The organism is Arthrobacter sp. zg-Y179, assembly GCF_020907345.1.
Classification (GTDB): domain Bacteria; phylum Actinomycetota; class Actinomycetes; order Actinomycetales; family Micrococcaceae; genus Arthrobacter_B; species Arthrobacter_B jinronghuae.
Genome location: NZ_JAJJOB010000002.1, coordinates 1 through 57671 on the forward strand (window position 1 = coordinate 1; position 57671 = coordinate 57671).

Genomic DNA, 57671 nt, shown 5'->3' on the forward strand with positions numbered 1-57671 from the left:
TGAGGCTTGGGGCTACGCAAGGGGCGTGGGGTCCCGCGCCGGGCCCCGGGCCCGGCCCGCGGAACTTCAAAGCCGCTAGCGCTTCTGCTTGACGATCTTTTCCTGGTCTACGGCGTCCTCGTCCAAGGCGGAGGTAGCTTCGTTGCCAGCGGCGACCATGCGGTCGTCACCTTCGCCGAAGAAGCCCTGCTTGAACTTGGTGATGAGGCTCTTCATCTCATCAACCGTGGAATCCTCGAGCTTGTTCGTCTCGGCCAGGACGGTCATGACGGACGAGGAGTGGCGTACGTGTTCCAGGAACTCGGACTCGAAGCGGCGGACGTCCTCTACGGGGACGTCATCCAGGTAGCCGTTGGTGCCCATCCAGATGGAGACAACCTGGTCTTCCACCGGGTACGGCGCGTACTGGCCCTGCTTGAGCAGTTCCATCAGGCGTGCACCGCGGGTCAGCTGCTGGCGGGAAGCGGCATCCAGGTCCGAGGCAAACATGGCGAATGCCTGCATGTCGCGGTACTGCGCCAGTTCCAGCTTCAACGTACCGGAGACCTTCTTCATGGCCTTCTGCTGTGCAGCACCACCGACGCGCGAGACGGAGATACCGACGTCGACGGCGGGGCGCTGGTTGGCGTTGAAGAGGTCCGACTGGAGGAAGATCTGGCCGTCGGTGATGGAAATAACGTTGGTCGGAATGTAGGCCGAGACGTCATTTGCCTTGGTTTCGATGATCGGCAGGCCGGTCATCGAGCCGGCACCCAGCTCGTCGGAGAGCTTGGCGCAACGCTCCAGCAGGCGGGAGTGCAAGTAGAAGACGTCGCCCGGGTAGGCTTCGCGTCCCGGCGGGCGGCGCAGCAGCAGCGACACGGCGCGGTAGGCTTCAGCCTGCTTCGACAGATCATCGAAGATGATCAGAACGTGCTTGCCGCCGTACATCCAGTGCTGGCCGATGGCCGAGCCGGCGTACGGTGCCAGGTACTTGAAGCCGGCGGGGTCGGATGCCGGGGAGGCCACGATAGTGGTGTACTCCATGGCGCCCTTGTCTTCCAGGGTGCGCTTGATTTCAGCGATCGTGGAAGCCTTCTGGCCGATGGCTACGTAGATGCAGCGAACCTGCTTCTGGACGTCGCCGGAATCCCAGTTGGCCTTCTGGTTCAGGATGGTGTCAACGGCAATGGCGGTCTTACCCGTCTTGCGGTCACCGATGATCAGCTGGCGCTGGCCGCGGCCGATCGGGATCATGGCGTCGATTGCCTTGAGGCCGGTCTGAAGCGGCTCGTGGACCGACTTACGCTGGGTAACGCCCGGCGCCTGGAGTTCCAGTGCACGGCGCGCCTCAGCGGTGATCGGGCCGAGGTCATCCATCGGCTCGCCCAGCGGGTCGACAACGCGGCCCAGGAAGGCATCGCCTACGGGTACGGACAGGACTTCACCGGTGCGGTGAACTTCCTGGCCTTCTTCAATACCGGCGAAATCGCCAAGTACAACGACACCGATTTCACGGGTGTCAAGGTTCTGGGCCAGGCCCAGCGTGCCGTCCTCAAACCGAAGCAGCTCATTCGCCATAACGGAGGGCAGGCCCTCCACACGGGCAATGCCGTCGCTGGCGGTTGTTACGCGGCCAACTTCAACGCGCTCTGCGTTTCCGGGTTCGTAGGACGCCGCGAATTCATTCAACGCATTACGGACGTCGTCGGCGTTGATGGTCAATTCGGCCATCTGCAGTCCCTGCTCTCCTATGTTGTGATCATCGAATAAAAGCCGATGACCGTGATTGGTTCTCAAAAATTCTGACGGCCTTTTGGGGCCATCAAGGTGACTAGACAGCGAGCTTTCGGCGAAGTTCAGTCAGGCGCGTCGTAACGGTGGAATCAACTACTTCATCCCCCACTGTGACACGAATGCCGCCGAGAATCGCCGGGTCCACGTTGACGTTGATCTTCAGCTCGCGGCCATACAGTCCGTTGAGAGAGGACTGCAGACGCTTTTGCTGTTCCTGCGTCAGCGGACGGCTGGACTGCACTTCTGCAATCCACCGCTGCTGGCGGCCGGCTACCAGTTCCATGAACCGGTTGACCAGTGCTGCAGGACGCAGGCCGCGCGGGGCGGTTACTGCCTGCGTGACCAGCACCTTTGCTTCGGCGCCCATGCCCGGTACCAGCTTCTGCGCCAGTACGGACTTGGCCTCGGCCGATGCCTGCGGTTCCTGCAGGGCACGCTGCACCTCGTGGTTGGCTGCAACGGTCTGGTTGAAGCGGAACAAATCGCTTTCCAGTGCTTCAAGGCCGGACAGGCCGGGACCCTTGTTCTCCGCTACAGCGGAGACAACCGTTGCACCCAGGGTTTCCAGGGCATCGCCCAGGTCACGCGAAGTGCGCCACCGGGACTCCACCAGAGAAGCAACCAGCTGCTCGGCGTCGGCCGAAACCTTGCCGCCTACCAGCTTGGAGACCAGGGCTGCCTTGGCAGAGGCTTCACGAGCCGGATCCGTCAGGGCACGCATGAGTCCAGCGTCGCTGTCCAGCAGGCCCAGAATTCCAAAGAGTTCCTCGGCCAGGGACAGGGTTGCACCGGGAAGCTTTGCTTCCAGCTTCTCCTGCGCTGCGGCCAGTGACTCGCTCGATATACCTGCCATTACTTAACCGCACCTGCGTTCTGGGTTTCCAGGTCGTCAAGGAAGCGGTCAACCACACGGGCGGCACGCGCATCGTCTGCGAGGGACTCGCCGACGATCTTGCCGGCCAGCTCGGTGGCGAGCGTGCCCACTTCGCTGCGGAGGGAAACGACAGCTGCCTGGCGTTCCGCTTCGATGGCGACGTGGGACTGTTCCATGATGCGGGCGGATTCGGCGCCTGCCTTGGCCTTCAGATCAGCGAGGATCTGGGCGCCTTCGGCGCGTGCTTCCTCACGGATCCGGTTGGCCTCGGTACGGGCGTCGATGAGCTGCTGCTTGTATTCATCCAGGGCCGCGCTGGCTTCAGCCTGTGCGGCTTCGGCCTTCTTGAGTCCGCCTTCGATGGCCTCGGTACGCTCTGCATACGTCTTCTCGAACATCGGGACGACGAACTTGACGACGATGTACATCAGCACGGCGAAGCCAAGCAGTGTTACGAGGATCTCCCAGATGTTTGGGATCAGAGGATTCGCGCCTTCTTCGGCGGCGAGGATTAGTGCCTCGTTCATTTCAATCCGTCCTATCTACTTGGTTGGAAAATACGCGCTGACGTTAGAGAACGAACGCGAAAACCAGACCAAGGATAGCCAGTGCTTCAGTCAGGGCCAGGCCCAGGAAGGCGATGGGCTGCAGGACGCGCTGAGCTTCCGGCTGGCGGGCAACGCCGTTGATGTAGGCCGCGAAGACCAGGCCCACGCCGATGGCGCCGCCGATAGCGGACAGGCCGTAGCCGACGAGGTTGATGTTGCCTTCGATATCCAAAACACCAGTCATTTGGTTTTGTTCCTTTCAAGATGCCCGTTGGGCAGGTTGCATGGTTCAGGGGGTTCCCCGGTGAGGGGAGGTTTAGTGTTCCTCGGCCAGGGAGCCTTGGATGTAGATCGCGGTCAGCAGGGTAAAGACGTAGGCCTGCAGGACCTGGATCAAAACTTCGAACAGGAACATGGCGACGCCGCCTACCAGGGTGAGCGCACCCAGCGGCTTCAACAGTCCTTCAGCCTCGAGCAGCAGGAACGCGGTTCCGCTGCCGGCAAGCATGATGATGAGGTGGCCCGACAGCATGGTCGCGAAGAGTCGCAGGCTGTGCGTGATCGGACGGACCAGGAAGGTGGAGATGATTTCGATCAGCACCACGAGCGGCAGGATGGCCATCGGCACGCCGGACGGGACGGTGGCGAACTTGAAGTAACCCAGACCGTGCTTCCGGATCCCGACGATAATCCAGGTGAAGTAGACAATCGCGGCCAGTGCATAGGCCGTGCCCACGTGCGACGTGGTCGGCAGCTGGGCCAGCGGGATGGTGCCCCACAGGTTGTTGATCAGGATGAAGAAGAACAGCGCGAACAGCAGCGGAGTGAAGGACCGGAAGTCCTTTTCACCGATGATGTCCCGGCCGATCGAGTTGCGGACGAAGTTATAGCTCCATTCGCCCAGGAACTGCAGCCGGCCCGGGACCATCTGGCCCTTGCGGGCTGCGGCTACGAAGAACCACCCGATAAGGATGACGGAGAGGAGGATAAGCAGCATCTGCTTTCCGAATCCTTCACCGCTTTCGGCGCCCCAGGGAAGGATCTCAGGGAGGTGCATGTCTTCGAGGGTAGGTGCGACGAATCCCTCGTCATTGGAGGCGGGAAGCGCAAGCGCGATCAACGCGTTTCCTCTCTGCTGTGTCCATCGTTGGGCATATCATTGGTGGGCACACATGATGTGCGCCCATTACTTCGGTTTTGTGAAATCAATTCGATTCATCCGTATCCGGCTGTTTTCCGCCCGTGACGGGTCGGTCCGCACCCGAGGTGCGTCTGTGTGCGGAGGCCACATAGTAGCCACTGACCGCGCCCAGAACGATACCGGCCGGTAAAATCCAGCGAGTTCCCAGGAGACTATCCAGGCTCCACCCTATCAAACCCAGGGCGATGATTCCCGCAAGGACATACTGGAGCAGAGCGCGCCGCCGGGAGGACGGTTCCTGGAAGGCCGCAGGGCCGGACGAGGGCCGATTCTTAGGCATTTGCGCCTCCTTGGGGACTGGAATCGTCAGCATCGTTGTAAATCAGATGACGGGTCGTCGAAAAGGCGCGGATTTCCGCCGCCTGCCAAAGGACCACTGCACCGACGGCCGTCAAGGCGAACCATTCCCGGTGCAGCCAAACAGGTGTTCCGAGCCCGAAAAGAATGACGGCAAAACCCACAACCTTTATGGCATAGGTAACGGCGAACATTCCAATGGCTCCGGAGGGATTGCGCCGTCCGACGACGTGGCCGACCAGGAGGCTGATTCCGAAGAATGCGGCAATAAGGAACCAGCCCAGAAGGGAGCTCGCCGCAGCAAACAGATCCGCCGTGAGAGCCGCCGCCACTGCCGCCAGGACGGCAGCGGAGCCGGTCACGGCAAGGGCCTTCCAGAGGATCCCCAACCAGGGGGCCTTCGTTGGCCCGGAGGGGGTCAGGTACCCGCCGGGGCGGGTACCGTCTGCGGATCTCATGGTGGAGGCAATCTTCCTTGCTGGTTCTACTGGAGCCGGAGGCTTCGTGACGGGGCGGGCTGCCGCGACCCTTGAATTCTACAGTACATAGAAGATGCCCCCGGCAGGGCGTCCGATGCCCCTGGTCAGGCCACTGTCCGCCGGGCGAACAGGCGCGGCGACGCGAGGTAGAAGGCCAGCACCGCGACGGCGAAGAGGACCCCTGCTACCGTCGCACCCGCACCCGCACCGGCAGTGAGCAGCCCCGTAACTCCGACGGCGACGGTGCACCCGGTGACAACCAGCGACACCTGGACGTGGCTCAGCCCGGCATCGGTCAGCCGCTGGTAGACGTGCTGGCGGTGCGCCGAGTACCAGCGCTCCCCGCGACGCATGCGGCGCAGCAGCGTGGTGAAGGTGTCCGCCAGATAGATAACGATCGGGAACAGCAGGTATTCCACGTAGACACCTGCCAGGAACGCGGCGACGGCAATACCGGCAATTGATGACCCCAGCAGGTAGCTGCCCACGTCGCCCAGGAAGACCTGTCCCCTGCCGAGGTTCCAGGGCAGGAAAGCGGCGAACGCCGCGGCCACCACAGCTCCGGTCACGGTCAGCCAGACGTGGTCCGACAGCACGCCGCTGATGGAGTAGAGGGCACCCACGACCAGTCCATGCAGCCCGGAAATTCCGTTGATGCCGTCCATGAAGTTGGCGACGTTGATGTAGGCGGCGATGGCGAGGCCGCCCACGGGGACCCACCACCAGCTTTGCTCCATGGTCCATGCCAGTGCGGCCGTTCCAAGCAGGCCGATGGCGAGCTGGGTAGCCGCGCGGGTCCGGACGGAGACGCCGCGCCAGTCCTCGATCCAGCCCAGCAGCGATGCCGCGCCGATCACGGCAATCAGGATGGCAAGCACGGAACGGTCAACGGCCACCAGACCTGTCAACAGCGCCAGCAGGAGGCCTGCCAGGACGCCCGCGGCAGTGGTTCCGCCCACCCCGCGGATGACCGCCTTGGTGTGCGAGGACCGTTCATTGGGGATGTCCAGGACACCCAGCCGTCGCAGCAGGGGGATAAACAGGAAGGGCAGCAGCAGGCTCGACAGGAAAGCCGCCGCGACGCACAGCGCCAGCAGCATCAGCCGGTCCGCCGTTCGCTGTAGGGTTCCCCGGGCTCATTCGCGGCGTCGCCGGGGGCGCCGGGATGGCGGGCACCCGGAATGCGCACTATCTCGCCGGCATCGGTTGCGGCGCCGTCCGTCGGCACGCTGCCGGGTTCAATTCCGCAGCGCCGCAGCCAGTCGGTCAGGTCCAGCTCGTCGGGATCCAGTACGGCAACCGCGGCGTGGGAGATCTTCGGATGCAGGGGGCGGGAGTCCTCTTCTCCGGTGCCGACGAGGATCTCGTGCAGCTTTTCGCCCTGGCGCAGTCCGGTGAAGACAATTTCGATGTCTTTGCCGGACATCGCGATCATGCGGCGGGCGACGTCGAGGATCTTCACGGGCTCGCCCATGTCCAGGATCATCACCTCTCCCCCGCGGCCGATCGCACCGGCCTGGATCACCAGCTGGCAGGCCTCGGGGATCGTCATGAAGAACCGGGTCACCTCCGGGTCGGTCACGGTGACCGGTCCGCCCTGCCGGATCTGTTCGCTGAAGAGCGGCAACATGGAGCCCCGGCTGCCGATGACGTTGCCGAACCGCACGGACACGTACCGCTCGCCGGTGGCGCGGGCCATCCAGGCAGTCAGCTTTTCGGCAACCCGCTTGGAATGGCCGAGGACGGTGGTGGGGTTGGCCGCCTTGTCGGTGGAGATGTTCACGAAGTGGCGCACGTTCGCCTTGCGGGCTGCAGCCAGCACGTTCGCGGTGCCGATGATATTGGTCTTCCAGGCTTCCTGCGGGTACTGCTCGAGCAGGGAAACATGCTTCAGGGCGGCGGCATGGAAAACGACGTCGGGGCGGCGTTCGCGGAAGATGCGGTCCAGTGCTTCGGGGTCGCGGATGTCGGCCAGGACCGTGTCCGGGCCGTCGAGCAGGCCGCGGCCGGTGATGGAGAGCTGGGTCAGCTGCAGGCCGGTCTCGTCCCGGTCCACCATGATCAGTTCGCCGGGATTGAAGGCAGTGATCTGGCGGCAGAGTTCGGAGCCGATGGATCCGCCTGCCCCCGTGACCAGGACCTTCTTCCCGGACAGGTAGCCGGCGACTTCGTCCACATGGATGTCGACCGGCCTGCGCCCGATGAGGTCTTCGACCGCCACATCGCGGAAATCGCCCAGGCCGGCGCCGTCGCCCTTCGAGAGCATGTCCCTGAGCGGCGGAAGCACCAGGACGCGCAGGTCCAGGCCTTCGGCGAGATCGGAAATCTCTCGAACCTGCTTCGCTTCCACATCGGCAATGGCCACAACCAGCACCGTGGCGCGGGTCCGCTGTACCAGTTCGGGAAGGTCTACGAGTTTTCCGAGCACCGGAACAGTGGCCAGCCTCAGGTGCTTCTTGGACGGATCGTCGTCGACCAGGCCAACCGGGTAGTACGGCGACTCCGGATCCTTCATCATCCGTGACACCAGGGAACCGCCAAGGAAACCCGCGCCGTACACGAGGGCACGCTGGGCTTCCTCGCCCGGCCGTGCCTTGCTCTCCACGTACATCCGCTTGACGTACCGGATGGCCGCCATAAACAGGCAGGCGAAGGGGAAGGCGATCATTCCGGTGCTGCGCGGGATATCGATCACGAGCCCGAACAGGGCGCTTGCCAGGACCAGGATGGCGGACACAATGAGCGTCACCACCGCCAGCAGCCGCATTTCGTGGAAACTGCCGAAGCTGTAGCGTCCGCGGTAGAGGGCAAACGAATAGCCGACTATCAGCTGGGTCAGGACGGCCACGCCGCAGAAGACGGCCAGGCCGCCCGGGTTGATCTGCTCAACCGTGAGTTCGTAACGCAGCACCAGCGCGAGGCCGATGGACACGATCCAGGCCAGGGAGTCCAGCATGTACTGCGACCAGAGCCACAGGACGGGCTTTTCCTCCCTGGGAAGGTGACTGTTGTCCGTAGGTTTTTGCCTCATGGTCCTCAACGGGTAGGTACCCGGCTTTCTTCTCGGTGATGCGAAGAGCTGGCGGAAGAATCCGGTGTAATAGACTGGAATCTATTCAGCATACTAACTGCACACCCTCTCCGGTTTCGGTCTTGGCCGATCCCCCGGGTTGCCTGAAAGGACCATCTTGCCGGACTCCGTGGCCGTAGCAGCAGTGACCTTCGACCGTCCCGACGACGTGAAGATCCTACTGGAGGCACTGGCCGCGCAGAGCGGCAACATCACGTCCGTGGCGCTGGTGGACTCCGGTAAAAGCCCGGTGTCGGATATCGCTGAAGCCTCATCGGCGCCGGTTAATTACATCCGGTCGAACACCAATCTTGGCGGAGCCGGCGGATTTTCGCTCGCCATCCTTTCAGCCATGGCCTCCGGCGCCGAGTGGATCTGGATCATGGACGACGACGCCCATCCCGAGGATCCCGAATGCGTCGCCACCCTGTTGGCTGCAGCGAAGGAACGCGGCCTCGACGTCGTCCTGCCGCTCGTGGTTGCCCCGGGGGCGCCGGACACGCTGTCCTTCCACTTCCGCCTCGACGGGAAGCTCACCCATGACCGGGCCGAAGTGGCTGCCCGCGGGTTCCTGCCCAACGTGGGTCACTTCTTCAACGGCGCCCTGATCCGCGCCGACGTGTTCTACCGGGTGGGACTGCCGGACCTCCGCCTGTTCATCCGCGGCGACGAGACGGACTTCATGATCCGGCTGCGCAGGGCGGGCATCGAATTCGGCACGGTCACCACGGTGGCCCTGACCCACCCGGCTGCCTGGGCCGAAGTGCAGCCCGTCCTGGGTGACCGGATGCACGTCCTGGTCCCCGAGACGCCGTTCAAGCAGTTCTACTTCTACCGCAACCGTGGCCACCTCACCCGCCGCTACACAAGGGTGAAGTCCTTCGTAGCCGACGCCGTGGGATACCCCATCCACTTCGCCAAGACCCGGGATCCCCGAGGCTTCGCCAACTGGCTGCGCGCCTACGCGGCAGGCATGGGCGGGCGCCGTTTCGGGCCGCCGTCGGACTTCGGGTTCTGACATGGACGCCGTCCAGGAACCGGCCCCGCTGACGATCGTCATCACGACGTTCAACCGCTCCGGCTACCTCACCGGCCTGCTGGAGAGCGTCAAGCGGCTCGACCCAGCGCCTGCGGCGGTTGTCGTGGTGGACAATGCCAGCACCGATGACACGCCCGAGGTTCTGGAAGCAGCCCGCGCCGGGTTCCCCGTCCCGCTGGCCGTCCTGCGGCTGGCGACCAACACCGGCGGGGCCGGCGGGTTTGCCGCCGGTGTCGAGGCTGCCCTGGACTCCGGCGCGCAGTGGCTGTGGCTGATGGACGACGACGTCGAGGTCCTCCCGGGCGCCGTGGCTGCGCTGCGCAAGTGGACCGGCAGTTACGACTGCATCCACGGCCGGCGGTTCGATGCCGGCGGGGAACCGTTCTTCTGGCAGCACCGCTTCGTCCCCTTCCTGGGCGTCCACCTGCCGGTGCCGGGCAACGTTTTCCGCGATTCCCCTGTTTTCGACACCAACGTGGGCTGCTTCGAGGGAATGCTGATCAGCGCCGATCAGGTGCGCCGGATAGGCCTGCCGGATGCCCGCTACTTCATCAACGGCGACGATGTGGTTTACGGCTGGCTCGCCTCCCTGGACCGGCCGGTGGCCTACGTCAACGATTTCGTCATCCGCAAGGTCCGGGTGCAGAGACAGATTGACCTCGGCATCCGCCACCTCAACGATTCCAGCGACCTTGGCCGCTTCACCGCCATGCGTAACCGCGGCCATACGGCCCGGTACCTGCAGGCCCACGGCCGGTTCCACCGGTACGGATTCGGACTGGGGACCTTCCTGACCGCAGGGAAGGAACTGCTCCGGCTGGTTGCCGTAGAACATTCGCTGCGGGGAGCCGGGCGCCTCTGGGCAGGCTGGCGCGGTGCCCGACGCATTCTCCGGGACCAGGAATGGTCCCCGATGGCCCCGCTGTCCGCACCCGGGCAGTCATCACCGGAAACACGAAAGCAGCAGGTTTGAGCACTCCTTCTCCCGGCCCCGTCCCTTCCTCCGGCGCACCCTCGGTGTGGGCGGTCCTCGGCGGCACCGGCTTCATCGGTTCGGCCGTCCGCTCCGCCCTGGCTGCACGCGGGGTCGAGGTCCGGGCCGTTTCCGCTCCCCGGCTGCGTACCGACGCTATGGACGTAACCGGTTTACTTGCGGAGGCCGCAGCGCTGGACACGGAACGCCGCCGGCTGGCCGACGCCTTCGCGGGGGTCGACGTGGTGGTTAATGCTGCTGGACTGGCGACGCCGGGAGCAACGGATTCCCCCGAACTCCGGGGTGCAAACTCGCTGCTGCCTGCGTTGGTCGCCGATGCCGCGGACGCCGCCGGTGTCCGCCGGTTCGTACACCTGAGCAGTGCCGCAGTGCAGGGGCACCGTCCGTTCCTGGACGAAAGCCCGCATGTGGAACCGTTTTCGGCCTACTCCCGTTCCAAGGCACTAGGCGAACAGGTCCTTTCCGCCCGGCACGGCGGGTCCTGCAGCGTTGCCACGGTCCGCGCCACCTCGGTCCAGGGACCGGGCCGGGCAACCACGGCTAAGCTAAGCCGGCTCGCGGCCTCACCGCTGGCATCCGTTGCAGGGCCCGGTACCGCACCCAGCCCGGTAAGTTCAGTGGATTCCCTGGTCGACTTCGTCCTGCGGGTAGGCTCCCACACCGGCCCGGTGCCTGCAGTGGTGCTACAGCCCTGGGAGCAGGCGTCAGTGTCCTCCGTGCTTGAAGCCGCAGGCGGCCGGCGGCCGGCACATCTGCCGGTCTGGGCCTGCCGCCTCGCGCTGCGGTCCGGCTATGCGGTCTCCTCGCTGGCCGGGGAACGCCTGCACGGAGCACTGCGCCGCGTGGAAATGATGTGGTTCGGGCAGCGCCAGGAGCCCGGCTGGGCCGAGGCCACGGGCAATGTCCCGGAACCCCGCGTCCGCGAGGTCCTGGCAGCCTCGCGCAACTAAACCGGCTTCTGGTCCTTGGCCAGGGAGGGTGCAGTGCCGCCGGCTGCGGGTTCTTCGCCCAGATCCAGGATTCCCGGAACGACTTCGCGCAGGGCGGCAGTGCTGATCGCACCGCTGCGCACCACCCGCATCGGTTCGCTGGTGGCGTCCACAATGGTGGAGGGCACTCCGTCGCTGCCGGCCACCGGACGGTGTCCGGCTTCCAGATAGACCTCCACGGATTCGCCCAGCTGTTCGCGTGCCTGCGCCGCGGTCAGTCCGGCCGGGGATCCCGTGCGGTTGGCCGAGGAGACAGCCAGCGGCCCGGTGACGGCCAGCAGGTCCAGGGCCACGCTGTCATCGGGCATCCGCAGCGCCACGGTTCCCATGGTGTCGCCCAGGTCCCAGCTCAGGGACGGCTGGGCGTGGAAGATCAGTGTCAGTCCACCCGGCCAGAACGTGCGGGCCAGGCTGCGGGCGTCCTCGGAAATGTCCGTGGCGAGGCCGTCCATGGTCTGCAGGCGCGGGATCAGCACGGGCGGCGGCATGCTCCGGCCGCGTCCCTTGGCTGCGAGCAGGGTGGCCACTCCCTGCGGGGAGAAAGCGTCGGCACCGATTCCGTACACGGTGTCGGTGGGAAGCACCACGCAGGACTTGGCGGCTATGGCGCGCTGGGCTGCCGCCAGGCCCTCACTGAGTTCATCGGGATTACTGCAGTCATAACTGGTGCTCACGTCTTCATTCTTTCACTAGGGGATGCCTTCGGTGCGGGCCGACGGACGGCCGACGTCGCCCGCGGGCGGTCATTGAGGTCCCGGTGGGACTGGACATCGGTCCAGGCCGGATCATCGGCCAGCAGCCGGGCGATGGCCGGCGCCTGCACTTCGGCATGTTCCATCACGAAGTAGCCGCCTTCGGCAAGCAGCCGTGCCGCGGTCCGTGCTGCGGCCATCGGCAGTTCCAGGCCGTCCGCTCCCCCGCCGTACAGTGCCATGGCCGGATCATGCTCGGCGGCCTCGGGTTCGTTCGGGACGGCTTCGGCAGGGATGTACGGCGGGTTGGACACCACCACGTCGAAGCTGGATTCGTGGCCGGGCAGGGCGGTGCGCAGGTCGTCCAGGACCAGGTGGACGCCCAGCGGAGCCAGGTTCCGTTCCGCCCAGGCGAAGGCGAGGGGGCTTAGTTCCACGGCGTGCACCGCGGCTGCGGGAACCTCCGAGGCCACCGCAGCCGCGATGGCGCCGGAGCCGGTGCCGAGGTCCACGACCTTTGCCGAGCCGACCCGGCGCGCGGCATCGATCGCCAGCTGCGCCACCGTTTCGGTTTCCGGCCGCGGCACGAAGACCCCGGGGCCGACGGAAAGCTCGAGGTAGCGGAAATGCGCCTTTCCCGTCAGGTGCTGCAACGGCACCCGCGCGGCGCGTTCGGACACCAGTGCGGTGTAGCCCTGAGGCGCCGGCACATCGGTGAAGGCCAGCGCCCGGATCCGGCCGGGGGTTTCTCCCAGCAGGTGCGCCGCCAGCAGTTCAGCGTCCACCCGCGGGGACGGCACCCCGGCGGCGGCGAGTTCCGCCGTCGCACGGCGCAGCGCTTCTGCAAGGGTGCCGCCGCCACCGGACGCGGAGCCGGTGAGGCTATTAGCTTTCGTCACCGATGGCGTCCAGCCGTGCCTGCTCGTCCATTTCAATGGCGGCCTGCACCACTGCTTCAAGTTCGCCGTTCAGCACGGTGTCCAGGTTGTAGGCCTTGTAGCCGGTGCGGTGGTCCACAATCCGGTTTTCCGGGTAGTTGTAGGTCCGGATCCGCTCCGAACGGTCCATGGTGCGGATCTGCGACTTCCGGATGTCGGAGTTCGCGGCGTCGATCTTCTCCTGCTCGTGCGCGAGGATGCGGGAACGCAGCACGCGCATGGCCGCTTCACGGTTCTGCAGCTGCGACTTTTCGTTCTGCATGGCCACCACAATGCCGGTGGGCAGGTGGGTGATGCGTACGGCCGAGTCGGTGGTGTTCACGGACTGTCCGCCGGGACCGGAAGAACGGTAAACGTCGATCTTCAGGTCGTTCTGGCTGATCGCGACCTCTTCCGGCTCGTCCACTTCGGGCAGCACCAGGACGCCGGCAGCCGAAGTGTGGATCCGGCCCTGGGACTCCGTAACGGGAACGCGCTGCACGCGGTGCACGCCGCCTTCGTACTTCAGGCGGGCGTACACGCCTTCGGCCGGATCGTTGGAGTTGCCCTTGATGGCCATGGCAACGTCCTTGTAGCCGCCCAGGTCCGACTCGGTGGCGGAGATGATTTCCGTACGCCAGCCGCGGTGCTCGGCGTAGCGGGTGTACATGCGCAGCAGGTCCCCGGCGAACAGGGCCGCTTCGTCGCCGCCTTCGCCGCCCTTGACCTCGATGATGACGTCGCGTCCGTCATTGGGGTCGCGCGGAATCAGCAGGCGGCGCAGCTTCTCCTGCGCGTCCTCCAGCTGCTCTTTGAGCACGGGTACCTCTGCGGCGAATTCCGGGTCCTCGTCCGCCATTTCGGCGGCGGCGGCAAGGTCATCCTCGAGTCCGTGCCAACGGTTGTAGGCGTCCACAATCCGGCTGAGTTCGGCGTAGCGCCGTCCCAGCCGGCGGGCCAGGCCCTGGTCCGCGTGCACTGCCGGGTCGGACAGGCGCAGCTGGAGTTCAGCGTGCTCATCCAACAGGCCCTGAATGGACTCAAACATGTTTTAGATTCCTCTTTCGGCTGTGTTTCCCACATGGAAGTTTATCGGTTTCCGCGCCCGTCGGTCCCCGGGCGTTAACGCACGAGCCGCCCAGGCTCCCTGCCCGCTGTTCAGCGGGAGGGAGCATGAGCGGCTCGTAAGGCAGCTAGTTGTCCTTGGTGCCCAAGGTGGTCTGCTGGACCTGCATCAGGAACTCGACGTTGGACTGCGTCTCCCGGATCTTGCCGGTGAGCAGTTCGAGTGCCTGCTGGGTGTCCAGGCCGGACAGGACCCGGCGCAGCTTCCACATGATCTTGACTTCATCCGGGGAGAGCAGGTTTTCTTCGCGGCGGGTACCCGACGCGTTGACATCCACGGCCGGGAAGATGCGCTTGTCCGCAAGGTTGCGGGACAGGCGCAGCTCCATGTTGCCGGTGCCCTTGAATTCCTCGAAGATGACCTCGTCCATCTTGGACCCGGTCTCCACCAGGGCCGTAGCCAGGATGGTCAGCGAGCCGCCGTTTTCGATGTTGCGGGCAGCACCGAAGAAACGCTTGGGCGGGTACAGAGCGGACGAATCCACACCACCGGAGAGGATACGGCCCGACGCCGGAGCGGCCAGGTTGTAGGCACGTCCCAGGCGGGTCATGGAGTCAAGCAGCACCACGACGTCGTTGCCCATTTCCACCAGGCGCTTGGCGCGCTCGATAGCGAGTTCAGCGACGGTGGTGTGGTCATCGGCGGGGCGGTCGAAGGTGGAGGCAATGACCTCGCCCTTGACCGTGCGCTGCATGTCCGTAACTTCTTCGGGACGCTCGTCCACGAGGACCATCATGAGGTGGACCTCAGGATTGTTGATCGTGATCGCGTTGGCAATTGCCTGCAGGATCAGCGTCTTTCCGGCCTTCGGCGGGGAAACGATGAGGCCGCGCTGGCCCTTGCCGATCGGTGCCACGAGGTCAATGACACGCGGGCCGATGACCTTGGCGGACGTCTCCAGGCGCAGGCGCTCGGAGGGGTACAGCGGAACCAGCTTGGAGAACTCCACGCGGTCCTTGTTGTCCTCGGCGGGCTTGCCGTTGACGGAGGTGAGGCGGACCAGTGCGTTGAACTTTTGGCGCTGGTTTCCACCCTGGTTTTCGCCTTCACGCGGGGCGCGGATGGCGCCGACGACGGCGTCGCCCTTGCGCAGGTTGTACTTCTTCACCTGGGCGAGGGAAACGTAGACGTCGTTCGGGCCCGGCAGGTAACCGGAGGTCCGGACGAAGGCGTAGTTTTCCAGGACGTCGAGGATGCCGGCTACCGGCAGCAGGACGTCGTCTTCGGTGACCTCGACGTCGTCGACCTCGGGGTTCTGGTTGCGGTTGCGGCGGCGCTCGTTGCGGTCGCGGAAACGGTCGTTCCGGTCACCGCGGTCGCTGCGGTCGTTGCGCTCGTTGCGGCTCCGGTTGCGGCGGTTACGCCCGCGCCCGTTCTCGTCGCTGTCGTCGCGGTTGTTGTCGCGGTCCCGGTTGTTCTCGCGGTTGCCGCCGTTGTCGCGGTTGTTGTCGCGGTCCCGGTTGTTCTCGCGGTTGCCACCGTTGTCGCGGTTGCCGCCGTTGTCGCGGTTGCCACCGTTGTCGCGGTTGCCACCGTTATCGCGGTTGTTGTCGCGGTCGCGGTTGTTCTCGCGGTTGCCACCGTTGTCGCGGTTGTTCTCACGGTCCCGGTTGCCGCCGTTGTCGCGGTCGGAGCGGCTGCGGTCACGGCGCTCACGGCGTTCGCCGCGCTCGTCGTCGCCCTGGGTCCGGGTCTCAGCGCCGTTAGCAGCACCGTTGCTGGAAGCAGCACCGTTGTTGTTTGCAGCACCGTTGTTGGAGGCGTCCTCTGCAGGTGCCTCGGTGGAAGCGTTGCCGGCCGAGCCGTTGGACTCGTTGGAGTCGCTGCGGCGGTTGCGGCTGCGGCGGTTGCCGCGCTCGCGCTGGCCCTCTTCGCGTCCGTTGTCTTCGCGTGCCTCGCGGTTCCGGGCCGGAGCCTCGTCTGCTTCCGGCGAGGCGGCGGGTGCCGGCGCCTCGGCCGCTGCAGTTTCCGCGGGGGCGGAAGTGACGACGCCGTCACTGGCTGCACGCCGGTTGCGGTTACGGGTACGCGTCGGGCGGGTCGTCTCGGCCTCGCCGGTCTGCTCCGCGGGTGCGGCTGCTGCCTTCTCGGGCGCCGAAGCACCCTTGGCTGCGTCGTCGCCTGCCTCGCCGCGGGAACCGCGGACCGGCCGGTCGGCTACTGCGCCGCCGCGCTGGTGGTTGGAGATGGCCGTAACCAGATCTCCCTTACGCATGCGGGAACCCCCGGTGATGCCGAGCTGGCCGGCAAGCGCCTGAAGCTGCGCAAGCTTAAGGCCTGCAAGGCCTGCGCTCTTTGATGCGTTCTCGCCGGTTGAACCGGCGGATGCTGAATCCACGCCTGCAGTCAGGCTAGTGGTATCTGTCACGAAGGATCCTTCCCCCTCGTCGGGCGGTCCGGCGCAATGCCGGCCGCGGTGATTGGCCCTGGTCCCAAAATCAGACATTGGGTCAGGGTTCGCCTACTACCGGCCCGATGGCCGGAGAAAGGCGAATCTGCTGGGTGCCTTATGTAAAGAAGAATCCACACAGAGTCTGGTCAGCTTCGCTGCCGAACACGCGGCATTCAAGCGGGACACGCCGCTTCTTGGCGGTTCCTTTGAAGGCTGCACCGGAGACTGTGCCTCCGCGGGTGGGCAATTGAATCAACGGAAGTCACCGCGGGACGGGTGTAGTCACACCTGACGGCGGCAAAGTGTTTTCAACGAAAGCCCGGGGCGGCCCGGAATGGACGGCTACCTACGGGAGCACAGGACGGAAAATTACCGCTGGTGCCCTTCCACTCTAGCACCATCTCGCTCCACGCCAAGCCGCAAAACACGCCAATTTTCGCCGCATTCCGCTGCCTGCAGATGTTTGGTCATGGCCTGCTCCGCTTCCAGGGCGGACTCCTCGCCGTAGGCAAGGCACATTACTGTGGGACCGGCACCGGAAATCACGGCGGCGAATCCCGCCGAGCGCAATGACTGAAGCAGCCGCGCACTCGGCAGCATCGCCGGTGCACGGAAATCCTGGTGAAGCGCGTCCTGGGTTCCCTCGAGCAGCAGTGACGGATCCACGGTCAAGGCGTGGATCAACAGTGCAGCACGGCCCGCGTTGGCCGCGGCCGTCCGGTGTGCCACGGTGGCCGGCAGCAGGCCGCGGGCACTCTCGGTGGAGAGTTCCACGGCCGGTATGGCCACCACGGGAACCACATCGGGATGGACTGAGGCCCGCACCGAGCGGAAGACGCCGTCGTCCTCCCAGGAAACGGCGAGGTCGCCGACGAGGGCGGGAGCCACATTGTCCGGGTGGCCCTCGAGTGCGGAGCAACTATGCAGCAGGCCTGCGGCATCAAGCCGCGCCTCGGCCGGCAACAGGGAATTCGCGGCGAGGACGCCCGAGACAATAGCCGACGCCGACGAGCCCAGCCCGCGGCCGTGCGGAATGGCGTTCTCCGCGCTCAGGTGCAGCCCCTCGGCACGGTACCCGGCAGCGGCCAGTGTGGAGAGCAGGGTCCGGACCACCAGGTGGGAGGAATCCAGGGGAACGTTGCCGGCGCCTTCGCCCGCGACCTCGACGAAGATGCCTTCCTCCGCGGACGTACGCACCCGCACCGTGTCATACAGCGTGAGGGCAAGCCCAAGGGAGTCGAACCCCGGGCCGAGGTTGGCGCTGGTCGCGGGCACGGAGACGGTCACGTCCTGCCCCGGCGCCACGGTGCGGGAACCGGTGCGGGAGCCCGATCGCTGCCCGCCTGGCAGATCCACCTGCATGCTTTCCCGCCCTACTTGCCGGATCCGGCGGGCTGTGCCGCTTCCAGGCCCAGCGCTGCCGCCACGCTCACGACGTCGAAATCCACCTTGGTGGGTTCGACGTCGGAACCGTCGGCAGTGCGCAGTGCCCACTGCGGGTCCTTCAGGCCGTGGCCGGTCACCGTAATGACGATGGTCTTGCCGGCGGGGACTTCCCCGGCGGCGTGCTTCTTGAGCAGCCCGGCCACACCGGCTGCGGAGGCCGGTTCCACGAACACGCCTTCGCGGGAGGACAGCCAGCGGTGCGCGTCGAGGATTTCAGTGTCCGTGACGGCTTCGATCAGGCCGCCGGATTCGTCGCGGGCGGCAATTGCCTGGTCCCAGGAGGCAGGGTTGCCGATGCGGATGGCGGTGGCGATGGTGTCCGGATCGGTGACCGGGTGTCCCTTCACCAGCGGCGATGCGCCTTCGGCCTGGAAGCCCCACATATGCGGGGTCTTGGTGGCCACCGGAGCCAGTTCTTCGCCGGCCACGTTGGTCCAGGGCTTCGCGTATTCCGAGTAGCCCTTCCAGTACGCGGTGATGTTTCCGGCATTGCCGACGGGCAGCAGGTGGTAGTCGGGGGCATCGCCGAGGTAGTCCACCACTTCGAAGGACGCCGTCTTCTGGCCCTCAATGCGTGCCGGATTCACGGAGTTCACCAGGAACACCGGGTAGGCCTCGGCAAGCTTGCGGGCCACCTCCAGGCAGTTGTCGAAGTTGCCGCGGACCTGGAGCAGCTGGGCGCCGTGCGCAATTGCCTGGCTGAGCTTGCCCATGGAAATCTTGCCGTCCGGCACCAGGACGGCGCAGGTAATGCCCGCCTGTGTCGCGTAGGCGGCCGCAGAGGCGCTGGTGTTGCCGGTGGACGCGCACACCACTGCCTTGGCGCCGGATTCCACGGCTGCGGTCATGGCCATGGTCATTCCGCGGTCCTTGAAGGAACCGGTGGGGTTCATGCCTTCGACCTTCAGGTACACCTCCGAGCCGGTCAGCTCGGACAGCGCCTTCGCGCGGACCAGCGGTGTACCGCCCTCACCGAGGGTAATGACCTCGGTGTGTTCGGTGACCGGAAGACGGTCGGCGTATTCGCGGATAACGCCGCGCCATTGGTGAGCCACGGCTCAGACTCCTTCTACCCGCAGGACGGATTTGACGTTCTTGATGACGTCCAGGCCCTTGATGGCCTCGACGGTGGCCGCGAGGGCGGCCTCGGAAGCACGGTGCGTAACGAAGCGCAGCTCAGCGCTGGCGCCTTCACCGTGGATGGTCTGCCGCATGGTTTCGATGGAGACGCCGTGCTCGGAGAACACCCGGGCGACGGCGGCCAGGACGCCGGGCTGGTCGGCCACCTCCAGGCCGATCGAGTAGCTGGTGGTGACCTTTTCCAGCGGCAGGGCCGGCAGCGAACCGCTCGGCCGGCCGGCGGGAACCGGACCGCCCAGGACGAGCCGCCGGGCGGCGGTGACCACGTCGCCCATCACCGCGGACGCGGTGGGTGCACCGCCGGCCCCCTGGCCGTAGAACATCAGCTCGCCGGCGTTTTCCGCTTCGACGAACACGGCGTTAAACGCGCCGTGCACGGCGGCCAGCGGATGCAGGCGGGGCAGCAGGGTGGGGTGCACGCGTACGCTGACGCCTTCGGTGCCGTCGGTGTCCGTAAACTTCTCGGCGATGGCGAGCAGCTTGATGACGAACCCGGCATCCCGGGCGGCGCTGATGTCCTCCGCAGTAACCGAGCTGATGCCTTCGCAGGAAACGGCGGAGAGGTCGAACCCGGTGTGGAACGCCAGGGAGGCGAGGATGGCACCCTTCGCGGCGGCGTCGTGCCCCTCGACGTCTGCGGTGGGATCCGCCTCGGCGTAGCCAAGCCGCTGGGCCTCGGCCAGGGCGTCGGCAAACTGGGCTCCGGTGGAATCCATGGCATCGAGGATGTAGTTCGTGGTGCCGTTGACGATGCCCATGACCTTGGTGATCCGGTCTCCGGAGAGGCTGTCCCGGATAGGACGGAGGATCGGGATGGCCCCGGCGACGGCGGCCTCGTAGGAGAGCTGGACACCGGCGGCGTCGGCCTTCTCGTAGAGGGCGGCGCCGTCTGCGGCGAGCAGGGCCTTGTTGCCGGTCACGACGGCGGCGCCGGAACCCAGTGCGTGCAGGATCAGGGTGCGTGCCGGCTCAATGCCGCCCATCAGCTCAATGACAATGTCCGCGTCGCGGACCAGGGTCTCGGCGTCAGTGGTGAACAGTTCCGCCGGCAGGTCGACGTCCCGCGGCGCATCAACGTTGCGTACCGCGATGCCGGTCAGTTCCAGCCGTGCGCCGAGGCGCGAGGTGAGGTCCGCGGCGTCGTCAATGAGGATCCGGGCAACCTGCGAACCCACGTTTCCGCACCCCAGCAGGGCTACTTTCAGGGTTTTCATATGTCGTGCCACTCCTCTAAGAATTAGGAAACGTCCCGGGCCAGCAGGTCGTCTTCGGTCTCGCCGCGGACAATCAGCCGCGCGGCGCCGTCCCGCACGGCCACTACGGGCGGCCGGGTCAGGTAGTTGTAGTTGCTGGACAGGACCCAGCAGTACGCGCCGGTTCCCGGAACGGCCAGCAGGTCGCCGGCGGCAACGTCACCGGGCAGGTAGGCGTCCCTCACCACTATGTCGCCGCTTTCGCAGTGTTTGCCAACTACGCGCGAAATAACCGCGTCATCTTTTGAGGTCCGCGAGGCCAGGACCGCGGAGTAATCCGCACCGTAGAGCACGGGCCGGGCGTTGTCGCTCATCCCGCCGTCCACGCTCACGTACCGCCGCGGCGAGGTGCCGCCGTCGGGCGTATCCACCCGGACCGTCTTGGTGGTGCCTGCCCGGTAGAGCGTGAAGGTGGTCGGTCCCACGATGGCACGGCCGGGCTCGATGGAGATCCGCGGAACCGCCAGTCCCAGCTCGGTGCAGGTGCTGCCGACGACGGCGGCCATCGCGTTGGCGATCTCGGCCGGCGGACGCGGGGCGTCTGCCTCGGTGTAGGCGATGCCGTAGCCGCCGCCCAGGTCCAGTTCGGCCAGTTCGACGCCGTAGCCCTGCTTCACCTCGGCCAGGAAACCGAGCAGGCGGCGGGCAGCGAGTTCGAAGCCGGCGGATTCGAAGATCTGCGAGCCGATGTGGCAGTGCACGCCCACCAGGTTCACGCCGTCGTGCTTGAGTGCGGTTTCCACGGCGGCCATGGCCGGGGACATCCCGTCCAGCTCCGGGTCGGCCACCATGGACAGGCCGAACTTCTGGTCCTCGTGGGCGGTGGCAATGAACTCGTGCGTGGAGGCGTGCACGCCGGGGGTCAGGCGCAGCATGACGTTGGCGCGCTCACCGCGGGAGGCGGCCAGGTTCCCGAGCATTTCCAGCTCGCCCAGGCTGTCCACCACAATCCGGCCCAGCTCCATGTCCAGGGCACGGGTCAGCTCGGCCAGGGACTTGTTGTTGCCGTGTAGTCCGAGCTGGCTGCCGTGGAGCCCGGCGCGCCGGGCCACGGCCAGCTCCCCTCCGGAGCAGGTATCCAGGCGCAGCCCCTCGGAGGAGACCCAGCGGGCCACTTCGGTGCAGAGGAAGGATTTGCCGGCGTAGTAGACATCCACTCCCCCGCAGAGCCCCGCGAACGCAGCGTCGAAGGAGTCCTTGAAGTCCCGGGCACGGGCGCGGAAATCCGCTTCCGACATCACGAACACGGGAGTGCCGAATTCCTCGGCGATCCGGGAAACGGGGATGCCGGAGATTTCCAGCTCGCCGCCGTCACCGCGCACCACGTCCTGCGCCCACATCTGCGGGCGCAGGGCGTTGGAGTCTTCGGGATGGCTCAGCCATGCAGGAGCCAGGGGTGAAGCAGTCATGAATTACATCCGTTCGGGTGCGGAGACTCCCAAGAGGCCCAAGCCGTTGGCCAGGACCTGGCGTGCGGCAAGGTTCAGCCACAGGCGGGTGCGGTTGGTGTCGGTGATTTCCTCGTCACCCTGGGGTGCAATGCGGCAGGCGTCGTACCAGCGGTGGTAAGTGCCTGCGATGACCTCGAGGTGGCGGGCCACGCGGTGCGGTTCGCGGAAGGCGCTGGCCTGCGCAACGACGCCGGGGTACTGGCCCAGTGCTGCCAGCAGGGCACTCTCGGTGGGGTGGCTCAGCAGCGACGCGTCAAAGGCGGAATCGTCGACGCCGGCGGCCTCGGCGTTGCGGGCCAGGGCATGGGTGCGGGCGTGGGCGTACTGGACGTAGAACACCGGGTTCTCGTTGCTGCGCTTGGTCAGCAGGTCCAGGTCAACGTCGATGTTGGAATCGGCGGAGAATCGGGCCAGCGTGTAGCGGGCAGCGTCCACGCCTACGGCGTCAACCAGGTCCTCAAGGGTGACCACGGTGCCGGCGCGCTTGGACATACGTACGGGCTTGCCGTCCTTCACCAGGTTCACCATCTGGCCGATGAGCACCTCGACGCACTCCGGGTCGTGGCCCAGGGCTGCTGCGGCGGCCTTCAGGCGTGCCACGTAGCCGTGGTGGTCTGCGCCCAGCATGTAGACATTCAGGTCGAAGCCGCGCTCGCGCTTGTTGTGGATGTAGGCAATGTCGCCGGCAATGTAGGCGGCGTTGCCGTCCGACTTGATGACCACGCGGTCCTTGTCGTCGCCGAACGCGGTGGAGTTCAGCCACCAGGCGCCGTCCTTCTCGTACAGGTTCTCGGAGCCCTTGAGCTGCTCCAGCAGCTTGGCGACCTGGCCGTTTTCGTGCAGCGAATCCTCGTGGAAGAACACATCGAAGTCCACGCCGAAGTTGTGCAGGGATTCCTTGATGTCGCCGAACATGAAGTCCACGCCCACGGCGCGGAAACGTTCCTGCGCCTCGGCGTCGGGCAGCTCGGTGATGTTCGGCTCTGCGGCCAGCACGCGGTTGGCAATGTCCTCGATGTACTCGCCGGCGTAACCGTCTTCCGGGGCGGGTTCGCCCTTGGCCGAGGCGAGCAGGGAGCGGGCGAAGCGGTCGATCTGCGCGCCGTGGTCATTGAAGTAGTACTCGCGGGTGACCTCCGCGCCCTGGGACTGGAAGACCCGGGCCAGGGCATCGCCGACGGCGGCCCAGCGGGTGCCGCCCAGGTGGATGGGTCCGGTGGGGTTGGCGGAGACGAACTCCAGGTTGATCCGGGTGCCCTTGAGGATTTCCGAGGTGCCGTAGGCGGGTCCGGCCTCGACGATGGCCTTGGCCAGTTCGCCTGCCGCACCGGCGTCGAGGGTGATGTTCAGGAAGCCGGGGCCGGCAATGTCGACCTTGGCCACGCCGGTGATCTTTTCCAGCCGGCCCTTGAGGATCTCGGCGAACTGGCGGGGATTCATGCCGGCCTGCTTGGACAGCTGCAGGGCGATGTTGGTGGCCCAGTCACCGTGGTCCCGGTTCTTCGGGCGCTCCACGCGCACCTCCCCGGGCAGCTCGATGCTGAAGTCACCGGCATCGATGGCGTCTTGGAGGCAGGCAGTTACGGCGGAGGAAAGTTCTTCAGGAGTCACCGGTTAAGCATAGCCGGGTGCAGCACGGGTCCTGTTTTGTATGACAGGCCTTACCCTGTGCGGATCCGGCATCGGCACCAATGATGCGATGTAATGAAAGGGAACCGTTGAACCGAAGGACCGGTTTCCGCGCGTGTGCGTGTCCCGGACCGAAGCGCCCCCACTCCAAGGAGAACCGTGAACCGAGCGAGCAAGTCCCTGCTCTGTGCCGCCGCCGGCCTGTCCCTGCTGTCTGCCGCCGGCTGTGCCGCAGGCGAGGAAACCGTCGACGCCGGCCAGGCCCCGGCTGAGTCCCCTGCTGAGTCCGCTGCGTCTTCCCCGGCTTCCGCCCCCGCTTCCGCCCCCGCGTCTTCCCCCGACGCTGCAGCAGGTTCCGGAAGCTACACCGACGGAGAGTACTCGGGCACCGGAAGCTACATCCCGCCGTCGGGCACTTCCGAGGACGTCGATGTCACGCTGCGGCTCGAGGGCAGCGTGGTGACGGAGCTGGAGGTGGAGACCTCGCAGAAGAACCCGACCTCCAAGCAGTACCAGCGTGAGTTCACCGCCGGCGTCAAGGAGCAGGTGGTCGGTAAGAGCCTGGACGAACTCGATGTGGACAAGGTGGCCGGATCCTCGCTGACCAGTGAGGGCTTCAACCGCGCCCTGGACGCCATCCGGTCCGAAGCCGCCTCCTAGGACAGCACCCGTGCACACCCTGGGGTTCGAGGCGATCGGTACGCAGTGGTCCCTGTCCACTGCCGCACCCCTGGATCCCGTCACCCGGACTGCGGTCGCGGACGCAGTGGAGAGCTACGACAGGACCTATTCGCGCTTCCGCTCCGATTCCACGGTTGCGCGTATGGCCGAAGCGGCAGGCAGCTTTGTCCTGCCCGCTTCGGCTGCGCCGCTGCTGCGGCTTTTCGATTCGCTGCAGCAGATCACCCGTGGTGCAGTGAATCCGCTGGTGGGGCGCTCGCTTGAGGTGTTGGGGTACGACGCCGGGTACAGCTTCCTACCCTCCGGACCGCCCGCGCCCGCAGCGGCGTGGACGGATACGGTGTCCTGGACCACCGACGACCGGGGAACCGTACTGACCACTGCCGCTGAAGTGACCTTCGATATCGGTGCTGCCGGAAAGGGCCAGCTGGTGGACCTGGTCAGCGAGGTCCTGGAAACCGCAGGCCACCGGGAGTACGTGGTGGACGCCGGGTCGGACCTGCGCCATGCCGGCGCCGCTCCCCTGCGGGTTGCGTTGGAGCACCCGTATGACACGAAGCGGGCCATCGGGGTGCTGACCCTCTCGGACCGTGCATTGTGCGCCTCGGCTGTCAACCGCCGGCAGTGGGGCGACGGACTGCACCACGTGCTCGACGCCCGCACCGGATCCCCGGTGGACACTGTGGCGGCCACATGGGTGCTGGCGTCGGACGCGATGACGGCCGACGGCCTGGCCACTGCCCTGTTCTTTGCCGAGCCGCAGGAGCTGGCCGGTGCGTTCGCCTTTGACTATGTCCGGATGTTCACCGACGGCCGGGCCGACTATTCCCCTGCAATGGCTGGAGTCCTATTCCCATGAGCATTTCCGCCCCCGCCGCTCCCCGTACGCTGAACACCTTCCTGGGGCGTTGGACCATGTACCGGTTCACGGTCTGGGTGCTGCTGGCAATTGCTGCCTGGTCCTTTGTCCTTTCCTTCGCCGGGGTGCTGTTCTACACACCGGCAGAGCTGGGAGCGACGGCGGTAACGGCGGTGGCCTCCACCCTCATCACCAGCCGCGTGGCCGGGCTGCTGCTTCGCACCCGCCCGCAGACCGACTCCTCTCTGATCACCGGCCTGCTTCTGTTTTTCCTCTTCTGGCCCAGTACCGACGGTGCGCAGCTGGGTTGTGTGGCCCTGGCCGGAGCAGTGGCGACGGCTTCCAAATATCTCCTGGTGTTCCGGCGGCGGCACATCTTCAACCCGGCTGCCGCGGGGGCGTTTGTGGTCGCAGTGACCGGGCTGGGCGGTGCTGTCTGGTGGGTGGCGACTCCGGGCATGCTGATCGTTGTCCTTCCTGCCGCCGCCCTGGTGCTGTACCGGAACCGCCTGCTGCCGATGGCCGGGGTTTTCGCCCTTACTGCTGCCGTTGTTGTCCTGGCCCGCTTCCTTGCCGGCGGCGAATCCGTCTCCTACGCCCTGGCCACCATCGTCGGAAGCTATCCTCTGGTGTTCCTGGCCGGCTTTATGCTTACCGAACCGCTGACCCTGCCTCCGTTGCGCTCCCAGCGCCTGGCGGAGGCCGTCGTCGTCGGCGTTCTTTTTGCCGTGCCGCTGTCCCTGGGTCCGGTGATGATGTCTCCGGAGCTGGCGCTGCTGATCGGGAACGCCCTGGCGTTCGCGATGGGCCAGCGCGGAGCTGTCCGGCTGCGGCTGCGCGAAACCCGGGAACTGACCCCTACGGCCCGTGAGCTGGTGTTCGAGCCGACACGTCCCGTCCGCTTCCGTGCCGGCCAGTACGTGGAGCTTGCCGTGCCGCATTTTGAGCCGGACTCCCGGGGATCTCGGCGTATTTTCAGTATCACCACTGCACCCTCGGACCCCGGCACGGTGGCGGTCGGGCTGCGCGTGGCCGAACCAGGGAGTACCTTCAAGACCGCTCTGCTGAAGATGCGCCCCGGAGCGGAGGTGGCGGCCACTGCCGTTGCCGGGGACTTCCTGTTGCCTCGGGATGCGCGGAAACCGGTGCTCATGATCGCTTCCGGTATCGGTATCACTCCTTTCATCAGCCAGCTGCGGCAGGTCCGCGGCGAGGACCGGGACATTGTGCTGGTCTACGCGGCGTCCTCCGATGAAGAGCTTGCCTATGCCGGGGAACTGCAGGAACTGGGGGTTCGGGTTCTGGTCTGCACGCCGTCGGATCCGGGGATCCCGGGCTGGACCTGGTTGGGTCCGGGGCTCCCCGATGCTGCGGTCCTGCGTGCGGAGGTTGCTGACCTCAGTGGCCGTGCTGTTTACGTTTCCGGCTCGCCCCAGGCGGTTGCTGCTGCCCGCAAGGCCGTTCGGAGTGCCGGCGGCAGGCGGGTCCGCACCGACCCGTTCCTGGGGTACTAAGCACGCAAGGCCGCTGGAAGTGTTGTCCCCGCGGCCCATCCGTCTGACAATCTCCAAGTGTTTACCCGGCGGCATAGCCTGCAGAGCAACAAGGTGTTCCAGCTCTGAGACTCCATAAAGAGCACGGGGAAAGGCCGCAGGCCCGCTAGATGCAGGCCGCTAGATGGTCGGCTGCTCTAGGCGCGAGTCCAGGCTTGTACCCGCGGACCTGCTGCCGGGGTTGCGACAGCGGTCCTCCTGGGCGGGCCGCTCAGAACGGCGGCACCTGTTCCGGTTCCGTCTGCTCAGGGTCCGTTCGCGCATGGTCCTGCCGCGGATCAGGTGCCGTGTCCGGTGAGTCGAATTCCAAAAACGGTTCTGTGCGATAGACACGTCCGGTCGGCGACGTCCACTCAAGAACCCCGGTTTCGGGCTGGCACGCTTTCCAGTAACCGAGCGTCTTGAACCGGTGGTGCCGCCGGCAGAGGTGTTCCAGGTTTCCGTGGTCGGTGGGGCCTCCTTTTGCCCAATCGATGGTGTGGTCAATGTCCGCGTTCGCGGTGCTGACCCGGCAGCCGGGGAACCTGCAGGTCCCGTCCCGGGCCCGGAGCCATCGGCGGAGCCCGGCCGGGACTTTTCGACGCCGTCCTACCCCGAGGATTTCACCTGTTTGCGGGTTCTGGACCAGTCCGGTCCAACCGACGGCGTTGCGGGCCAGCCTGCGGGCGGCTTCGGCGCTGATGGGGCCGTAGCCGTGCAGTTCGGCGGGCTGGTCGTCGGCACCGAAGAGGGTTTCGGCGTTGATCAGCACCATGATTTCCGCCCGCGGGACGATTCCCTCGTCCGGTCCTGATCCCGCGTCCGCTCTGGCCTCCATATCGGGGTAGCCTTCCAGTCCGCCGTCGTTCTCCGGGCCGCCGTCAAAACCGAGGTTTCCCTCGTTCTGTCTGGTTCTGTCAGTGTCGCCGCCGGTATGCACGGCCCTGCTGTTGTTTCCGGCCTCGCCGGTGCGCCCGGGGCCGCGTTGACCCCCTCCCGTCGCGAAAAGTCCCCGATTGCCGCCCATCAGCAGCTGCGCCAGAATATCCGCACGGAGCTGGTCCGTGGTCCTTGAATCCCCTCCTGCCTGCTCGCCTCGGGCCGCAGTGCTGAGAGCGCTGTAAATCTGCTGGGCTTCCGCAGCTCGCAGATGGGCCGACAGGCAGGACATGCCGTCCTCCTCGTGCTCGAGCGTCACCCGCCGCTGCTCAAATGCACTCAAATGCCTTTTGCTGACAGTGTCCGGAAACTTCCTTTCGCGCAGCCGCCGGGCCTTGCAGGAGAACTGGGCCCGGGTCTGACCGGGTGCTGCTGCCAGCAGGTCACCCTCAAATTCCGGTAGTGCACCCGCTGGCACGTTTTGGCACTGGTCCAGGACCACCTGCGCGTGCTGGTAACTCAGCTGTCCTTCTTCCAAGGCGGTCAGGGTGGCGGTATGGGTGCTGCACAGGTTGAGCGCCTCGCTCATCATGCGCTGGGCGGTGACCTGCGGAATGTTCAGAATGGCTGCACATTCTGACGCTGCCAGGCTGAACGCCATCCCGGGCTCGAGCCGCCCCGAAGCGGCGTGGAAGCTGTCCCGGAAGATCTCCTGCATCCGGACCATCAAACGGGCCTCCAGTGCCTGCACCCAGGACATCAAATGCGCCATCCGGGACAGGGCTTCACCGACCATGTGCTCGTCAAAGGCTTCAAGGTTCTGCAGCGCCAACGTCCCGGTGAATCCGTCCGGGTAGGAGGCAGAACTATCAGCTCCGGAATCGGGGGTGGCGGGAGCCCCTGATTCTGGGGCGGGAGTTCCGGAATCGGTTGGCTCGGGAAGGCCAGCCCCGGCATCAGGAACAGGATTGCCGGCTGGCCGCGCGTCAGCCTCGGCGTCGTTCTCGGGAGTGGCAGCAGAAGTAGGTGTACCCGGGGCAGCGGCCCCGGCAGGGGTACCCGAGGCAGCGGCCCCGGCAGGGCCGGCAGGCTCGACAGCAAGTTCCGCCCGGTAGACCGCCAGAGTGACGGGAGAGCAGGGCGCCTCCTCGGCACCGGCCTGCCCTTCCGGCCGCTGGTTCTCACCGCTCTGCTCTTCAGTTATCGGTTCTGTATTTCCGAGCTGATCCATGCCTCAGGATTTCATCCGGCACTGACATTTCCGGCCCGAAAACGGCCCCCAAACGGCGCTCCCGAAGACCGGAAATACCCGTCTTTCGAAGGCCACTACCTACCCGCACAAACAAACCAGCATGGCCGGTTTTCAGCCGACGCGATTAAAGCCTTCGGGAACGACACCGGAAACGAGTCCGGCGCCCGGCCCATCCGCAGTAGCAGCAGGTTTTCCCCGCCCGGCTGAAACCTGCTAAGCTTCTTGAGTCCCACAGGACCTGCCGGTTTACCGGAGTCCTTGCCCTCGTAGCTCAGGGGATAGAGCGGTTGCCTCCGGAGCAACAGGCCGTAGGTTCGAATCCTATCGAGGGCACATTGAGACATAAAAGAAGAACCCCGCAGCCCCCGGCTGCGGGGTTCTTCTTGTTTTTGCGCCTGCGCCTAGTCCCCGGCAGCGCCCCAGCGCCCGGAGTCCCCGGCAGCGCCGGCAGCGCCCCAGCCCGCGGAGTCCCCGGCAGTCTGGCTAGCCCCTAGGCCCCGGAGGCCCCCGAGGCCCCAGCAGAACCGGCATCCTCGACGGCGGCACGCACCGCCGGCGGGCAAAGGAAGAACCGCGGCTGAAGCTCCTCCCACCCGGGATGCTTGGTCTTTTTCCCGTACTCCAGGTGCGCCTGGTCCAAGGGATTGTCGGGTACGAGCCCGGGGCTGTCATTTCCCATCAGTTGGAAGTGGTACATCCACCAGGACCCGTCCGCCTCCTGGTTCAGGAACGTGGCCTCCAGTGCCATGAGTTCCCGGCCCAGGGTGGCCAGGCATTCGTCGTAGCGCTCGTGGAGCATCGTCATCCAGTCGTCGAACGAGGACTCGCGGGAATCCAGCAGCCGTGCCCTGCTCAACTCCATCCGCATGCCCTGCGGCACGGACGGCGGCATGGTCCAGCCGGGGAAGTCCCGGGCAGCAGGCTCAAACGGAATGGGCGGGTGCGCGTAAGGAGTCATGCGCATGACTTTAGGGGAATCACCGAGGACGCACGGCACGCTTCACTCCCGGGCTGAAGGCGGTGACACGACCGTCCGCCGGAATTCTTTCCGCCAAACCCTTGCGCGGGCCTCCCCCATCGGGGTTATGGTGTTCGCACATACCAACCGGTCGGTTCCTGCCGCCGGTCCGCATCACGAGAAACCCGGACACCACCCCGCATGAAGACCCTGAACATCAAAGAAGAGCTCGCACGGACCTCCGTGGAGCTTTTCGCGCGGCACGGCTACGCAAAAACGAGCGTGCAGCAGATCGTTGACGCGGCCGGGGTGACAAAGGGCGCGCTTTATCACTACTTCAATTCCAAAGACGACCTGCTCTTTGACATCTATGACCGCATCCTGACCCTCCAGCGCGAGCACCTGACCGAGATCATCGGGCGGGGGCTGCCGGCAGTTGAAACCATGCGCCTGGTCTGCGAGGACGTGATCATGACGTCCATCGACTGGATCCGTGAAGGATCCGTGTTCTTCCGCTCGCAGCACATGCTCAGCGAGGACCGCCAGGAGGAAGTGAAGCGGAGGCGACGCGAATACAACGAGGCGTTCACCGCCCTCCTGGTCCGCGGCCAGTCCGACGGCGTCTTCCGCACCGATATTCCGATTCCGGTGCTGGCTGCCAACTTCTTCTCCGACCCGCACTATCTCTCGTACTGGTACTCCCCCGGAGGATCCATCAGCCGCGAACAGGCGGCCGCGCAACTGACCGATCTTTACCTGGCCGGACTGCAGGCAAAGTAAGCGATTTACCGCACCTGATCAGCACCGCAGCACCGCAGCACCGCAGCACCGCAGCACCGCACCACGGCACCTCCTCGATACAGCACCACCGCACCTCCCGCACCACCTTCGAGACAGCATCACGCAAGGTAAGAGCAGAGACGATGGAGTACTCATGCAGGAGCAACATACCGACCGGTCGGAACTGCCGCGTCTCCGCCTGGACGGCATCACCGTCCGGTTCGGCGGCCTCACGGCGCTGGACTCGGTGTCCCTGGACATCCCCGCAGGCAGGATCGTGGGGGTGATGGGTCCAAACGGAGCAGGAAAGACCACCCTGTTCAACGTGATCTGCGGGGTGTTCCCGCCCACGGAGGGCAGCCTGGAGCTGGATGGACAAGGCTTTACCCCTCGTCCGCACGGCCTGACCCGCTCCGGGGTAGCACGCACCCTGCAGGGGCTCGGCCTGTTCCCCGGACTGACCGCACTGCAGAATGTCACGGCAGGTTTGGCTGCCGGCTCGGGCCGGGGGCTCGATCTCCTGGCCCTGCCCGGCTCCGTCCGCCGAGAAGCCCGGCTCGCGGAGCGGTCGATGGAAGCGCTGGAGGCCCTCGGCATCGGCGGGTACGCTGCGTCCCTGCCCGACACCCTCCCCTACGGCATCCGCAAAAAGGTGGCCCTGGCCCGCGCACTGGTAAGCGGACCGAGGCTGCTGCTGCTGGATGAACCTGCCGGCGGGCTCAGCCACGACGATATTGAGGAACTGGCCTCCATCATCCGCACCGTGCCCGGCGACGGCTGTTCGGTGGTGCTCGTGGAACACCACGTGGACCTGGTTATGGAGGTCTGCGACCGCATCGCCGTACTGGACTTCGGCCGCCTGATCGCCGAAGGAACACCGGCCGAAATCGGTGCCGATCCCGCCGTCGCAGATGCCTACCTGGGAGTTGAGGTGGCATGACCGCCGCACTGGTATTGGAAGGCGTCAGCGCAGGTTACGGCGCCGTCCGGGTACTGCACGGAATCGACCTTTCCGTACCGGAAGGCTCCATCACCACCGTCGTGGGGGCCAACGGCGCCGGCAAGACCACCCTCCTGCGGACCATCACCGGCCAGCTGCGGCCCTCGGCCGGCAGTATCCGCATCAAGGACGGCAAGGACCTGACCCGCGTACCGGTCGAGGACATGGTGCGCAACGGCGTCGCACTGGTCCCCGAAGGCCGCGGCGTTATCACCGAACTGACGGTGGATGAAAACCTGCGCCTGGGCGGGCTGTGGCGGAAGGACCGTAAGGCAGCGGATGAGGTGCTCACCGGGATGTACGAACTCTTCGAGCCCCTTGCCCGACGCCGGAAGGCTGCCGGACACCAGCTCTCCGGCGGCGAGCGCCAGATGCTTGCGCTGGGGCGGGCCCTGATGGCCGCACCGTCGCTCCTCCTGCTGGACGAGCCGTCCCTGGGACTGGCCCCCAAGGTGACCGCACAGATCCTGGGTATGCTGCGCCGCCTCCGCGACGACACCGGCCTGACCGTACTGCTGATCGAGCAGAACGTCCGGAGCGCGCTCGCGGTCGCGGACCACGGGGTAGTACTCAACCTCGGCCGGATTGTCGCCTCACGGCCGGCAGCCGAGCTGGCCGAAGACACCGATCTCCGCCACACCTACCTGGGGTTCTAATGGACAGATTTCTTTTCCTCACCTTTGACGGCCTCGCCCGCGGCGCAGTACTCGCTGCCTTCGCGCTCTCCCTGGTGCTGATCTGGCGTGCAGCCCGGATCGTGAACTTTGCGCAGGGCGCCATGGCGGTGGCGGCAACCTACATCGCCTTCACGGTCACTGCCCTCACCGGAAGCTACTGGGCGGGACTCGCCGCTGCCCTCGTAGCGGGTTTCCTCATCGGAGCCCTGGTGGAGCGCGGCGTCATGCGCTTCGTGGGCAACAGTTCCGCCCTGAACCCGGTCATTGCCGGGCTGGGCCTGCTGATGCTGATCCAGGCCATCCTGGGCATGGTGTTCGGGAACAGCTACCGGACCATGGTTACGCCGTTCAGCTCAAACCCGGTGGAGATCTTCGGCATTACCGTCTTCTCCTCCTATGACCTCTTCGTTTTTGCCTGCATAGCCCTTTTGGTAGGCGGACTGGTCCTGCTGTTCACCAAGACGCCTCTGGGACTGCGGCTGCGGGCCTCCGCCTTCGCCCCGGACCTGGCCCGGCTCCTCGGCGTGCGGACCTCGCGGATGCTCACCCTGGGCTGGGCCATGTCCTCCGCCCTGGGCGCGCTCGCCGCCCTGTTGGTCATCCCCACCGAGCTGGGACTCAATCCGCATGCCGCGGACACGGTCTTCGTTTATGCGTTCACCGTTGCCGTCATCGGCGGACTGGACTCCCCCGCCGGTGCCGTTCTGGGCGGACTGGCCGTGGGGGTGCTGCTGAGCTGGGTCAGCGGCTACGGGGGCGCCACCCTGGCCCCCATCGCCATCCTGCTCCTGCTGCTGGCCGTGCTGCTGGTCCGCCCCGGCGGAATCTTCTCCATGACCAAGGAGCGAACGGTATGAGCGTCACCAAGAGGTATGGCTTTGCCGGGGCCGCAATGGTCCTGCTGATCGGACTGACGTTTGTCATTCCGTCGTTCTCCTCGTACCAGCTCGCCACTGCCTGCGCCTACCTGTGCGGCATCGCCGGGCTGACCCTGCTGACGGGCGCCGGCGGCCAGCTGTCCCTTGGGCAGGCGGCCCTCATGGCTGCCGGAGCCTACAGCTACGCACTGACTGCCAATACGATGGCCGACGCCGGCATGGAGGGCCCGCTGCTGCTCCTGGTGCCGCTGGCTGCAGCTGTCATCGGTGCAGCCGTCCTCGGCCTGGTGATCGGACTCGCTGCCGGGCGGCTTCACGGCCCCTATCTGGCCGGCTTCACCATGGCGCTGGTGGTGGCCCTTCCCGCGGTCACCAGCACGTTTTCCTCGGTGCTCGGCGGCGACCAGGGGTTGTGGATCACCGTGGAAAAACGCCCGACGGCGCTGCGCGGCATTGTGTCCAATGAGGCGTGGCAGGCGTGGCTCGCCGTCGTCTGCTCCGTCCTGGTCCTGACCCTGCTGGCGAACCTGCTGCACGGACGCTTCGGCCGGCATCTGCGGGCCGTGCGGGACAACCCAGTGGCGGCGGCGCTCGCCGGCATCAACCCGGCCCGCACCAAAGTCACGGCCTTCGTCATCAGCTCCGCCGCGGCAGGGATGGGCGGCGGCCTGCTGGCCTACACCACGCAGAGTGCCGGTCCAGGGGCCTACTCACTGGTGTTCTCCCTCTTCCTGCTTATGGCCGCCGTGGTCGGCGGCATCGGTTCCCTGACCGGAGCAGTATGGGGTGCCGTGCTCCTGGTTGCCCTGCCGCATCTGATCAGCACGGCCACTTCCCGGCTCGAACTGTCCACGGACCTGGCCCAGCGGCTGGACGGGAACCTTGCGGTTGCCATCTTCGGACTGGTCCTGGTCCTTGTGGTGCTGCTTGCGCCGCAGGGCATCCAGGGCCTGCTGGTCCGGGCCGGCCGCCGGCTGGGTCAGGCCCGTTCCGTTTCCGTCCCGCCGCAGTCCCCCAAACCCGCACCATCACCATCATCCAGTACACCAACCCGGTTATCCGCCCGGCACGAGCCAGAGCAGCTACCGGCAACCCCGAAAGGTCAATGATGATCCGTTCCAAGCTCCGACTGGGTACCGCCGTCCTTGCCGCCGCTGCCCTCGGCCTGGCCTCATGCGCTTCACCGGACGAAGGAGGCGAGGCAGCCGCCGAAGATGTTCCCGGGATCACCGAGACCACCGTCACCGTCGGCACCCACCAGCCGCTCACCGGACCGGCAGCGGCCGGCTACTCCACGATTTCGCCGGCCACGAAGGCATACTTCGATTACGTGAACGATAACGGCGGAGTCAACGGCCGCACCATTGAGTACATCGTGAAGGATGACGGCTACAACCCCGCCAACACCCAGACGGCGGTACGCGAGATGGTGCTCCAGGACGAGGTCTTCGCCCTGGTCGGCGGTCTCGGCACACCGCCGCACAGCGCTGTCCTGGATTTCGTGAACGACAACGAGGTGCCGGATCTCTTCGTGGCTTCCGGCAGCCCCACCTGGAACCAGCCCGAGGACTACCCGTATACCTACGGCTTCATGGTGGACTATCCCACCGAGTCACGGATCCTCGCCACCTATGCGCAGGAAGAGTTCCCCGACAAGACCTACTGCTTCTTCGGCCAGGATGATGACTTCGGCGAGGAATTCCAAGCGGGGCTTGAAGCGGTGCTCGGAGAGGACGGCCTGACCGACGCCCAGGTCTATTCCACGGCCAATACCGATGTCGCGGCGCAGATCAGTGCCATGAAGGAAGCCGGCTGCGAAGTGAACTTCCTGGCCACCATCAACGGCTTCAGTGCCCAGGCTGTGGGGACGGCGGCCAAACTCGGCTACTTCCCGCAGTGGATGGCTTCCTCGGCCGGCGGGGATTTCAACACCCTGTCCGGCTATCTGGGCGAGAACACGAACAAGTTGCTGCAGGGCTTCGTCAGCGCCAACTACCTCCCGGGCTACTCGGACACCGAGGACGAATGGACGGCAAAATTTCAGGAGATCAACGAGGAATACAACGCCGGGGCACCGTTTGACGGCAACACCATTTTCGGAATGTCCATCGGCTACCTCTTCGTCGAGGCACTCAAGGAAGCCGGGGAGAACCCGACCCGGGAATCCCTGCTCGAAGCACTCGAATCCGGCAACGTCACCGGCAACGGCCACGCACCGCTGGGCTTCGGCGAAGACAGCCACCAGGGGTACACCGGAGCGATGCTGACCCGGGTGGACAACGGCGTGCAGTCCTACTTCGGAACCCCGTTCGTGGTAACAGGTGACGAGGTGGAGGAATACACCGAAGAACGGCCTGCGATGCCGGCAGACGGCCTGCCTGAGTAGGGGCAGCGCCGGCCACCGGCACGCAACCAGCCCAATCAACAGGAGGGCCCGTCCAATCGGACGGGCCCTCCTGTCTGTTGCAGTACCGCAGGCTCCGCTACCCCAGCACGTAGAGCGAAATCGACTCCGCGACGCAGGCAGGTTTGTCCACGCCCTCAATCTCGATGCTGACCAGGAGTTTGACCCGCACGCCCTGCGCCACGGTCTCCACCGAGGCGATCTCCGAGCGTGCACGGACACGGCTGCCCACCGGCACCGGGTGCGGGAAGCGCACGCGGTCCAGGCCGTAGTTCACACCCATCACCATGCCGTCCACGCGGAACCGGCCGGAGGCGAGCGCCGGCAGCAGGGCCAGGCTCAGATAGCCGTGCGCAATGGTGCTGCCGAAGGGCCCCTCGGCAGCCCGTTCAGGATCCACATGGATCCACTGGTGGTCATCAGTGGCCTTGGCGAACAGGTTCACCCGCTCCTGGTCGATGAGGACCCATTCGCTGGTCTCCTGGCGCCCCACTGCTTCCTCGAGTTCCTGCACGGAACCGAAATGCGCCACCGCTAGGCCTTCGGTCCGCCGGCTACGTAGAGCACCTGTCCGGAAACGAACGAGGCCTCCTCGCGGGCAAAGAAGGACGCCGCCGCAGCGATGTCCGCCGGGGTCCCGGCCCGCCCCACGGGGATCTCCTTCGCCGCGTGCGCCACGAAGTCTTCGAACGGCACTCCCACGCGTTCCGCCGTCGCCCGTGTCATGTCTGTCTGGATGAAGCCGGGGGCAATCGCGTTGACCGTGACGTTGTAACGGCCCAGTTCGATGGCCAGTGTCTTGGTGAAGCCCTGGATGCCTGCCTTGGCCGCGGCGTAATTCGCCTGGCCGCGGTTGCCGAGGGCGGAGGTGCTCGAGAGGTTGATGATGCGCCCCCATTTTTGCTGCACCTGGTGCGCCTGCACCGCCCGGCTCATGAGGAACGCTCCGCGCAGGTGCACTCCCATCACGGCGTCCCAGTCCGTATCCGTCATCTTGAACAGCAGGTTGTCCCGGAGGATGCCGGCGTTGTTGACCAGGATGGTGGGCGCTCCCAGCTCCCCGGCGATGCGGCCCACCGCCTGCTCGACGGCGGCGGCATCGGCGACGTTGGCGCCTACACCCACGGCCTTGCCGCCGGAGTTGTTGATGGCCTCCACGGTCGCGGCCGTGTCCTCCTCCCGCAGGTCAAGGACGGCGACGCGGTGTCCGTCCGCTGCGAGCCGCATGGCAACTGCGGCGCCGATCCCGCGTCCTGCTCCGGTGACGACGGCGGTGCGCTGGTCCAAGGGTGCTGGTGCCTCTGTCATGTCTCTCCTGCCGGTGGCGGCAGCCCACTGAGTGTGTGCTGCGTCTCTTTTGCCGAGGGTACCGACCGGACGGTACGGGCGCAACGGGAGGCGTGCCCAGGGATTCCGTGCGGCGCGCACCCCGGGCCGGGCCGGGCCACCCGGTGTACACCTGACGGGCGTATGCCGAGCCCAAAACCCCGTTATCTGTACTCTCGGCGCGCACCCCAGGCCCACCCGCCACCCGGTGTACACCTAACGGGCTTATCCGGCGCCCAAACCCCCGTTATCTGTAATCTCGGCACTCAACGCGCACCCCAGGCCGGGCCGCCAGGCGAGCCTCAGCGCTGCTGCGGCGCAGCCACACCGCGGAAGGTCCGACGGTAGGCGGCCGGGCTGGCTCCTACATTCCGGTGGAAGTGGTGACGCAGCAGTTCGGGCTGGCCGAAGCCGGAGGCCCGTGCCACCTCGTCAATGCTGAGATCCGTATCCTCCAGCAGTTCCTGCGCGTAAAGCACCCGCTGTGCGTTGATCCAGGCGCCCGGAGTTGTCCCGGTTTCGGCCCGAAAACGGCGTGCGAAGGTCCGCGGCGACATGGCGGCCCGGGATGCCAGGTCCTTGACGCTGTGCTCCTGCGCGAGGTGTTCGCCGATCCATTCCAGTACCGACTCAAGGGTTTCGCATGAACCGTTAGGCACCGCCCGGTCAATGTACTGCGCCTGTCCCCCGTCCCGGTGGGGAGGCACCACCATGTCACGGGCGATGGCAGCGGCAATCTTTGCCCCGCATTCAATCCGGACCAGATGCAACGCCGCATCAATGCCGGCAGCGGTTCCGGCGCTGGTGATGATGTTCCCGTCCCGGACGTACAGCACATCCGCATCCACCCGGACGGCCGGGTAGCGGGCAGCCATCTCCGCCGAGTACATCCAGTGCGTGGTGGCCCGGCGGCCGTCCAGCAACCCGGCTTCGGCGAGGCGGAAGGCGCCCGTACAGATGCTCATCACCCAGGCACCCCGCTGATGGGCACTGCGCAGCACGTCCAGTACCCGTGGATCGGTCTCCGCCTCGTAGTCCCCTGCAGGAGCCATCACCACGAGGTCCGCATCCGCCGCTGCCTCAAGCCCGGAGTCCACCGTGATGCTGAACCCGGCCTTGGTGGACACGGGGCCCGGGTCCGGAGTGCACAGCCGGAAATCGAATGCGGGAACTCCCCCGCCCCGCTGGGAACGGTCGATGCCGAACACCTCGACCATCACGCCGAACTCGAACGGCGCGACGCCGTCCAGCACTATTACCGCTACTGATTGGAGCATGCCGTAAGTGTGCTCCTCCGGTGGCAGGATTTCTACGGTAATGGGCATTCCTGCCACTTATTCTCCGGCGGATAGGGCGCCAGCATGGAGTCATGGTTATCGTGCTTCTGATCCTCGCCGCCGCTATCGCGTTCGCCCTCGTCCTCCGCGCTACCGTCCGTGCGTTGTCCAATGACGGTTACGGCCGCCTCCCCAGCGTCCCGTCCCGCCGGTCCTGGGACGGCACCGTGTACTGACCCGGCTAGCCCTGGGGACTGCTGCTGATACTGGGCAATCAGTTTTCCAATCAGGACAGCTTTCGACCGCATTGGCGCGTAGTTTTGATTCCATGTTGGAGACTTCCGCACGGCTGCTGCAGCTGCTTTCGCTGCTGCAGCTGCGGCGCGAGTGGACCGGTGCAGCGCTCGCGGAACGGTTGTCCATCACCGAACGCACGGTGCGCCGGGACATCGGCAAGCTGCGCACGCTCGGCTATCCCATCTCGGCGTCCCCGGGCATTGCCGGCGGTTACCAGCTCGGTGCCGGAGCGCAGCTTCCGCCGCTGCTGCTCGACGACGACGAGGCCCTCGCCGTCGCGCTCGGCCTTGCCGCGGTGGCCACGGGACCGGTGACCGGAATCGGTGAAGCCTCTGTCCGGGCGCTGGCGAAGCTCGAACAAGTCCTGCCCGGGCGGCTCCGCCCCAAGTTCTCGGCCCTGCGCCAGTCAGTCTCCACACTGGCAGGGCCGACGGGCGGCGTCGACCCGGAGATCCTGACCGCCTTTTCCGGCGGCATCACCGAGCACCGGATACTGAGCTTCCGTTACACCGCGGCCGACGGCGGCTCCGGGCGCCGGATCGTGGAGCCCTACCGGCTGGTCGGCACCGGCAGGCGCTGGTACGCCGTCGCCTGGGACCTGGACCGCGCTGACTGGCGGACCTTCCGGGTGGACCGCTGCACCAGCACCCCCGCCCCGCGCGAGCGGTTCACGCCCCGGCCCCTGCCGGCCCGGGACCTCGCCGCCTACGTCCAGGAATCGATTACCCGCAACCCCTACCGCTACTCAGTAGTGGTACGGCTGGCCGCGCCGCTGGCGGCGGTCGCCGAACGGGTGCCGCCGGATGTGGCCAGCCTCGAAGCGGACGGTCCCGGGCACACCATCGTGCGTGGCGGCTGGGATTCCCTGGACCTGCCCCTGATCAACCTGACCGCGTGGGGCGTGCCCTTCGAGATCATCGACCCGCCGGAGATGCGCGAGCGGGCCCGCCGCGCCGTTTCCCTGCTGCAGCGCGCCGTCGAAATCCCGCCCACGGCGGAATCCGGAAAGACCGTCCGGCCAAGCCACTAGACTGGTGGCAATCATGGCACTGACAATTTCCTATCCCGAACAGCTGCCCGTTTCCGAGCGCCGCGAAGACATCATGGCAGCGATTGCCGCCAACCAGGTCACCGTCATCGCGGGCGAAACCGGGTCCGGAAAAACCACGCAGATTCCGAAGATGTGCCTGGAACTGGGTCTGGCCGAGAACGGCCTGATCGGGCACACCCAGCCGCGGCGCCTTGCCGCGCGGACCGTCGCCGAGCGGATCGCCTCCGAGCTCGACGTCGAGCTCGGCGAGGAGGTGGGCTTCCAGGTCCGCTTCACCGGTGAGACCGGCCGGAAAACCAAGGTCAAGCTGATGACCGACGGCATCCTGCTGGCCGAAATCCGGCATGATCCGAAGCTGAAGAAGTACAGCACCATCATCATCGATGAGGCCCACGAGCGCAGCCTGAACATCGACTTCATTCTCGGGTATCTGCGCCGGCTGCTGCCCCAGCGTCCTGACCTGAAGGTCATCATTACCTCGGCCACCATCGATCCGCAGCGGTTCGCCGAGCATTTCGCGCTCAACGGCACCCCGGCACCCATCATCGAGGTGTCCGGCCGGACCTTCCCGGTGGAGATCCGCTACCGCCCGCTGAACCAGCCCGCGGACGGTGGCAGCGATGAAGACGGCATGGACGACGAGCTGGAAGAAGACCGGGACCCGGTGGACGCCGTCTGTGACGCCGTCGACGAGCTCTCCCGCGAGGCACCCGGCGACGTCCTTGTGTTCTTCTCGGGCGAACGGGAAATCCGTGACGCCGCAGACGCGCTGCGTTCCTCCGTCTCCCGCAATCCCCGGCTGGCCAACACCGAGATCCTGCCGCTCTTCGCCCGGCTCTCCCTTGCCGAACAGCACAAGGTCTTCTCCCCCGGCCGCAACCGGCGGATCATCCTCGCCACCAACGTCGCCGAGACCTCCCTGACCGTCCCGGGCATCAAATACGTCATCGACACCGGCACGGCGCGCATCTCGCGCTATTCCCACCGCACCAAGGTCCAGCGGCTTCCGATCGAGCGGATCTCCCAGGCCTCGGCCAACCAGCGTTCAGGCCGCTGCGGACGCGTTTCCGACGGCATCGCCATCCGGCTGTATTCGCAGGAGGACTTCGAGTCCCGGCCCGAATTCACGGATCCCGAAATCCTGCGCACCAACCTCGCCGCCGTGATCCTGCAGATGGCCGCCATGGGCGTGGCCAAGGGGCCCAAGGACGTTGCCGATTTCCCGTTCGTCCAGCCGCCGGATTCCAAGGCAATCAACGACGGCGCCGTGCTGCTGCGCGAACTCGGGGCCCTGCACCCCCAGGGCGGCATCACCGACGTAGGCCGCAAGCTGTCGCAGCTTCCGGTGGATCCCCGGCTGGGCCGGATGATCGTCGAAGCGGGCAACCGCGGCTGCACCAAGGAGGTCATGGTGCTCACTGCAGCCCTGACCATCCAGGATCCCCGTGAGCGTCCCTCCAAGGATGATCCCGCCCGGGCACAGAAGGCCGCCGAAATGCACAAGCGGTTCGTGGACGAGAACTCGGACTTCACCGGCTTCCTGAACCTGTGGCGCTATGTGGAGGAAAAGCAGAAGGAGCTCTCCTCCTCGGCCTTCCGCCGCCTGTGCAAGAACGAGTTCCTGAACTTCCTGCGCATCCGTGAATGGCAGGACCTTTTTGCCCAGCTGCGCCAGCTGGCCAAGCCGCTGGGGATCACGCTCGCCCCGGAGCCGGTGGATCCGGTCGGCAAGTACCGGGAAATCCACATGTCCCTGCTGGCCGGCCTGCTCAGCCACATCGGCCTCTACGACCAGCGCAAGCGCGAATACGCCGGTGCCCGCGGTACCCGGTTCGCGGTCTTCCCGGGCTCCGCGTTGTTCAAGAAGTCCCCGGACTGGGTGATGGCCGCCGAACTTGTGGAAACCTCGCGCCTGTGGGCGCGGGTGGCGGCAAAGTTCGATCCCCTGTGGGCCGAGGAAGTGGCCCCTCACCTGGTCAAGCGCAGCTACAGCGAACCGCACTGGTCCAAGAGCCGCGGAGCCGTGATGGCCTACGAGAAGGTCACCCTCTACGGCGTACCCGTGGTTCCGCAGCGCAGCATCAACTACGGCCGCATCGACCCGGTGCTCTCCCGCGAAATGTTCATCCGCCATGCCCTGGTCGAGGGCGACTGGCGTACGCACCACAAGTTCTTCCACCGCAACCAGGCACTGCTGGCCGAGGTGGAGGAGCTGGAGAACCGGGTCCGACGCCGCGGTCTGCGCGTGGATGACGAGACCCTCTTCGAGTTCTACGACGAGCGGGTGGGCGCCGACGTCGTCTCCGAGCGGCACTTCGACAAGTGGTGGAAGCACGCCCGGCACGAAAACCCGTCCCTGCTGGACTTCGACCCGGACGCCCTGCGCACTGACGATGCCGAGGGACTCGACGAGAACGACTTCCCGAAGTCCTTCTTCTACGGGTCCTTCGAACTCCCGCTCACCTACGAATTCACCCCCGGCGTGCCCTCGGCCAACGACGGCGTCACCGTAGAGGTGCCCGTATTGTTCCTGAACCAGCTCGCCCCCGGACCGTTTGCCTGGCAGATCCCGGGCCTGCGCGCCGAGCTCATTACGGCCCTGATCAAGTCCCTGCCCAAGGCGGTGCGGAAGAATTTTGTCCCGGCGCCCGACGTCGCCCGCTCGGCTGCCGCTGCCCTGGCTGCGGATTTCGACCCGGCGTCGGACGAGCTGGAACCGTCCCTGGAACTGGTGCTGCGCCGGTTGAAGGGATCCATCATTCCCCCGGGTTCCTGGAACTGGGATGCCGTGCCGGGCCACCTGCGGATGACGTTCACCGTGGTGGATTCCGCCGGGCGCATCCTGGACGAGGGCAAGGACCTGGCGGCACTGCAGGAGTCCCTGGCCCCGGCCACGCGCCGCGCCATTGCCGAATCCCTCGGCGCCACGCCGTCCACCGTCCAGCCGCGCGGCCCCAAGGGCCCCAACGGCAAGGGCAGGGCCGGCACCGGGAACGGTTCAGCCAACGGCACGGGCGGCGGCACCGACACCGGTTCCTCCGTGGCCGAGCAGACCGGCCTGACCGAGTGGAGCATCGGCACCTTGGAGAAGCAGGTCCAGCGGCTCGTGGCCGGCCACACCGTGACCGGCTACCCGGCGCTGGTGGACGAGGGCAGCACCGCAGGCGTGCGGATCTTCCAGAGCGCCGGCGAGCAGCAGGCCGCCATGCGTGCCGGCGTCATCCGGCTGCTGGTGCTGCGCGTGCCCAGCCCGGCCAAGTATGTGCTGGAGCACCTGAGCAACACCGAAAAGCTGACCTTCAGCCAGAATCCGCACGGGAGTGTGGCCGCGCTGATCGAGGACTGCACCCTGGCCGCGGTGGACAAGCTCACGCCGGAGAAGCTTCCGTGGACGCGTGCCGAGTTCGACGCCCTGTATGAAACAGTCCGCGCCGAACTGATCGACACCGTCTTCACCGTCACGGCGATCGTGGAGAAGATCCTGGCCAGCACCCGGCGGATCACCAAGGCGCTCAAGGGCACTACCTCGCTGGCCTTGATCAGTGCCCTGAATGACATCAGGGCGCAGCTGGATGCCCTGGTGTACCCCGGTTTCGTGGCCCGCACCGGATATGCGCAGCTGATGCATCTGCCCCGCTACCTGGCCGGTATTGAACGGCGGCTGGAGAAGCTTCCGGGCAACGTGCAGCGGGACGGCCTCTCCATGGCCGTGATCCACCGCCTCGAGGACGAGTACGACGACGCCGTGGCGGCACTCGCGCCGGGCCGCGGCACTCCCCCGGAACTCGCGGAGGTCCGCTGGCTGATTGAGGAGCTGCGGATCAGCTTCTTCGCGCAGGAACTGGGAACGGCCCGGACCGTTTCGGAGAAACGGATCCGGACCGCCCTGAATTCGGCGCTGGCTCCGGCCTAGGCCGGGTTTGGAGTCTGGCGCCGGGCCTGGAGCCTGGCGCCGGGCCTGGAGCCCGGCGCCGGGCCGGAAGCCTAGGCTTCGGGGACGAACTCCCCATGCCCGGCGTCGCGCAGGCCCTGGCGCAGCTTCTCCGCGTTGGCCGCCATCCGCTCGGGGTCCGGGTTGGACTCGGCCCGGCTGAAGTCGAAGTCCTGCATCGAGTCGGCAGGCCAGACATGCAGGTGAAGGTGGTCCACCTCGAAGCCGGCAATGGTCAGGCCTGCCCGCTCGGAGCCGAAGACGGCCACCTGTGCCTGGCCTACGGCCTGCGCCACGGTGATGAGCTTCTGCATCAGCTCCGCCGGTGCGTCCGTCCACTTGTTGATCTCCTCGCGGGGCACCACCAGGGTGTGGCCGTCGCTGAGCGGACCGATGCTCAGGAACGCGACGACGTCGTCGTCCTTCCAGACGAAATGTCCGGGAATCTCGCCGTTGATGATCCGGGTAAAGAGTGTAGGCATGGGTGCTCCTTCAGGTTGTTCCTTGGGCGCGGCGGAGGGCAGGGGTGCCCGCAGCGGCGGAGGAACGGGTCGGCCGGTAAACATGATTCGACGCTACCCCTTTTCCGGCGGGTTTTCGGGCCGGCCCGGATCGGCGCCGACGGCTGCCGGCGTGCCGGGCGTGTTGGACCACTGCGACCAGGAGCCCGGATAGAGCGCCGCGGTGATGCCGGCCTGCGCCAATGCGGCAACCTCATGGGCGGCGAAGATACCCGAACCGCAGTACGCGGCAACAGGCCGGTCGGGCCGCACGCCGAGGGCCTCGAAGGCGCGGCCCAGTTCCTCAGGTGCCCGGAAGCTGCCGTCCGGGGCAAGGTTGTCCGTGGAGGGCCGGTTGACTGCTCCCGGGATATGTCCGGCCCGGGGATCCACCGGTTCGACCTCTCCGCGGTAGCGCTCCGGTGCGCGGGCGTCGATGAGTGTTCCGTCAACTGCCACCCGGGCGGCATCCGCCGGCCCGACCACCGGCATGTGCCCCCAGGACAGGTGGACACTGCCCGCCTCCGGCTGCACCGGACCGCTTTCCAGCGGCAGTCCTGCCCCGCGCCAGGCCGCGAGGCCGCCGTCGAGCAGGAACACGTCCTCCTCTCCGGCGTGGCGCAGCAGCCACCAGGCACGGGCGGCGGCCGTGCCCGCGGCGTCGTCGTACACCACCACTGTGTCCCCATCGTTCAGGCCCCAGCTGCGGGCGGCTTCGGCGAAGGCGGCGGGATCCGGCAGCGGGTGCCGCCCCTCCGCAGGGACGGCGGGGGCAGAAAGTTCGGTGTCCATATCCACGTAGACCGCACCGGGCAGATGTTCGTGCAGGTACTTTTCCCTGCCGTCGGCGGCGCCCAGGACCCAGCGCACATCCAGCAGCACGGGCGGGCGCTCCGCTCCGAGACGTTCGTGCAGCTGCTGCGGGGAGATCAGGACCTCCATTACAGGTCCACGGTTTCCCCGGCGTCCAGGTGCCGGAACTCGGTGCCGTAAACCTTGCCGAACCGGGTCACGTGCCCCTCGACCATCCCCAGTCCCCGCTCGTTCAGGAGCCCCTCGTGGATGGGGTAGGCCCGCTCCGCACCGGTGGCAATGACGAAGTCGATGACCTCCCCCGCCTTGGACCAGGGTGCATGGACCGGCACCAGCACGGTCCGCGGCCGCAGCCCGTTGGGAACCACGAACGAATCCCCCGGGTGGTAGACCCGGCCCTCCACGAGGTAGCCGATGTTGGCCACCACGGGTATCAGCGGATGGATCAGGGCGTGCTGGCCGCCGAAGGACTGGATGCCGAAACCCGCAACGGTGAAGCTGGTGTTGGGCTCGACGTCGTGGATGCGGTCGGCCAGGTCCGGTCCGGCTTCGGCGCGAAGGAGTGCAGCAAGACCCGCCGGGGCGTGGAGCTCGAGCGACGGCTGCTCCTGCATCGCGGCAAGCACCCGCGGGCGGTCCAGGTGGTCCGCATGCTCGTGGGTCACCAGGATGGCGTCTGCGTCCTTCAGCGCCGTTTCGACTTCGGAGAAGGTGCCGGGATCCAGCACCAGGACGTGCCCGCCCTGCTCGAAGCGGACACAGGAGTGCGTGAACTTCGTCATTTTCATAGCGCCACCCTACTCCGGGGCCGTCCGGCCGTGCAGGACGGGCCGACGGTGCTGCTGATAATCTTAGGGTTCTATCCATCCCTACGGCCCCGGTGCCGCCCGCCTGCCGTCCCACCCGCTGGAGGAACATCCGTGTCATCCGAGACATCCCGGACGTCCAAACGCGCACCGGAGCAGCGGGTAACCCGCCAGCGGCTGGCAGTGGGCCGTGCCCTGGACGAACTCAGTGACTTCGTCAGCACCCAGGAACTCTTCCGGCTGCTGCAGGAGCGCGGCGAGCGGATCTCCCTGGCTACCACCTACCGGGTCCTGCAGTCCATGACGGACGAGAACCTCGTGGACGTGCTGCGCGGCGGCGACGGCGAGGCGCTGTACCGGCGGTGCGCCGTCGAGCACCACCACCATCACCTGGTCTGCCGCGAATGCGGCAAGGCAGTGGAGGTGGAGGCACCGGCGGTGGAGAGCTGGGCCGCGGCCCTGGGCGCCAAGTACGGCTTCACCGAAGTGGCGCACACCGTTGAAGTTTTCGGCCTGTGCCCGGAGTGCAGCGCCCGTAAAGGCTAGGCGGCAGCGGTAGCCGTGTTTGCGCTGAGCTCCCGGCGCCGGTGCCCGCCGCGCATGCGCCGGATGACCCGGCAGACCAGGTAGATCGCGAAGGACACCGTGGTGACGTACGGGCTGATGGGGATCCGGCCGCCCAGCGCCAGCAGGATGCCGCCGACCGAGGAGGTCAGGGCGAAGAGCACGCTCAGGAACACCACCAGCCGCGGCGAGGACGTCACGAGCAGGGCTGCCGCCGCCGGAGTAATCAGCAGGGAAAGCACCAGCAGGGCCCCCACCACCTGGATGGACAGGGCTACGGACAGGCCCAGCAGGAACATAAAGACAATCGACAACGTCCGCACCGGCACGCCGCGGGCCTCTGCGAGGTCCGGGTCCGCGCTGGCGAAGGTCAGCGGCCGCCAGATGAACAGCAGTGCGGCGACGACGACGGCGGCAACCCCGGCCAGCAGGTTCAGCTGCACGGTATCCACGGCGACGATCTGGCCGGTCAGCAGACCGAACTTGTTGGCTGAGCGGCCTTCATAGAGGCCAAGGAACAGGATGCCCAAACCGAGCCCGAAGGGCATGATGACGCCGATGATCGAGTTCCGGTCCCGGGCCCGCAGGCCCATGACGGCCAGCAGGACGGCCGCCGCCACCGACCCGGCCAGCGAACCGACCACCACATTCACGCCGATCAGCAGGGCAAAGGACGCTCCGGCGAAGGAGAGCTCGGCAATGCCGTGCACGGCGAAGGCCAGGTCACGCATCAGGACGAAGGTGCCGATCAGCCCGCCCACCAGGCCAAGGATCGCAGCGGCCCAGATGGAATTGCTCACCAGCGGAAGCAGCTCGCCGTAATCGCTGAAATCAAAAACCGCATCGAAGAAACTACGCAGGTCCAAGGTCGCCCTCGCTTTCTCCGTGGTGGTGGGTGGTGGCGTCCGGGATGCCCAGCACCACGATCCGGCCGTGGCTGCGCAGGACTTCGACGCGGCTGCCGTACATTTCCGAGAGCACGTCGCTGCGCAGGACTTCGGCGGGGGTGCCGGTGCGGAACTGTCCGCCGGCCAGGTACAGCACGCGGTCCACGTACTCGATAACGGGATTGATTTCGTGGGTCACGAAGACGACGGCGGCGCCGTCGTCGTGGCAGCGCCGTTCGATCAGGGAGCTGATGGCCTGCTGGTGGTGCAGGTCCAGGGAGAGCAGCGGCTCGTCGCAGAGCAGCAGATCCGGGTTGGTGGCCAGTGCCTGGGCCGCCCGCAGGCGCTGCAGCTCGCCGCCGGAGAGCCGCCCCACGGGTTCGTCCGCGTAGGACGTGGCCCCCACCTGTTCGAGCAGCCGGTCCACGCGGCGGCGCACCGGCTTTCCGCGCAGCCTCAGGCCCCAGCGGTCGCCGTCGACGCCGAGTCCCACCAGGTCCCGTCCGCGCAGCGGGGTGCCGGGGCTGAAGGATTTCTGCTGCGGGATGTAGCCGATGTCCTTGCTGCCCCGCTGCACGTTCCGGCCGTTGATGGTGACGGTGCCCCCGGTGAGCGGCTGCAGTCCCAGCAGGACCTTCAGGAAACTCGTTTTGCCTGATCCGTTGGGGCCGAGGACGGCGAGGAATTCACCGGCGTTGATGTCCAGGTCAAGGTTCTTCCACAGGGTACGGTCCCCGTAGGACAGGCCTGCGTCCCGCAGCCGCACCACCGGGGCAGGCTGCCCGGAAGCATTCACTGCAGCACGCTTTCCATGTTGGCTGTGTTATCGGCCATCCACTGCAGGTAGTCCTGGCCCTCGGGAAGGGTTTCGGAGAAGTCCACCACGGGAACATCGGCGTCCACCGCGGCCTGGCGCACCGCTTCCGTCTGGGAGGTGGAGGTCTGCTCGTTGTAGCCCAGGAAGGCAATGGAGCCGCCCGTCACCAGGTCCTGCATTTCCTTCAGTACGTGCGGCGGAACATCGGAGCCTTCCTCGACGGCCTCCGTGAAGTCCGACGGGGTGGCGTTGTGCATGCCGGCCGCCTCCACGAGGTAGTCCGGCACCGGTTCTGTCAGGGCGACGTCGCGTCCGCCTGCGGTTTCCCGAAGCGCCGCCAGTGAGGCGTCGATGTCCGCAATGCCGGCATTGAAGTCCACCGCTTTGCTGCGGAACGTGCCGGCGGCGTCGGCATCCAGCTCGCCGAGGCGTTCGGCGGCGGCGTCGGCAAGCCGGCCCATGGCCGCGGGGCTGTACCAGACGTGTTCGTTGAAGGAGCCGTGGTTATGGCCGTGGTGGTCTTCGCCGGCATCGTGGCCCTCTTCATCTTCCGCCGAGCCGGAGTCCTCGAGGCCGGAGATCTCGACGGCATTGAGGATGTTCTCTGCGGGGATGCCTTCGTCTGCCGCGAGCTTCTCCAGGAAGGTGTCATAACCGCCGCCGTTGAGCACCACCAGGTCCGCCTTGGATACCGCGAGCCGGTCCCGCGCCGAAGCCTCGTAGGAGTGCGGATCCTGGCTGGGCCGCTCAATCAGTGCGGTCACTTCGACGTTTTCCCCGCCGATCCCGGCAAGGATGTTGCCGTAGACATCGGTGGACGCCACCACGCGAACGACGCCGTCGCTGCCGTCGGCGTCTCCACCGTCGGCTTCACTGCCGTCGCCGCTGCAGCCCGTAAGCGCGAGTGCGGCGGCTGCAAGGACGGTTCCGGCCAGGCGGACGGGAAAGCGGCGCATAAGGTTTGATATCCCTGGGTAGGCGGTTCATGGCGGCGGATAAGGGCCCCGGCACCACCGAAGCTTTTTCAGCATAACCTAAACGCGAATCATTCGCATCTAGGCCCTAGAGGCTTTCTCCGGTCCGGCGGATGCCCTGCGCCTGGGTGGCATCCCTGATCTCGCCGACCAGCTGTTCAATGATGTCTTCCAGGAAGAGTACGCCGCGGGTGGTTCCGTCCGGGCCCAGCACGCGGGCCAGATGGGAGCCGGTCCGCTGCATCACGGCCAGGGCGTCCTCGATTTCGTCGTCCAGACGGAGGTTGGCAAGCGTGCGGACCTTGTTCTCCGTAATCGGCCGTTCATAGGCCTCCAGCGGGATGGACATAACGTCCTTCAGGTGCATGTACCCGGTGAGGTTCCCGGCGTCGTCCACCAGGACGAAACGGGAGAAGCCGGTCCGACCCACTGCACGCTCGAATTCCGCCGGAGTGGAGTCCGTGCCCAGGGTCACCAGTTCCTCCAGCGGCACCATCACCGTCCCGGCGGTCTGTCCGGAGAACTCGAGGGCACCGGAGATCAGGCCGGAATCGTCGGCCACGGTCCCGTGCTTCGTGGATTCCTCCACAATCGACTGCATCTCCTCCAGAGTGAAGGCCGAGGCGACCTCGTCCTTGGGGGTAATCCCCATGAGGCGCAGTGCGTGGTTGGCCATCCAGTTGAGCGTGCCGATGATCGGCCGTACCAGGCGGGAAATGAAGACCAGCGGCGGGGCGAGCAGCAGCACTGCGCGGTCCGCAACGGACACCGAGATGTTCTTCGGAACCATTTCGCCGATGGTTACGTGCAGGAAGGTCACCAGCAGCAACGCCACCAGGAACCCGGCTCCGTCAGCGATTTCGATCGGAAGGCCCACGGCCTTCAGCGGCACCGAAAGCAGGTGGTGGATAGCGGGCTCGGCCACCGAGAGGATGAGCAGGGAGCAGACCGTAATACCCAGCTGGGCACACGCGAGCATCAGGGAAACGTGCTCCATGGCCCACAAGGTGGTCTTGGCCCGCTTCGATCCGGCTTCGGCATGGGGCTCGATCTGGCTGCGCCGAGCGGACATCACCGCAAATTCGCTGCCGACGAAAAACGCGTTGCCCAGGAGCAGGACAACCAGCCAGAAGATTCCCGCCAGGTCGCCGCTCATCGGATGCCTTCCCTGCGTGCCTGGCGCTCTGTGCTTCGCCCGGCGTTGTCCTCGTCTTCAATGTGTTCGGTCTGGCCGGAATCGGCCCCGTCCTCGGCGGGGATGAAGCTGACGCGGTCAATGCGCCGCCCGTCCATCCGTTCCACCTCAAGCACGCCGCCGGGTACCTCCACGCGGTCCCCTGCCTCGGCGATGCGGCCGAGCTCGGCCATGATGTAGCCGCCCACGGTTTCGTAGCCGGCTTCGTCCGGCATCCGCAGCAGCGGAACCAGCGCCGTGACCTCGTCGGGGCGCATGATGCCCGGGAAGTACCAGGCACCGGACGCGCTTTGCAGCACGCCGGGCTTGGCCTTGTCATGCTCGTCGGAAACCTCGCCGACAATCTCTTCCACCAGGTCCTCCAGGGTGGCGACGCCGGCGGTTCCGCCGTATTCGTCCAGGACGACGGCGAGCTGCAGGTTGGCGTTGCGGAGTTCGGAAAGCAGCGAGTCCAGGTGCACCGTTTCCGGCACCCGGAGGATCTCGCTCATGATCGCGGCGGCAGGCAGGGTGGCCCGCCTGCTGCGCGGCACGGCCACGGCCTTCTTGACGTGGACAACGCCGCGGATATCGTCCGGTGAATCACCGAGGACGGGGAAGCGGGAGTAGCCCGTGCGCCGCGCGGCCTCGATGACGTCGGCCACGGGCTGCTCGGCATCGATCGTTTCGAGCCGGATGCGCGGAGTCATGACATCGGCAGCGGTTCGTCCGGCGAAGGAGAAGGTCCGCGACAGGAAGTCGGCAGTGCCCTTGTCCAGGGTGCCCATCTCCGCGGAGCGCCGCGCCATGGAGGACAGCTCGGAGGGCGTGCGCGCTCCGCTGACCTCTTCTTTGGCCTCGAGGCCAAAGAGGTGGAGGATCTTGTTGGCGAAACCGTTCAGCAGGAGCACCGCAGGCTTGAAGACCACGGTGAAGGCCAGCTGCGGCCGTGCCAGTGCCTTGCCGATGCGGAACGGCATGGCGATGGACATGTTCTTGGGGATCAGTTCACCCAGCAGCATGGAAAGGAAGGTCGCCAGGATCATCGCCACGGTCACGGACACCGAGTCCACGGCAACGGGCGGCAAACCAAGCGATGCCAGCGGACCCTCCAGCAGGCGCCCAACGGAGGGTTCCATAACAAAGCCCGTCAGAAGGGTGGTCATGGTGATGCCCAGCTGGCAGCTGGAGAGCTGGGTGGAGAGAGTGGTCAGGCAGCGAAGCAGCGGTTCAGCTGCTTTGTCGCCCTCTTCCACTGCCCGGCGGACTGCAGGCTGGTCCAGTGCCACAAGGGCGAATTCCACGGCGACGAAGAATCCGGTGCCGAGAATAAGCAGCAGGCCAAAAAGGAGGTAAAGCCACTCCATGTCAGCACTCCCCCGCCGTCAGGACAGACGGCCTTAAAAAACAGGGAGGAAACGCTGCACGGAAACGTTCAGACGGAGGGTGGTCGGCTGCGGCCGGACTGGAAGGCTCCGATGACGAGGCAGGCGGGTGCTGGGCCGTGGGTGTGCGGGCGTTGCCGGCTCGTGGCGCACCGACTGCGGCAACCGCAGTCCGTGACGCAGGCCGGCGCCTAGAGAAACTGTCCATAGAAAGCCCAGTTTACAGGTTTGGTCCGGGGCCGCCACAGCGGCTTCTTTGAGCCGTTCCGGGTGACCTGTGACGAGCGGCGCCTTCATCAAGTGATGCGGGATTGGCCACATGTTCGACTATGTCACTAGACTGGCATGAAGTCTCGGTCACTGCGCACCGGGCCGCACCAGTACTTGAGGCGGAAGCGTCAGAACATGGTGCCATCAGGGCAAACGGCAACTCATGGAAGAGGCGTATATCTAGTGCCAGACCAATCCAACCACCGCCTGCCGGAGGAATTCGGCGGCAACGAGTGGCTTGTCGATGAACTGTACGAACAGTATTTGTCGAATAAGGACTCCGTTGACAAAAAGTGGTGGAGTATCTTCGAATCCTTCAAGGCTGAAGACTCCCAGTCCGGCAACGGCTCCAACGGAAACGCCGGTTCTCCGGACGGTTCCCGGCCCGCCACCCGCCAGCTTCCGGTGGTGAAAGCCGAGGCCACGGCACCCAATGCACCGAAGGCATCGGGCGAATCGCCCGCTGCAACTCAGCAGTCGGGCAAGCCGCCGGTAGCCAAGGAACCGGCCAAGGCCGAGCCCGCGGCAAAGAGCGAGCCGAAGGCTGAGACCAAGGCCGCGCCGATTCCTGCGCAGCTGCCCAAGACCCAGCCCAGCGATGCCGCTGCCGAAGAGGACAAGGTCACCGTGCTGCGCGGTCCGGCCAAGGCGATTGCCACCAACATGGACCTCAGCCTGAGCGTCCCGACGGCAACCACCGTGCGCGCCGTTCCGGCCAAGCTGCTGATTGACAATCGGATTGTCATCAACAGCCACCTGGAACGTGCCCGCGGCGGAAAGATCTCCTTCACCCACCTGCTGGGTTACGCCATCATCCGCGCTGCCGCCCAGTTCCCGTCGATGAACGTGTTCTACGACGAGGTGGACGGCAAGCCCGTTGCCGTCCAGCCCGCCCACGTCAACTTCGGTCTGGCCATCGACATGCCCAAGCCGGACGGAACCCGCCTGCTGGTGGTGCCGAACATCAAGAAGGCAGAAACACTGAACTTCTCGGAGTTCTGGCACGCCTACGAAGATCTGGTCAAGCGTGCCCGCAGCGGCAAGCTCGGCGCGGATGACTACCGCGGAACCACCATCTCCCTGACCAACCCGGGCGGCATCGGCACCGTGCACTCGGTGCCCCGCCTCTCCAAGGGCCAGGCCGCCATCATCGGTGCCGGCGCCCTTGAGTACCCGGCCGAGTTCCAGGGTGCCAACGAGAAGATCCTGGCCCGCAACGCCATCAGCAAGATCATCACCCTGACCTCCACCTATGACCACCGCGTCATCCAGGGTGCCGGCAGCGGCGAGTTCCTGCGCATCATCCACCAGTTGCTGCTGGGTGAGCAGAACTTCTACGACGAGATCTTCGAATCCCTGCGGATCCCGTACGAGCCGGTCCGCTGGAGCCCGGATATCCAGGTCAACCCGGACGAGCAGATCAACAAGGTTGCCCGCATCCAGCAGCTGATCCACGCCTACCGGGTCCGCGGCCATCTGATGGCGGACACGAACCCGCTGGAATACGTACAGCGCCGGCATGCCGACCTGGACATCCTGAACCACGGCCTGACGCTGTGGGACCTGGACCGGGAGTGGCCCACGGGCGGCTTCGGCGGCAAGCCGATGCTCAAGCTCCGCAAGATCCTGGGTGTGCTGCGGGACGCCTACTGCCGCACTGCCGGGATCGAATACATGCACATCCAGGATCCCGAGGAGCGCCTCTGGTTCCAGGACCGCCTGGAAACCAAGTACACGAAGCCGACCCGCGAAGAGCAGCTGCGCATCCTCAGCAAGCTCAACGCTGCCGAGGCTTTCGAGACGTTCCTCCAGACGAAGTTCGTTGGACAGAAGCGCTTCTCCCTTGAGGGCGGCGAATCCCTGATTCCGCTGCTGGACGCCGTTATTTCCGGTGCCGCCGACGACGGCCTCGAGGAAGTCGGCATCGGCATGGCCCACCGCGGCCGCCTCAACGTCCTGACGAACATCGCAGGCAAGACCTATGCACAGGTCTTCCGCGAATTCGAGGGCACCCAGGACCCGCGCAGCGTGCAGGGGTCCGGCGATGTGAAGTACCACCTCGGCACCGAAGGAACCTTCACTTCGGACAACGGGAAGCAGACCAAGGTCTACCTTGCAGCCAACCCGTCCCACCTCGAAGCCGGCGATTCCGTGCTGGAGGGCATTGTCCGCGCCAAGCAGGACCGGCTGGACAAGGGTGACGAGTTCCCCGTGCTGCCGATCCTCGTGCACGGCGACGCCGCCTTCGCAGGCCAGGGCGTGGTGGCGGAAACGCTCAACCTCTCCCAGCTGCGCGGCTACCGCACCGGCGGCACCATCCACGTGGTGGTCAACAACCAGGTGGGCTTCACGACGTCGCCCACGTCCTCGCGTTCCTCGGTTTACTCCACCGATGTCGCGAAGATGGTCCAGGCACCGATCTTCCATGTCAACGGCGATGATCCCGAAGCAGTTGTGCGGGTTGGCCAGCTGGCCTACGAGTACCGTCAGCGCTTCCACAAGGATGTCGTCATCGACATGGTCTGCTACCGCCGCCGCGGCCACAACGAAGGCGATGATCCTTCGATGACCCAGCCGATGATGTACAGCCTGATCGAAGCCAAGCGCTCCGTACGCAAGCTGTACACCGAGTCCCTGATCGGACGAGGCGACATCAGCCAGGAGGAGGCCGAGCAGGCCCTGCGCGACTACCAGGGCCGCCTCGAGCGCGTCTTCGCGGAGACGCACGCTGCCCAGACCTCGCCCATCCCGGTGATCACCAAGGATTCCGAAGCGGTCTCCGATCTGGAACGTCCTGCTGCCCAGCAGGAAGGCACCACGATCATCAAGCCGGCAAGCACTGCGGTCTCCGCAGAGGTCCTGGCGCACATCGGCAAGGCCCACGTGGCCGTACCCGAGGGCTTCACGGTCCACCCGAAGCTGAAGTCCCTGCTGGAAAAGCGCGACCAGATGTCCCGTGAGGGCAACATCGACTGGGGCTTTGCCGAAATCGCCGCCTTCGGTTCGCTGCTGATGGAGGGCGTCCCCGTACGCCTCGCCGGGCAGGACTCCCGCCGCGGTACCTTCACGCAGCGCCACGCCGTCTTCCACGACCGCGCCACCGGCGACGAGTGGATGCCGCTGGCTGAGCTGGACCCGAACCAGGCCAAGCTGTGGGTCTACGACTCCCTGCTGTCCGAATTCGCCGCCATGGGCTTCGAATACGGCTACTCGGTGGAGCGTCCCGACGCCCTCGTGCTCTGGGAAGCCCAGTTCGGTGACTTCGTCAACGGTGCCCAGACCATCATTGACGAGTTCATCTCTTCGGCCGAGCAGAAGTGGGGCCAGCGGTCCTCGCTGGTGCTGATGCTTCCGCACGGCTACGAGGGACAGGGACCGGACCACTCCTCCGCACGGATCGAGCGTTTCCTGCAGATGTGTGCCGAGGACAACATGATTGTGGCCAACCCGACAACGGGCGCCTCGCACTTCCACCTGCTGCGCCGGCAGGCATACAGCCGTCCGCGCAAGCCGCTGGTGGTCTTCACCCCCAAGCAGCTGCTGCGCCTGAAGGCGGCTGCAACATCGGTGGAGGAGTTCACGCACGGCGAGTTCCAGCCGGTCATCGCCGAGCATGCCGAACTGGATGCGAACGCCGTCGACCGCGTGCTGCTGGTGTCCGGGCGCCTGTACTACGATCTGCTGGCAAACCGCCAGAAGACCGGCGACGACAAGACGGCAATCGTCCGCGTTGAGCAGCTCTACCCGCTCCCCGTCGACGAAATCCGGGCCGCCGTGGGCAAGTACCCCAATGCGGACATCGTGTGGGCGCAGGACGAGCCGGCAAACCAGGGTCCGTGGCCCTTTATCGGTCTCAACCTGCCCCAGCACCTGGACAGCCGCCTGCGCCTGGTCTCACGCCCGGCGTCGGCCTCCACCGCTACGGGCTCTGCCAAGCGCCACGCAGTGGAGCAGGACATCCTTGTGAAAAAGGCCTTCGAACGTCAGTAGGCTAGATTTAGGGTGGGGCGCTTCGGCGTCCCACCCTGTTTTTTTGATTCGAGAAGGTGACTAGTGGAACAACGCAGAATTCGGCTTGCTGCTGTAGGTGATGAGCTGCTGGCCGGACACGGGGATCCGCGCGCACTCGGCTGGCTGGGACGTGTCCTGGCACGAACATCGCCCGAGAACGTCAACCTCCAGGCATACAGCCTGGCTGCACCCAACGAGGGCACCGAGGCGCTGGCCAACAGATGGCTCGCCGAAGCCGGGAGACGGTTCGAGGACGGGTGCGAAAACCGCCTCGTGATCGGGCTGTCGGACCGGGACCTGGACCTTCAGCTGACGACGGCGCGAAGCCGCCTGAACCTGGCGAACATCCTCGACGGCGCCGCGCAGATGAGCATCAAGGTCTTCGTGGTGGGCCCTCCCCCGGGCCTGGACCCGGAACGGAACCGGAAGCTCGCGGATCTCTCCGCAGCGTTCGGCGACGTGACCACGCGGCGGAAGCACGTGTACGTGGACACCCTCAACCCGCTGCTGAACCATGAGCAGTGGCGTACGGACCTGGCCGCCAACGGCGGAACGCCGGGCCAGGCCGGCTACGGCCTCATGGCGTGGCTGGTGCTTCACCGAGGCTGGTACCAGTGGCTCGACCTGCCCGACATGAACTGAAATTTCCGTCATAAACAGACGTCTTAAAAACCCTCCCGGCAACAGCCGGGAGGGTTTTTGCGTATGCCGGCGCGGTTTTTCGAGTAGAAAAACCCCGTGTCCGGCATAACGATCAGTTAACAACATGTAACTTGTCTCACAGTGGAAACAATATGTGGTTAGTGTTGCTCCACATGCGGCGGTCATCACGGCCGCTTTGGGGGGCCATCATTGGTGGTTCCTGACTCCTCATCACCAGTTAGGACTACTTATGCGTACTAAGCGCACGGCAGCTCTTGCCGCACTCTCCGTGGGGGCCCTGTTCCTGGGCGCCTGCGGCTCCGCCGGGGGCGGAACCGAAAGCGAAGGCGGCTCGGAGGAAACAGCCGAGAACATCGCTTCCACCATCAATATCGCCATCAGCCAGGCACCGGACGCCTACAACTCGAGCACCGCCAACACCAACAGCACGTACAACAGCTACGTCGACAACCTGGTGCACAGCAACTTTGTCGAGTACAGCCCTGACGGCGTCATCCACGATGAAGAGTTCGGCACCTTCGAAAAGACCAGCGACGATCCGCTGACGGTGCACTACAAGATCAATGAGGACGCCAAGTGGTCCGACGGCACCCCCATTGACTTCGATGACGTGCTGCTGAACTGGGCGGCCTTCTCCGGACAGGTCGGTCCCGCCGAGGGCGAGAACATCTTCCAGCCGTCCTCCACCAACGGTTTCTCCCAGACCAAGATGATCGAGGGCGAGGCCGGCGACAAAGAGTTCGACATGGTCTTCGAAACCCCGTACGCGGACTGGGAAGCCCTGATGATCGGCCCCATCATGCCCGCGCATGTCGCAGCGGAAAAGGGCGGACTCGCCACTGACAACGACGGCGAAGCCCTGATCAAGGCCATCCAGGACAAGGACGTCGCGGCGCTGACCCCGCTGGCCGAATTCTGGAACACCGGCTGGAACTACGAAGCCGATCTCACCAAGCTTCCGGACGCCGAAATGATCCCGTCCTCCGGCCCGTACATGCTGGACAACGCCACCGACGGCACCCTGACCCTCAAGCGCAACGAGAACTACTGGGGCGAAGAGCGCAAGGGCAAGACGGAGACCATCGTCTTCAAGACGATCGCAGACACCGAAGCAGTCCAGGCCCTGGAGAACGGCGAGGTCGATATCATCGAACCGTCCGGACCCACCGTTGACACCAAGACCGCCATCCAGAACATCGGCGAGACCGTCGAGATGCTCACCGGTCCCGAGCTGACCTTCAGCCACATTGACCTGGACCAGTCGGAAAACGGCGTGTTCAAGGACCTGGCCGTGCGCCAGGCCTTCGCCAAGTGCGTACCCCGCGAGGACATTGTCGAGAAGTTCGCCAAGCCGATCGACGAGAACGCCACGGTAGACAACCTGCGCGAATACCAGCCGGGCCAGGAGGACTACGAAGAGGTCCTCGAAGGCGCTCCGTCCGCCAGCGAGTACGACGAAGTGGACATCGAGGGCGCCAAGAAGCTGCTCGCCGATGCCGGCAAGACCGAACCCGTATCGGTCCGCCTGATGTTCGCCTCCACGAGCCAGCTGCGCGCCGACATCGTCACCCTGATCAAGACCTCCTGCGACCAGGCCGGCTTCAACATTGTTCCCACCCCGGACCCCAAGTGGAGCGCCAAGCTCGCTGAGCCCGGAGCCTGGGACGCCATCCTGTTCGCCTGGGCCGGATCCGGTCTGGCCGCCAGCGCAC

At 66.1% G+C, this 57671-nt stretch carries 49 protein-coding genes and 1 tRNA gene (1 of these 50 running past the window's edge); 20 read left to right on the forward strand and 30 right to left on the reverse strand.

All coding sequences use genetic code 11. The annotated features are described in order from the left end of the window. Positions 1-75 precede the first annotated feature (75 nt). From atpA to LOC56_RS00445, 8 genes are all read right to left on the reverse strand, one after another. A complete protein-coding gene (atpA, locus tag LOC56_RS00410; RefSeq protein ID WP_227918264.1) occupies positions 76-1713 on the reverse strand; it encodes a F0F1 ATP synthase subunit alpha in 1638 nt (545 codons plus the stop codon). Between the two features lie 100 nt (positions 1714-1813). Next, the gene (locus LOC56_RS00415) at positions 1814-2629 is read right to left on the reverse strand and encodes a F0F1 ATP synthase subunit delta (protein ID WP_229949505.1); all 816 of its coding nucleotides are present in this window, start codon (positions 2627-2629) and stop codon (positions 1814-1816) included. Next, on the reverse strand, positions 2629-3177 hold the full coding sequence (locus LOC56_RS00420; protein WP_229949507.1) for a F0F1 ATP synthase subunit B: 549 nt from the start codon (positions 3175-3177) through the stop codon (positions 2629-2631). The genes LOC56_RS00415 and LOC56_RS00420 overlap by 1 nt, the downstream gene beginning before the upstream one ends. Positions 3178-3220: 43 nt before the next feature. Further along, positions 3221-3442, reverse strand: a complete 222-nt coding sequence (gene atpE, locus LOC56_RS00425; protein ID WP_227918267.1) for an ATP synthase F0 subunit C — start codon at positions 3440-3442, stop codon at positions 3221-3223. A gap of 72 nt (positions 3443-3514) precedes the next feature. Further along, positions 3515-4318 carry a F0F1 ATP synthase subunit A gene (gene atpB / locus LOC56_RS00430; RefSeq protein ID WP_229949509.1) on the reverse strand — a complete coding sequence of 268 codons (804 nt, stop codon included), beginning with the start codon at positions 4316-4318 and terminating at the stop codon, positions 3515-3517. Between the two features lie 353 nt (positions 4319-4671). After that, positions 4672-5154 carry a hypothetical protein gene (locus tag LOC56_RS00435; RefSeq protein ID WP_229949511.1) on the reverse strand — a complete coding sequence of 161 codons (483 nt, stop codon included), beginning with the start codon at positions 5152-5154 and terminating at the stop codon, positions 4672-4674. Positions 5155-5279: 125 nt separating this feature from the next. After that, positions 5280-6275 carry an MraY family glycosyltransferase gene (locus LOC56_RS00440; protein WP_229949513.1) on the reverse strand — a complete coding sequence of 332 codons (996 nt, stop codon included), beginning with the start codon at positions 6273-6275 and terminating at the stop codon, positions 5280-5282. After that, positions 6275-8206, reverse strand: a complete 1932-nt coding sequence (locus tag LOC56_RS00445) for a polysaccharide biosynthesis protein (protein ID WP_229949514.1) — start codon at positions 8204-8206, stop codon at positions 6275-6277. Before LOC56_RS00445 ends, LOC56_RS00440 begins: the two co-directional genes overlap by 1 nt. Positions 8207-8363: 157 nt before the next feature. On the opposite strand from LOC56_RS00445, the gene LOC56_RS00450 reads away from it, so the two are divergent. Genes LOC56_RS00450 through LOC56_RS00460 form a run of 3 tightly spaced genes read left to right on the forward strand, consistent with a single transcriptional unit; the run spans position 8364 to position 11228 of the window. After that, positions 8364-9263 (forward strand): glycosyltransferase, encoded by a 900-nt coding sequence (locus LOC56_RS00450; RefSeq protein WP_229949515.1) that lies wholly within the window; start codon positions 8364-8366, stop codon positions 9261-9263. 1 nt (position 9264) lies between these two features. Further along, positions 9265-10257 (forward strand): glycosyltransferase, encoded by a 993-nt coding sequence (locus LOC56_RS00455; RefSeq protein ID WP_229949517.1) that lies wholly within the window; start codon positions 9265-9267, stop codon positions 10255-10257. Then, positions 10254-11228, forward strand: a complete 975-nt coding sequence (locus LOC56_RS00460) for an NAD-dependent epimerase/dehydratase family protein (RefSeq protein ID WP_229949518.1) — start codon at positions 10254-10256, stop codon at positions 11226-11228. The genes LOC56_RS00455 and LOC56_RS00460 overlap by 4 nt, the downstream gene beginning before the upstream one ends. On the opposite strand, the gene LOC56_RS00465 is transcribed toward LOC56_RS00460, so the two are convergent. From LOC56_RS00465 to argS, 9 genes are all read right to left on the reverse strand, one after another. Next, positions 11225-11941, reverse strand: a complete 717-nt coding sequence (locus LOC56_RS00465; RefSeq protein ID WP_229949520.1) for an L-threonylcarbamoyladenylate synthase — start codon at positions 11939-11941, stop codon at positions 11225-11227. The two genes, LOC56_RS00460 and LOC56_RS00465, sit on opposite strands and share 4 nt — an antisense overlap. Continuing rightward, positions 11938-12858, reverse strand: coding sequence for a peptide chain release factor N(5)-glutamine methyltransferase (gene prmC, locus LOC56_RS00470; protein WP_229949523.1), 921 nt, complete (start codon positions 12856-12858; stop codon positions 11938-11940). Before prmC ends, LOC56_RS00465 begins: the two co-directional genes overlap by 4 nt. After that, positions 12845-13924, reverse strand: coding sequence for a peptide chain release factor 1 (gene prfA, locus LOC56_RS00475; RefSeq protein ID WP_229949524.1), 1080 nt, complete (start codon positions 13922-13924; stop codon positions 12845-12847). Before prfA ends, prmC begins: the two co-directional genes overlap by 14 nt. A gap of 145 nt (positions 13925-14069) precedes the next feature. Beyond that, positions 14070-16370, reverse strand: coding sequence for a transcription termination factor Rho (gene rho / locus LOC56_RS00480; RefSeq protein WP_229949526.1), 2301 nt, complete (start codon positions 16368-16370; stop codon positions 14070-14072). A 393-nt stretch (positions 16371-16763) separates the two neighbouring features. Beyond that, entirely contained in the window at positions 16764-17756 is a 993-nt protein-coding gene (thrB, locus tag LOC56_RS00485; protein WP_442860033.1) for a homoserine kinase, read from the reverse strand. A gap of 11 nt (positions 17757-17767) precedes the next feature. Beyond that, positions 17768-18895, reverse strand: coding sequence for a threonine synthase (gene thrC, locus LOC56_RS00490; protein ID WP_229949530.1), 1128 nt, complete (start codon positions 18893-18895; stop codon positions 17768-17770). Between the two features lie 3 nt (positions 18896-18898). After that, positions 18899-20194, reverse strand: a complete 1296-nt coding sequence (locus LOC56_RS00495) for a homoserine dehydrogenase (RefSeq protein WP_229949532.1) — start codon at positions 20192-20194, stop codon at positions 18899-18901. 23 nt (positions 20195-20217) lie between these two features. Beyond that, the gene (lysA, locus tag LOC56_RS00500) at positions 20218-21642 is read right to left on the reverse strand and encodes a diaminopimelate decarboxylase (protein WP_229949534.1); all 1425 of its coding nucleotides are present in this window, start codon (positions 21640-21642) and stop codon (positions 20218-20220) included. A 3-nt stretch (positions 21643-21645) separates the two neighbouring features. After that, positions 21646-23295: an arginine--tRNA ligase gene (gene argS / locus LOC56_RS00505; protein ID WP_229949535.1), complete on the reverse strand. Its 1650-nt coding sequence runs from the start codon at positions 23293-23295 to the stop codon at positions 21646-21648. 177 nt (positions 23296-23472) lie between these two features. On the opposite strand from argS, the gene LOC56_RS00510 reads away from it, so the two are divergent. Genes LOC56_RS00510 through LOC56_RS00520 form a run of 3 tightly spaced genes read left to right on the forward strand, consistent with a single transcriptional unit; the run spans position 23473 to position 26367 of the window. Further along, positions 23473-23973, forward strand: a complete 501-nt coding sequence (locus tag LOC56_RS00510; protein WP_229949536.1) for an FMN-binding protein — start codon at positions 23473-23475, stop codon at positions 23971-23973. A gap of 10 nt (positions 23974-23983) precedes the next feature. Beyond that, a complete protein-coding gene (locus LOC56_RS00515; RefSeq protein ID WP_229949538.1) occupies positions 23984-24853 on the forward strand; it encodes an FAD:protein FMN transferase in 870 nt (289 codons plus the stop codon). Beyond that, entirely contained in the window at positions 24850-26367 is a 1518-nt protein-coding gene (locus LOC56_RS00520) for an FAD-dependent oxidoreductase (protein ID WP_229949540.1), read from the forward strand. Before LOC56_RS00515 ends, LOC56_RS00520 begins: the two co-directional genes overlap by 4 nt. Positions 26368-26617: 250 nt before the next feature. Here the strand turns inward: LOC56_RS00520 and LOC56_RS00525 are convergent, their stop codons facing one another. Continuing rightward, positions 26618-28495, reverse strand: a complete 1878-nt coding sequence (locus LOC56_RS00525) for an HNH endonuclease signature motif containing protein (protein WP_229949542.1) — start codon at positions 28493-28495, stop codon at positions 26618-26620. 281 nt (positions 28496-28776) lie between these two features. On the opposite strand from LOC56_RS00525, the gene LOC56_RS00530 reads away from it, so the two are divergent. Then, positions 28777-28849, forward strand: a tRNA-Arg gene (locus LOC56_RS00530). A 157-nt stretch (positions 28850-29006) separates the two neighbouring features. Here the strand turns inward: LOC56_RS00530 and LOC56_RS00535 are convergent. Next, on the reverse strand, positions 29007-29474 hold the full coding sequence (locus LOC56_RS00535) for a DUF6176 family protein (RefSeq protein WP_229949543.1): 468 nt from the start codon (positions 29472-29474) through the stop codon (positions 29007-29009). A 201-nt stretch (positions 29475-29675) separates the two neighbouring features. Between LOC56_RS00535 and LOC56_RS00540 the strand changes: the two genes are divergently transcribed. The 6 genes from LOC56_RS00540 to LOC56_RS00565 all read left to right on the forward strand — a co-directional run bounded on the left by LOC56_RS00540 (position 29676) and on the right by LOC56_RS00565 (position 35195). Then, positions 29676-30254 (forward strand): TetR/AcrR family transcriptional regulator, encoded by a 579-nt coding sequence (locus tag LOC56_RS00540; RefSeq protein ID WP_227918289.1) that lies wholly within the window; start codon positions 29676-29678, stop codon positions 30252-30254. A gap of 154 nt (positions 30255-30408) precedes the next feature. Then, positions 30409-31194: an ABC transporter ATP-binding protein gene (locus tag LOC56_RS00545; protein ID WP_229949546.1), complete on the forward strand. Its 786-nt coding sequence runs from the start codon at positions 30409-30411 to the stop codon at positions 31192-31194. Further along, a complete protein-coding gene (locus LOC56_RS00550; protein ID WP_229949548.1) occupies positions 31191-31910 on the forward strand; it encodes an ABC transporter ATP-binding protein in 720 nt (239 codons plus the stop codon). The genes LOC56_RS00545 and LOC56_RS00550 overlap by 4 nt, the downstream gene beginning before the upstream one ends. Continuing rightward, positions 31910-32788 (forward strand): branched-chain amino acid ABC transporter permease, encoded by an 879-nt coding sequence (locus LOC56_RS00555; RefSeq protein ID WP_229949550.1) that lies wholly within the window; start codon positions 31910-31912, stop codon positions 32786-32788. Before LOC56_RS00550 ends, LOC56_RS00555 begins: the two co-directional genes overlap by 1 nt. Beyond that, positions 32785-33918 (forward strand): branched-chain amino acid ABC transporter permease, encoded by a 1134-nt coding sequence (locus LOC56_RS00560; RefSeq protein ID WP_229949551.1) that lies wholly within the window; start codon positions 32785-32787, stop codon positions 33916-33918. The genes LOC56_RS00555 and LOC56_RS00560 overlap by 4 nt, the downstream gene beginning before the upstream one ends. Continuing rightward, positions 33918-35195 (forward strand): ABC transporter substrate-binding protein, encoded by a 1278-nt coding sequence (locus LOC56_RS00565; RefSeq protein WP_229949553.1) that lies wholly within the window; start codon positions 33918-33920, stop codon positions 35193-35195. Before LOC56_RS00560 ends, LOC56_RS00565 begins: the two co-directional genes overlap by 1 nt. A gap of 97 nt (positions 35196-35292) precedes the next feature. On the opposite strand, the gene LOC56_RS00570 is transcribed toward LOC56_RS00565, so the two are convergent. From LOC56_RS00570 to LOC56_RS00580, 3 genes are all read right to left on the reverse strand, one after another. Beyond that, a complete protein-coding gene (locus tag LOC56_RS00570; RefSeq protein WP_229949554.1) occupies positions 35293-35745 on the reverse strand; it encodes a MaoC family dehydratase in 453 nt (150 codons plus the stop codon). A gap of 2 nt (positions 35746-35747) precedes the next feature. Then, positions 35748-36521, reverse strand: coding sequence for a 3-oxoacyl-ACP reductase FabG (gene fabG / locus LOC56_RS00575; protein ID WP_229949556.1), 774 nt, complete (start codon positions 36519-36521; stop codon positions 35748-35750). A 320-nt stretch (positions 36522-36841) separates the two neighbouring features. Beyond that, the gene (locus tag LOC56_RS00580) at positions 36842-37816 is read right to left on the reverse strand and encodes a GlxA family transcriptional regulator (protein ID WP_229949954.1); all 975 of its coding nucleotides are present in this window, start codon (positions 37814-37816) and stop codon (positions 36842-36844) included. Positions 37817-37908: 92 nt separating this feature from the next. On the opposite strand from LOC56_RS00580, the gene LOC56_RS00585 reads away from it, so the two are divergent. The 3 genes from LOC56_RS00585 (at position 37909) to hrpA (ending at position 43077) form a co-directional block, all read left to right on the forward strand. Further along, a complete protein-coding gene (locus tag LOC56_RS00585; protein WP_229949558.1) occupies positions 37909-38052 on the forward strand; it encodes a hypothetical protein in 144 nt (47 codons plus the stop codon). Positions 38053-38144: 92 nt separating this feature from the next. Next, entirely contained in the window at positions 38145-39143 is a 999-nt protein-coding gene (locus LOC56_RS00590; protein WP_229949560.1) for a helix-turn-helix transcriptional regulator, read from the forward strand. Between the two features lie 13 nt (positions 39144-39156). Further along, entirely contained in the window at positions 39157-43077 is a 3921-nt protein-coding gene (hrpA, locus tag LOC56_RS00595) for an ATP-dependent RNA helicase HrpA (RefSeq protein WP_229949562.1), read from the forward strand. 71 nt (positions 43078-43148) lie between these two features. Here the strand turns inward: hrpA and LOC56_RS00600 are convergent, their stop codons facing one another. The 3 genes from LOC56_RS00600 to LOC56_RS00610 form a co-directional block, all read right to left on the reverse strand. Continuing rightward, positions 43149-43577, reverse strand: coding sequence for an HIT family protein (locus LOC56_RS00600; RefSeq protein WP_229949564.1), 429 nt, complete (start codon positions 43575-43577; stop codon positions 43149-43151). 93 nt (positions 43578-43670) lie between these two features. Next, on the reverse strand, positions 43671-44537 hold the full coding sequence (locus tag LOC56_RS00605) for a sulfurtransferase (RefSeq protein WP_229949566.1): 867 nt from the start codon (positions 44535-44537) through the stop codon (positions 43671-43673). Further along, a complete protein-coding gene (locus tag LOC56_RS00610; protein ID WP_229949567.1) occupies positions 44537-45196 on the reverse strand; it encodes an MBL fold metallo-hydrolase in 660 nt (219 codons plus the stop codon). Before LOC56_RS00610 ends, LOC56_RS00605 begins: the two co-directional genes overlap by 1 nt. Positions 45197-45328: 132 nt before the next feature. Between LOC56_RS00610 and LOC56_RS00615 the strand changes: the two genes are divergently transcribed. Continuing rightward, positions 45329-45760: a Fur family transcriptional regulator gene (locus LOC56_RS00615; RefSeq protein ID WP_229949569.1), complete on the forward strand. Its 432-nt coding sequence runs from the start codon at positions 45329-45331 to the stop codon at positions 45758-45760. On the opposite strand, the gene LOC56_RS00620 is transcribed toward LOC56_RS00615, so the two are convergent. The 5 genes from LOC56_RS00620 to LOC56_RS00640 all read right to left on the reverse strand — a co-directional run bounded on the left by LOC56_RS00620 (position 45757) and on the right by LOC56_RS00640 (position 50997). Continuing rightward, entirely contained in the window at positions 45757-46644 is an 888-nt protein-coding gene (locus LOC56_RS00620; RefSeq protein WP_229949573.1) for a metal ABC transporter permease, read from the reverse strand. The two genes, LOC56_RS00615 and LOC56_RS00620, sit on opposite strands and share 4 nt — an antisense overlap. After that, positions 46631-47431, reverse strand: a complete 801-nt coding sequence (locus LOC56_RS00625; RefSeq protein ID WP_229949956.1) for a metal ABC transporter ATP-binding protein — start codon at positions 47429-47431, stop codon at positions 46631-46633. Before LOC56_RS00625 ends, LOC56_RS00620 begins: the two co-directional genes overlap by 14 nt. Positions 47432-47457: 26 nt before the next feature. Beyond that, complete coding sequence (locus tag LOC56_RS00630) at positions 47458-48438, reverse strand: metal ABC transporter solute-binding protein, Zn/Mn family (RefSeq protein WP_229949575.1); 981 nt, start codon at positions 48436-48438, stop codon at positions 47458-47460. 106 nt (positions 48439-48544) lie between these two features. Further along, entirely contained in the window at positions 48545-49612 is a 1068-nt protein-coding gene (locus LOC56_RS00635; RefSeq protein WP_229949576.1) for a hemolysin family protein, read from the reverse strand. Next, positions 49609-50997, reverse strand: a complete 1389-nt coding sequence (locus LOC56_RS00640) for a hemolysin family protein (protein ID WP_229949578.1) — start codon at positions 50995-50997, stop codon at positions 49609-49611. Before LOC56_RS00640 ends, LOC56_RS00635 begins: the two co-directional genes overlap by 4 nt. Positions 50998-51468: 471 nt before the next feature. On the opposite strand from LOC56_RS00640, the gene LOC56_RS00645 reads away from it, so the two are divergent. From LOC56_RS00645 to LOC56_RS00655, 3 genes are all read left to right on the forward strand, one after another. After that, a complete protein-coding gene (locus LOC56_RS00645) occupies positions 51469-55275 on the forward strand; it encodes a multifunctional oxoglutarate decarboxylase/oxoglutarate dehydrogenase thiamine pyrophosphate-binding subunit/dihydrolipoyllysine-residue succinyltransferase subunit (protein ID WP_229949579.1) in 3807 nt (1268 codons plus the stop codon). 63 nt (positions 55276-55338) lie between these two features. Then, complete coding sequence (locus LOC56_RS00650) at positions 55339-55938, forward strand: GDSL-type esterase/lipase family protein (protein WP_227918308.1); 600 nt, start codon at positions 55339-55341, stop codon at positions 55936-55938. A gap of 250 nt (positions 55939-56188) precedes the next feature. After that, positions 56189-57671, forward strand: partial view of an ABC transporter family substrate-binding protein gene (locus LOC56_RS00655; protein ID WP_229949580.1) — the 5' portion only. The gene runs 278 nt beyond the window's last position; the window shows 1483 of its 1761 coding nt (coding positions 1-1483); it begins with the start codon at positions 56189-56191; its stop codon lies beyond the right edge, outside the window.

Bases quoted from the DNA above. Each gene is read 5' to 3' on its own strand.
- LOC56_RS00610 (WP_229949567.1), bottom strand. From the start codon at position 45,196: ATGAAAATGACGAAGTTCACGCACTCCTGTGTCCGCTTCGAGCAGGGC.
- LOC56_RS00525 (WP_229949542.1), bottom strand. From the start codon at position 28,495: ATGGATCAGCTCGGAAATACAGAACCGATAACTGAAGAGCAGAGCGGT.
- LOC56_RS00535 (WP_229949543.1), bottom strand. From the start codon at position 29,474: ATGACTCCTTACGCGCACCCGCCCATTCCGTTTGAGCCTGCTGCCCGG.
- LOC56_RS00585 (WP_229949558.1), top strand. From the start codon at position 37,909: ATGGTTATCGTGCTTCTGATCCTCGCCGCCGCTATCGCGTTCGCCCTC.
- atpA (WP_227918264.1), bottom strand. From the start codon at position 1,713: ATGGCCGAATTGACCATCAACGCCGACGACGTCCGTAATGCGTTGAAT.
- prfA (WP_229949524.1), bottom strand. From the start codon at position 13,924: ATGTTTGAGTCCATTCAGGGCCTGTTGGATGAGCACGCTGAACTCCAG.
- LOC56_RS00630 (WP_229949575.1), bottom strand. From the start codon at position 48,438: ATGCGCCGCTTTCCCGTCCGCCTGGCCGGAACCGTCCTTGCAGCCGCC.
- lysA (WP_229949534.1), bottom strand. From the start codon at position 21,642: ATGACTGCTTCACCCCTGGCTCCTGCATGGCTGAGCCATCCCGAAGAC.
- LOC56_RS00445 (WP_229949514.1), bottom strand. From the start codon at position 8,206: ATGAGGCAAAAACCTACGGACAACAGTCACCTTCCCAGGGAGGAAAAG.
- LOC56_RS00600 (WP_229949564.1), bottom strand. From the start codon at position 43,577: ATGCCTACACTCTTTACCCGGATCATCAACGGCGAGATTCCCGGACAT.
- LOC56_RS00565 (WP_229949553.1), top strand. From the start codon at position 33,918: ATGATCCGTTCCAAGCTCCGACTGGGTACCGCCGTCCTTGCCGCCGCT.
- LOC56_RS00590 (WP_229949560.1), top strand. From the start codon at position 38,145: ATGTTGGAGACTTCCGCACGGCTGCTGCAGCTGCTTTCGCTGCTGCAG.
- thrB (WP_442860033.1), bottom strand. From the start codon at position 17,756: ATGCAGGTGGATCTGCCAGGCGGGCAGCGATCGGGCTCCCGCACCGGT.
- hrpA (WP_229949562.1), top strand. From the start codon at position 39,157: ATGGCACTGACAATTTCCTATCCCGAACAGCTGCCCGTTTCCGAGCGC.
- LOC56_RS00555 (WP_229949550.1), top strand. From the start codon at position 31,910: ATGGACAGATTTCTTTTCCTCACCTTTGACGGCCTCGCCCGCGGCGCA.
- LOC56_RS00605 (WP_229949566.1), bottom strand. From the start codon at position 44,537: ATGGAGGTCCTGATCTCCCCGCAGCAGCTGCACGAACGTCTCGGAGCG.
- LOC56_RS00550 (WP_229949548.1), top strand. From the start codon at position 31,191: ATGACCGCCGCACTGGTATTGGAAGGCGTCAGCGCAGGTTACGGCGCC.
- LOC56_RS00415 (WP_229949505.1), bottom strand. From the start codon at position 2,629: ATGGCAGGTATATCGAGCGAGTCACTGGCCGCAGCGCAGGAGAAGCTG.
- fabG (WP_229949556.1), bottom strand. From the start codon at position 36,521: ATGACAGAGGCACCAGCACCCTTGGACCAGCGCACCGCCGTCGTCACC.
- LOC56_RS00440 (WP_229949513.1), bottom strand. From the start codon at position 6,275: ATGCTGCTGGCGCTGTGCGTCGCGGCGGCTTTCCTGTCGAGCCTGCTG.
- LOC56_RS00635 (WP_229949576.1), bottom strand. From the start codon at position 49,612: ATGAGCGGCGACCTGGCGGGAATCTTCTGGCTGGTTGTCCTGCTCCTG.
- LOC56_RS00455 (WP_229949517.1), top strand. From the start codon at position 9,265: ATGGACGCCGTCCAGGAACCGGCCCCGCTGACGATCGTCATCACGACG.
- LOC56_RS00520 (WP_229949540.1), top strand. From the start codon at position 24,850: ATGAGCATTTCCGCCCCCGCCGCTCCCCGTACGCTGAACACCTTCCTG.
- LOC56_RS00495 (WP_229949532.1), bottom strand. From the start codon at position 20,194: ATGAAAACCCTGAAAGTAGCCCTGCTGGGGTGCGGAAACGTGGGTTCG.
- atpE (WP_227918267.1), bottom strand. From the start codon at position 3,442: ATGACTGGTGTTTTGGATATCGAAGGCAACATCAACCTCGTCGGCTAC.
- LOC56_RS00545 (WP_229949546.1), top strand. From the start codon at position 30,409: ATGCAGGAGCAACATACCGACCGGTCGGAACTGCCGCGTCTCCGCCTG.
- LOC56_RS00580 (WP_229949954.1), bottom strand. From the start codon at position 37,816: ATGCTCCAATCAGTAGCGGTAATAGTGCTGGACGGCGTCGCGCCGTTC.
- LOC56_RS00420 (WP_229949507.1), bottom strand. From the start codon at position 3,177: ATGAACGAGGCACTAATCCTCGCCGCCGAAGAAGGCGCGAATCCTCTG.
- LOC56_RS00540 (WP_227918289.1), top strand. From the start codon at position 29,676: ATGAAGACCCTGAACATCAAAGAAGAGCTCGCACGGACCTCCGTGGAG.
- LOC56_RS00560 (WP_229949551.1), top strand. From the start codon at position 32,785: ATGAGCGTCACCAAGAGGTATGGCTTTGCCGGGGCCGCAATGGTCCTG.
- LOC56_RS00640 (WP_229949578.1), bottom strand. From the start codon at position 50,997: ATGGAGTGGCTTTACCTCCTTTTTGGCCTGCTGCTTATTCTCGGCACC.
- LOC56_RS00435 (WP_229949511.1), bottom strand. From the start codon at position 5,154: ATGAGATCCGCAGACGGTACCCGCCCCGGCGGGTACCTGACCCCCTCC.